The sequence below is a fragment of the Xenorhabdus santafensis genome (assembly GCF_033949405.1).
GTDB classification, from domain to species: Bacteria; Pseudomonadota; Gammaproteobacteria; order Enterobacterales; family Enterobacteriaceae; genus Xenorhabdus; species Xenorhabdus santafensis.
Map to the genome: position 1 here is coordinate 1 of NZ_VCDN01000026.1, position 57,671 is coordinate 57,671.

47 protein-coding genes and 2 tRNA genes are annotated in these 57,671 nt (G+C 41.2%); 18 read left to right on the forward strand and 31 right to left on the reverse strand.

Annotated elements, in window-relative coordinates; genetic code table 11:
- Nucleotides 1–195: 195 nt before the first annotated feature.
- The 3 genes from FE392_RS07780 to aac(3) form a co-directional block, all read right to left on the reverse strand.
- The gene (locus FE392_RS07780; RefSeq protein WP_319929664.1) at nt 196–621 is read right to left on the reverse strand and encodes a DUF7823 domain-containing protein; all 426 of its coding nucleotides are present in this window, start codon (nt 619–621) and stop codon (nt 196–198) included.
- 591 nt (nt 622–1,212) lie between these two features.
- The gene (locus tag FE392_RS07785; RefSeq protein WP_319929665.1) at nt 1,213–1,638 is read right to left on the reverse strand and encodes a hypothetical protein; all 426 of its coding nucleotides are present in this window, start codon (nt 1,636–1,638) and stop codon (nt 1,213–1,215) included.
- Nucleotides 1,639–1,755: 117 nt separating this feature from the next.
- A complete protein-coding gene (gene aac(3), locus FE392_RS07790; RefSeq protein ID WP_319929666.1) occupies nt 1,756–2,580 on the reverse strand; it encodes an aminoglycoside 3-N-acetyltransferase in 825 nt (274 codons plus the stop codon).
- An 816-nt stretch (nt 2,581–3,396) separates the two neighbouring features.
- Between aac(3) and FE392_RS07795 the strand changes: the two genes are divergently transcribed.
- A complete protein-coding gene (locus tag FE392_RS07795) occupies nt 3,397–3,990 on the forward strand; it encodes a lytic polysaccharide monooxygenase (RefSeq protein WP_319929667.1) in 594 nt (197 codons plus the stop codon).
- A gap of 169 nt (nt 3,991–4,159) precedes the next feature.
- Nucleotides 4,160–4,555 carry a VOC family protein gene (locus FE392_RS07800; protein WP_319929668.1) on the forward strand — a complete coding sequence of 132 codons (396 nt, stop codon included), beginning with the start codon at nt 4,160–4,162 and terminating at the stop codon, nt 4,553–4,555.
- 192 nt (nt 4,556–4,747) lie between these two features.
- Here the strand turns inward: FE392_RS07800 and FE392_RS07805 are convergent, their stop codons facing one another.
- On the reverse strand, nt 4,748–5,182 hold the full coding sequence (locus tag FE392_RS07805; protein ID WP_319929669.1) for a lysozyme: 435 nt from the start codon (nt 5,180–5,182) through the stop codon (nt 4,748–4,750).
- 578 nt (nt 5,183–5,760) lie between these two features.
- On the opposite strand from FE392_RS07805, the gene FE392_RS07810 reads away from it, so the two are divergent.
- A complete protein-coding gene (locus FE392_RS07810) occupies nt 5,761–6,135 on the forward strand; it encodes a DUF6693 family protein (protein WP_319929670.1) in 375 nt (124 codons plus the stop codon).
- Between the two features lie 219 nt (nt 6,136–6,354).
- Here the strand turns inward: FE392_RS07810 and FE392_RS07815 are convergent, their stop codons facing one another.
- The 7 genes from FE392_RS07815 to ubiG form a co-directional block, all read right to left on the reverse strand.
- Complete coding sequence (locus FE392_RS07815; protein ID WP_319929671.1) at nt 6,355–6,936, reverse strand: Ail/Lom family outer membrane beta-barrel protein; 582 nt, start codon at nt 6,934–6,936, stop codon at nt 6,355–6,357.
- A 510-nt stretch (nt 6,937–7,446) separates the two neighbouring features.
- The gene (locus tag FE392_RS07820) at nt 7,447–8,217 is read right to left on the reverse strand and encodes an N-acetylmuramoyl-L-alanine amidase (RefSeq protein ID WP_319929672.1); all 771 of its coding nucleotides are present in this window, start codon (nt 8,215–8,217) and stop codon (nt 7,447–7,449) included.
- A gap of 352 nt (nt 8,218–8,569) precedes the next feature.
- Entirely contained in the window at nt 8,570–9,031 is a 462-nt protein-coding gene (locus tag FE392_RS07825) for a porin family protein (RefSeq protein ID WP_319929673.1), read from the reverse strand.
- 310 nt (nt 9,032–9,341) lie between these two features.
- Entirely contained in the window at nt 9,342–9,608 is a 267-nt protein-coding gene (yfaE, locus tag FE392_RS07830) for a class I ribonucleotide reductase maintenance protein YfaE (RefSeq protein ID WP_319929674.1), read from the reverse strand.
- Nucleotide 9,609: 1 nt separating this feature from the next.
- Nucleotides 9,610–10,740 carry a class Ia ribonucleoside-diphosphate reductase subunit beta gene (nrdB, locus tag FE392_RS07835; protein ID WP_319929675.1) on the reverse strand — a complete coding sequence of 377 codons (1,131 nt, stop codon included), beginning with the start codon at nt 10,738–10,740 and terminating at the stop codon, nt 9,610–9,612.
- A 12-nt stretch (nt 10,741–10,752) separates the two neighbouring features.
- A complete protein-coding gene (nrdA, locus tag FE392_RS07840) occupies nt 10,753–13,044 on the reverse strand; it encodes a class 1a ribonucleoside-diphosphate reductase subunit alpha (protein ID WP_319929676.1) in 2,292 nt (763 codons plus the stop codon).
- Nucleotides 13,045–13,481: 437 nt separating this feature from the next.
- Entirely contained in the window at nt 13,482–14,228 is a 747-nt protein-coding gene (gene ubiG / locus FE392_RS07845) for a bifunctional 2-polyprenyl-6-hydroxyphenol methylase/3-demethylubiquinol 3-O-methyltransferase UbiG (RefSeq protein WP_319929677.1), read from the reverse strand.
- Nucleotides 14,229–14,451: 223 nt separating this feature from the next.
- Here ubiG and gyrA point away from each other — a divergent pair, with 223 nt between their 5' ends.
- Both gyrA and rcsC read left to right on the forward strand, forming a co-directional pair.
- Nucleotides 14,452–17,106: a DNA topoisomerase (ATP-hydrolyzing) subunit A gene (gene gyrA / locus FE392_RS07850; protein ID WP_319929678.1), complete on the forward strand. Its 2,655-nt coding sequence runs from the start codon at nt 14,452–14,454 to the stop codon at nt 17,104–17,106.
- Nucleotides 17,107–17,291: 185 nt separating this feature from the next.
- Entirely contained in the window at nt 17,292–20,150 is a 2,859-nt protein-coding gene (rcsC, locus tag FE392_RS07855; RefSeq protein WP_319929679.1) for a two-component system sensor histidine kinase RcsC, read from the forward strand.
- A 67-nt stretch (nt 20,151–20,217) separates the two neighbouring features.
- Here the strand turns inward: rcsC and rcsB are convergent, their stop codons facing one another.
- Nucleotides 20,218–20,868 (reverse strand): response regulator transcription factor RcsB, encoded by a 651-nt coding sequence (rcsB, locus tag FE392_RS07860; RefSeq protein ID WP_319929680.1) that lies wholly within the window; start codon nt 20,866–20,868, stop codon nt 20,218–20,220.
- 1 nt (nt 20,869) lies between these two features.
- A complete protein-coding gene (gene rcsD, locus FE392_RS07865) occupies nt 20,870–23,614 on the reverse strand; it encodes a phosphotransferase RcsD (protein ID WP_319929681.1) in 2,745 nt (914 codons plus the stop codon).
- 212 nt (nt 23,615–23,826) lie between these two features.
- Between rcsD and FE392_RS07870 the strand changes: the two genes are divergently transcribed.
- Together FE392_RS07870 and FE392_RS07875 are read left to right on the forward strand one after the other, a co-directional pair.
- Nucleotides 23,827–23,914, forward strand: a tRNA-Ser gene (locus FE392_RS07870).
- Nucleotides 23,915–23,920: 6 nt separating this feature from the next.
- Nucleotides 23,921–23,996: transfer RNA gene (locus FE392_RS07875), tRNA-Thr, on the forward strand.
- A 46-nt stretch (nt 23,997–24,042) separates the two neighbouring features.
- On the opposite strand, the gene FE392_RS07880 is transcribed toward FE392_RS07875, so the two are convergent.
- Entirely contained in the window at nt 24,043–24,459 is a 417-nt protein-coding gene (locus FE392_RS07880) for a VOC family protein (RefSeq protein WP_319929682.1), read from the reverse strand.
- Nucleotides 24,460–24,580: 121 nt separating this feature from the next.
- Here FE392_RS07880 and FE392_RS07885 point away from each other — a divergent pair, with 121 nt between their 5' ends.
- Together FE392_RS07885 and tyrP are read left to right on the forward strand one after the other, a co-directional pair.
- The gene (locus FE392_RS07885; protein ID WP_319929683.1) at nt 24,581–25,465 is read left to right on the forward strand and encodes a LysR substrate-binding domain-containing protein; all 885 of its coding nucleotides are present in this window, start codon (nt 24,581–24,583) and stop codon (nt 25,463–25,465) included.
- A gap of 120 nt (nt 25,466–25,585) precedes the next feature.
- On the forward strand, nt 25,586–26,791 hold the full coding sequence (gene tyrP, locus FE392_RS07890; RefSeq protein WP_319929684.1) for a tyrosine transporter TyrP: 1,206 nt from the start codon (nt 25,586–25,588) through the stop codon (nt 26,789–26,791).
- Nucleotides 26,792–26,892: 101 nt separating this feature from the next.
- Here the strand turns inward: tyrP and FE392_RS07895 are convergent, their stop codons facing one another.
- The 11 genes from FE392_RS07895 to FE392_RS07945 form a co-directional block, all read right to left on the reverse strand.
- Nucleotides 26,893–27,435 carry a YfaZ family outer membrane protein gene (locus FE392_RS07895; protein ID WP_319929685.1) on the reverse strand — a complete coding sequence of 181 codons (543 nt, stop codon included), beginning with the start codon at nt 27,433–27,435 and terminating at the stop codon, nt 26,893–26,895.
- 136 nt (nt 27,436–27,571) lie between these two features.
- The gene (gene menE / locus FE392_RS07900; RefSeq protein ID WP_319929686.1) at nt 27,572–28,984 is read right to left on the reverse strand and encodes an o-succinylbenzoate--CoA ligase; all 1,413 of its coding nucleotides are present in this window, start codon (nt 28,982–28,984) and stop codon (nt 27,572–27,574) included.
- On the reverse strand, nt 28,975–29,973 hold the full coding sequence (gene menC, locus FE392_RS07905; protein WP_319929687.1) for an o-succinylbenzoate synthase: 999 nt from the start codon (nt 29,971–29,973) through the stop codon (nt 28,975–28,977). The genes menE and menC overlap by 10 nt, the downstream gene beginning before the upstream one ends.
- Nucleotides 29,973–30,830, reverse strand: coding sequence for a 1,4-dihydroxy-2-naphthoyl-CoA synthase (menB, locus tag FE392_RS07910; protein ID WP_319929688.1), 858 nt, complete (start codon nt 30,828–30,830; stop codon nt 29,973–29,975). The genes menC and menB overlap by 1 nt, the downstream gene beginning before the upstream one ends.
- Before the next feature lie 12 nt (nt 30,831–30,842).
- Entirely contained in the window at nt 30,843–31,649 is an 807-nt protein-coding gene (gene menH, locus FE392_RS07915) for a 2-succinyl-6-hydroxy-2,4-cyclohexadiene-1-carboxylate synthase (protein WP_319929689.1), read from the reverse strand.
- On the reverse strand, nt 31,610–33,286 hold the full coding sequence (gene menD, locus FE392_RS07920) for a 2-succinyl-5-enolpyruvyl-6-hydroxy-3-cyclohexene-1-carboxylic-acid synthase (RefSeq protein ID WP_319929690.1): 1,677 nt from the start codon (nt 33,284–33,286) through the stop codon (nt 31,610–31,612). The genes menH and menD overlap by 40 nt, the downstream gene beginning before the upstream one ends.
- A 311-nt stretch (nt 33,287–33,597) precedes the next feature.
- Complete coding sequence (locus FE392_RS07925; RefSeq protein ID WP_319929691.1) at nt 33,598–34,485, reverse strand: fimbrial protein; 888 nt, start codon at nt 34,483–34,485, stop codon at nt 33,598–33,600.
- A 12-nt stretch (nt 34,486–34,497) separates the two neighbouring features.
- Nucleotides 34,498–37,038 (reverse strand): fimbria/pilus outer membrane usher protein, encoded by a 2,541-nt coding sequence (locus FE392_RS07930; RefSeq protein ID WP_319929692.1) that lies wholly within the window; start codon nt 37,036–37,038, stop codon nt 34,498–34,500.
- A 66-nt stretch (nt 37,039–37,104) separates the two neighbouring features.
- Nucleotides 37,105–37,785: a fimbrial biogenesis chaperone gene (locus tag FE392_RS07935; RefSeq protein WP_319929693.1), complete on the reverse strand. Its 681-nt coding sequence runs from the start codon at nt 37,783–37,785 to the stop codon at nt 37,105–37,107.
- Nucleotides 37,786–38,061: 276 nt separating this feature from the next.
- Nucleotides 38,062–38,592: a fimbrial protein gene (locus FE392_RS07940; RefSeq protein WP_319929694.1), complete on the reverse strand. Its 531-nt coding sequence runs from the start codon at nt 38,590–38,592 to the stop codon at nt 38,062–38,064.
- 715 nt (nt 38,593–39,307) lie between these two features.
- On the reverse strand, nt 39,308–40,663 hold the full coding sequence (locus FE392_RS07945; protein WP_319929695.1) for an isochorismate synthase: 1,356 nt from the start codon (nt 40,661–40,663) through the stop codon (nt 39,308–39,310).
- An 874-nt stretch (nt 40,664–41,537) separates the two neighbouring features.
- On the opposite strand from FE392_RS07945, the gene pgaA reads away from it, so the two are divergent.
- The 8 genes from pgaA to FE392_RS07985 all read left to right on the forward strand — a co-directional run bounded on the left by pgaA (nt 41,538) and on the right by FE392_RS07985 (nt 51,703).
- The gene (gene pgaA, locus FE392_RS07950; protein ID WP_319929696.1) at nt 41,538–44,072 is read left to right on the forward strand and encodes a poly-beta-1,6 N-acetyl-D-glucosamine export porin PgaA; all 2,535 of its coding nucleotides are present in this window, start codon (nt 41,538–41,540) and stop codon (nt 44,070–44,072) included.
- A 10-nt stretch (nt 44,073–44,082) separates the two neighbouring features.
- Nucleotides 44,083–46,119, forward strand: a complete 2,037-nt coding sequence (pgaB, locus tag FE392_RS07955; protein ID WP_319929697.1) for a poly-beta-1,6-N-acetyl-D-glucosamine N-deacetylase PgaB — start codon at nt 44,083–44,085, stop codon at nt 46,117–46,119.
- A complete protein-coding gene (gene pgaC / locus FE392_RS07960; protein WP_319929698.1) occupies nt 46,112–47,443 on the forward strand; it encodes a poly-beta-1,6-N-acetyl-D-glucosamine synthase in 1,332 nt (443 codons plus the stop codon). The genes pgaB and pgaC overlap by 8 nt, the downstream gene beginning before the upstream one ends.
- Entirely contained in the window at nt 47,440–47,865 is a 426-nt protein-coding gene (gene pgaD, locus FE392_RS07965; RefSeq protein ID WP_319929699.1) for a poly-beta-1,6-N-acetyl-D-glucosamine biosynthesis protein PgaD, read from the forward strand. Before pgaC ends, pgaD begins: the two co-directional genes overlap by 4 nt.
- Nucleotides 47,866–48,198: 333 nt before the next feature.
- Nucleotides 48,199–48,669, forward strand: a complete 471-nt coding sequence (yfiR, locus tag FE392_RS07970) for a regulatory sequestration protein YfiR (protein ID WP_319929700.1) — start codon at nt 48,199–48,201, stop codon at nt 48,667–48,669.
- 4 nt (nt 48,670–48,673) lie between these two features.
- Nucleotides 48,674–49,936 (forward strand): diguanylate cyclase DgcN/YfiN, encoded by a 1,263-nt coding sequence (dgcN, locus tag FE392_RS07975; protein ID WP_319929701.1) that lies wholly within the window; start codon nt 48,674–48,676, stop codon nt 49,934–49,936.
- Nucleotides 49,933–50,418, forward strand: coding sequence for an outer membrane lipoprotein YfiB (yfiB, locus tag FE392_RS07980; RefSeq protein WP_319929702.1), 486 nt, complete (start codon nt 49,933–49,935; stop codon nt 50,416–50,418). Before dgcN ends, yfiB begins: the two co-directional genes overlap by 4 nt.
- 361 nt (nt 50,419–50,779) lie before the next feature.
- Nucleotides 50,780–51,703, forward strand: a complete 924-nt coding sequence (locus FE392_RS07985) for a cyclic diguanylate phosphodiesterase (protein WP_319929703.1) — start codon at nt 50,780–50,782, stop codon at nt 51,701–51,703.
- Nucleotides 51,704–51,761: 58 nt separating this feature from the next.
- Here the strand turns inward: FE392_RS07985 and FE392_RS07990 are convergent, their stop codons facing one another.
- Entirely contained in the window at nt 51,762–52,595 is an 834-nt protein-coding gene (locus FE392_RS07990; protein ID WP_319929704.1) for a phosphoenolpyruvate hydrolase family protein, read from the reverse strand.
- Nucleotides 52,567–53,823, reverse strand: coding sequence for a Tm-1-like ATP-binding domain-containing protein (locus tag FE392_RS07995; RefSeq protein ID WP_319929705.1), 1,257 nt, complete (start codon nt 53,821–53,823; stop codon nt 52,567–52,569). The genes FE392_RS07990 and FE392_RS07995 overlap by 29 nt, the downstream gene beginning before the upstream one ends.
- A 141-nt stretch (nt 53,824–53,964) precedes the next feature.
- On the opposite strand from FE392_RS07995, the gene FE392_RS08000 reads away from it, so the two are divergent.
- On the forward strand, nt 53,965–54,588 hold the full coding sequence (locus FE392_RS08000) for a TetR/AcrR family transcriptional regulator (RefSeq protein ID WP_319929706.1): 624 nt from the start codon (nt 53,965–53,967) through the stop codon (nt 54,586–54,588).
- Nucleotides 54,589–54,760: 172 nt separating this feature from the next.
- Here FE392_RS08000 and FE392_RS08005 read toward each other — a convergent pair whose 3' ends face one another.
- From FE392_RS08005 to FE392_RS08020, 4 genes are all read right to left on the reverse strand, one after another.
- Nucleotides 54,761–55,036 carry a PAAR domain-containing protein gene (locus FE392_RS08005; protein WP_319929707.1) on the reverse strand — a complete coding sequence of 92 codons (276 nt, stop codon included), beginning with the start codon at nt 55,034–55,036 and terminating at the stop codon, nt 54,761–54,763.
- Between the two features lie 277 nt (nt 55,037–55,313).
- A complete protein-coding gene (ulaA, locus tag FE392_RS08010) occupies nt 55,314–56,570 on the reverse strand; it encodes a PTS ascorbate transporter subunit IIC (protein WP_319929708.1) in 1,257 nt (418 codons plus the stop codon).
- 40 nt (nt 56,571–56,610) lie between these two features.
- The gene (locus tag FE392_RS08015) at nt 56,611–56,898 is read right to left on the reverse strand and encodes a PTS sugar transporter subunit IIB (protein ID WP_319929709.1); all 288 of its coding nucleotides are present in this window, start codon (nt 56,896–56,898) and stop codon (nt 56,611–56,613) included.
- A 29-nt stretch (nt 56,899–56,927) separates the two neighbouring features.
- Nucleotides 56,928–57,371 (reverse strand): PTS sugar transporter subunit IIA, encoded by a 444-nt coding sequence (locus tag FE392_RS08020; protein ID WP_319929710.1) that lies wholly within the window; start codon nt 57,369–57,371, stop codon nt 56,928–56,930.
- Nucleotides 57,372–57,671 lie beyond the last annotated feature (300 nt).

The window sequence follows — 57,671 nt, forward strand, 5'->3', positions numbered from 1 at the left end:
GAGAGAGTCGCCCCTGTGAGTTGAGTTAATAGGAGTTGTTCGGTATTTCCGAACTACTGAACTTTTTCCGCTATTGGATGAGTTTCAAGTTAATAGGTTGCCAGCCGCAATGTGTGTATACGGATGTAATGAGAGTGATTGCGGTGGCAAATACAGAAAAGGCCGCTTAAGCAGCCTTGAATTTAGGGTATAGATTTATTTCCAGTTGAAGGTGAAAATAAGATTAGTGCCCAAGTATTGTTTTATTACATCACCTAGTTGTTTTGCGTCATCAGAAATATAAGTGAAAGTAGTTCCAGTGCCATCTAAGTTAGGACTAGACCCAAGACAATAAGTTGAGCCATATAACGTCCTGACTTCAAGGTTTTTACTTTCTAAGTTTGGCTGCTTTAGACTACTAGTTACTAATGTTATATCCTTAAAAGTACCGACGGGATCTTCTGACATTTTGAACGCCATAACTTGTTGACCGCCTACGTCTTGAGCTATAGTGCTCTTGACTACCCGTGTAGAACCAAAACCTTCCCCTGTATATGGATTGAAGTAATACCCCCAAGCTCGAGTTCTATTAAAATAAATAGCACTACCTATTGTCATCTCGAGATATAACATATCAGACATAAACACCTCACTTTATTATTCGCTAAAGGTCTTTTCAGCCTACTGCTAACTAGCCAGTTAATATTACTAAGGTCAGGCTTTTATCTCTATTAAATAACCTGTAACAGAATGAATACGCACTAAAATAAGGCAGGGCATTATAAATGCCTGTCTGTTAATCGAGTACGCAATTCAGTGAGGTGTAAATTTGAAGTTTGGTGCTGGTAGCGAGCCTCGTTTCGTGAGGCTAACGGTCAGTGACTTCATTCTGACACCTGATGCAAGATAACATTGCCACGATGACAATATGTTTTGCGCTTTGGAACCTGTCATGCTGACTTACAGGATAAACTGCCCGATAATTCCGGAGGATTGGATGCTATCCGTTACCAGTGAAGGGTGATCTCTTTTTCGCTGAAATTCAGGTTAACACACTGATTTATCTGGCTTACATGGGTATTCTCTAACCTTGATCGAAGTGTTGACCAAACCGGGCAAAATAAATATTAACCTATTGATTTATAGATACTATATATGTTGACCGACCCCGTTAGAACTGCAATCTCAAAATTGGCGACTGCCAAATACGAAAAAGCCCCGCGATAGGGCTGATTAGCTTTCAGAAGAACCAGTTTCATTCTTTTTGCAGTTAGTGAGTAGCTGCATAATTCTGCCGTTATCCAGATTACCAATTGTAATGGTTGCCATACCGTCATGGGGAGAAAAACTTTCACTAAGCTCACCATCATCATATTTAAACATTTGTGCTGACATCAGCTTTCTACCATCCGGTGCGACTGGCGATGCGGTTAATGTCATCTCATGCCCAACATAATCACCTGACTTCATTCCATGAATGATCATAACCCCATTGTTAAAAGTCATTTTGGCTTTCGCTGTTCCTAGCGGGAAATAATATTCGCTTCCCCGGTCAACTGCTATATAATTCAGCAGCCGACCTATTTTGCAGGTATATATTCCGTTATATTTACTATGTCCAGCATCGCATCCTGTTAAAATAAGGGCTACTAATGCCATAAGTATCTTTCTCATTTTATTCCTTATATTCTGGCCAATGACACATAGCATTTTCCAGCATGAAGCCAAAATATTAATTTGTAATTCAGAATAAAAAAACATTCAGTTTTTATAGAATCACTCTTCATTACGATAATTTTCCATCCAGCAAATCGCATAATCCAGCATTTTTTTAGCGGGAACCACCAATGTCGTGGCAGATCCAATTACACCTGTAACCCCATCTAAATGTGAACAGCGATATTGTTCTACAATATCGCCAAAATACCCTTCATAAAATTGCTCACAAACAGGATCTACTGTGTCAAATTCCTCCAGAGTGAACCATGTTATGTGGTTATTTTCCAAAAGGGGAACTTCCATTTTACGCATGCGTTTATTTGGGATATTGGCTAAATGTTCCCCATGATGCAGAAGGCTCATGGTGTCATAAGGTGCGCCAATCATAAGAATTTTGCCCCGGCGGGCTACTAGTTTTGCAAATGGTGAATCATTGCCATATCCATAATTTAATGAATGGTTTTCAATAAAATATTCTGCATCATTTCCAATGGCCACGACTGAAGCACCTGGGTTCTGGCTGCGGAGCGCTCCTTTGGTGGTTCTTACACTTTCTGCAAATACGCCATGATCTCTGCTTGCCCGCGAAGATAGTCGATCATATGGCATAATTTCAGGTTTTAGCCCCAAAGGCACACGCCCTTTCTCATCTAGACTATCTTCGTAATTTTGTTCCCAATTGGTATAACACAATAAAGTTCCGCTCGTTCCAATAGCTGTTAAAATAGCTTGAATAAGATCATCAACCCCATTTAAGCAGTTGCCGACTGAGCGCATCGAAACATGAGCCATCACAACATCGCCATGTTTTATATCCATATTTCGAAGTTGCTCAACAAGCGTTGATTTTGTCCAATATGTATCTTCACCTATCTTGATCATGTTTCTGCCTTACATATTAATAATGTTATTAATCATCATATTAACATCAATTAACTCATCGCCTTTCCAAAAATAATGGAAAAATTTTTATTTCCCACACTATAAACCAACAGAAAAGTTTATATGGAAAATTTTAAAATTGAAGGAGTCAGAGAGTATCTGCATGAATTGGAATTTTGATAAGCGAAGCAGACTCATTTTTATGTATGTCGTTTTGATTTTTCTATCATATTTCGCGTGAAACACAATGAAGAGCGGTTCCATAAGAACAGTCATCATAATTAAGGAATATAATTTGATAAACATCAAAGACAACGAAAATTCACCAAGGAATTAATACATTAATTTGTAATCATAAGTATGATGTTCCCTTTTTAGGGCGATTTTCCCCATAGACATAATCCCTGTTTAAATTTGGTTTATTGCATATTATGCCATTTGGGTCTACTTTATTTATGTGTACTCAAATATCTTACTTTTTAGTACACCCTCATTTGCTTCTTATTTCGCTCTTCCCCTCCCTATCCCTAGGGAGGGATTTTTATTTTCTTCCAGGAAATCAAATAATGATAAAAATAGGAGTTTTCCTATAAAATTCATTACATTGAATATCTCAATCCCCATTCGGACTAAGCAAATTTCTTCTAGCATACCTCTATCATAAATTAAGCATTTATAGTTATCTAATTTTGTTATAAATATCTCTATACATTTCCAACAGAAGTACATTAAATTTCATTCATAACAATTAATATAATAACAATATTTAAAGTTACTTATTTTACAGTCAAGAAAGGAAAAAATAGGAAACTCATCATGAATATAAAAAAAACGTTACTTTTAGCAGGATTAACGGCTTTTAGTTCAATCCCCTTATCCAGTTCAGCTCAACCAACTGCTCTTCACGGTTATATAGATTCTCCCCCAAGTCGGGCTCTTTTATGTTCTAAGCGTATTAATGAAAAATGTGGGCCAATCATGTACGAGCCACAATCGGTTGAAGGCCCCAAAGGTTTCCCACAGGTTGGACCTCCTGATGGAAAAATCGCTAGTGCCGGTGTTGGGCAGTTTAACCAACTGAATGAGCAAAGTGCTGACCGCTGGCATCATGTTACTGTTAATAAAGGTACAAATACTTTTGTATGGACATTAACAGCCCGACATAGTACAACTTCATGGCAATTATTTATTACCAAACCTGATTGGGACCCAAATCAACCCCTCACCCGAGCACAGTTTGATTTAAAACCTTTCTGTGAACGTATTGACGATGGAAAAAAACCAGCTCAAAAAGTGTCGCTGACATGTGAAGTTCCAGAACGGTCAGGATATCACGTTATTCTCGGTGTTTGGACAATTGCAGATACTAATAATGCCTTCTATCAAGTTATTGATGCAGACATCAAATAATATTTTTTAGTTATATTAATACAGTTTATAAAATTAAATTGACAATAAGAATAACAAGTATAATAATTAATATTATAAAGTGCTGATAATTTATCAGCACTTTTTCATAAGCAAATAAATGATAATTTAAATACTATATTTTTCCATTAAATTCTAAATAATAAAAAATATGAAAAAATCGACTATACTTAGAATTGCTAGACCAACGGATAACCTTATTGAAGTTGCAGAGATGTATCGCAAAGGTTTAAATCTTACCGTATTGGGAGATTTTAAAGATCACGAAAACTTTGATGGTATTATGCTGGGGCATCCGAACCACTCCTGGCACCTCGAATTCACTCATCATCAAAATACCCATGTAGGGAAGTCTCCAACAAAAGATAATTTACTCGTTTTTTATATTGAGGATGAACTTGAATGGCAGGAACAAATAAAATCAATGCAAGCAGCAGGATTTATTTTGGTTACTTCCTATAATCCTTATTGGGATAAAAATGGCAAAACATTCGAAGACGTTGATGGTTATCGCGTTGTTTTACAACATAGCGCATCAAAGTTTTAGCTATTATTGTCGTTTATTAGATACGCATTAACCCACTAATTATAGTTCTAACATTTATTTGACTAGGCTATTATTGATGGTTTTTGTAATCTAATTTTTTATTATTTATCTCTAATAGCCTAATTATACATTGTCATATTATTCTCTTACCATCTATATAGATGTAAACAGCATCGGCAAATTTAGATCCATTTATGATAAAAAAGTTTGCCGTTCTGATTCTCTCCTACTGCGTAGATCTGATAGTTCCCGTCCATCTGCACGATCCCATTTTAAAAATTCATCTGCTGCACCTTGGTAATCACCAACATTTAATTTTTTTAATAAAGTTGAGTGAGCAAAATTATTAACACCGAGATTGAAAATAAATGAGCATAAGGCATCAAACTGCCCTTGCGTTAGATGAACCTTAACTAACCGTTGGATGGTGCTATAAACAGGAGCAAGATCTTCACGCAAAAATGTCTCCGCTTGTTGTGCTGTAATAACCTGCCCAGGTTTTACCCCTCTTGTATGGCCATAGCCAATTGTCCACGGCTCAGCGCCAGTGGCAGGATCAGGATATGCTTTTAACCTCAGCCCTTCATAACTTTTCAGTTTAATTATGCCATTTTCACTGATTTCCATTTTTTCTCTCCACAATTAGATTAAAAACCAGATTGAGCTTGTTGAAAAAACAGCCTAAAAGTGAAGTATAGTCAAATAAAAAGCCAGTGAAGCGACTATATTGCCTAAAATGAAGACTCCCCTTCAAAAGAAGTTGTACAAAAATTTATTAATTTTCAAAAACATGAGTTTATTTGCGTAATTTTTTTAAATTTTAAAAAAATTATTCAATAAATATCTTGACTCTTTTTGTTTTGAGCATAAAATCTCCCCCAGAATTTAGGTTTTCGTGAAGTAAATCACAATTTATAACCCCCAAAGGACATCGTCATGAAATCTGTAAAATCTTTCATCTCAAACGTACACTGTGTCGTGATTCGGTTGTCAACAACTCGCTTTATGTAAGTATTAAGCATTGTGTCAGCACAGAGACGAGCCAGCTTAAAAACAAAGCTGGCTTTTTTTTCACCACAAACCTAGTATGCTGATTTTATAGCCACCATTATTATTGAACTTCTATTCCGAAAAACTTGTCTCATATTCAGCATTACTAACATTCCCATACTCATGAAAGATTATTTAAATATTAGGAGAGCTACATGAACCTAATGGCTTTTAGCAATTTTAAGTTAAAGTCAGAATTAAGCATCATTGATATTATCCTTCACCTCATTATTTGGTTTCTGATTACTTTATTGACATTAGGTCTAGGCGCTTTTGTGTTTCCTTACTATATGACTCGTTTAGTTATCAATAAAACACAAGTTATAGATAGAGATAATGGAAAGATTATCGGAAGGTTAAATTGTGAGATAAATTTCGCTCAAATAGTCGGCTATGTAATACTTTGGGCTATTCTCTCTTTCATCACATTTGGCCTGTTATACCTCGTATATATTTATAAAATTATTGCACATTGTATTAATCATACACATGTAGCTTCTGCCCCAACCATGACTGGCAATATAAAATAAATTATAACATAACCAATATGTTATGATTTATAAAGATGCAACCGCCAAGAAAATATTAATTTAATTAATAAAAAACTTGCCGTTATATTGATTTTAACAATAAAAAAACCCGAATTCTTTTTCTAATCGAATTCGGGTAAAATAAAAATTTTATAAAATATATATAGTCAATAAAAATAGGCGTCAAAGAAAAAATAACTAAAACTAATGAATAATAACTTAGAAACGATAACCTACGCCAAAAGCCCAAGTACCCAGCTTTAATTCACCCGATTTGGCATGTGAATATGAAACATCAGCAGCCCAATTCGGAGTAGGATTAAATTGTAGGCCGAGCCCATAAGACAATGATGTTGATTTAAAGCTGCTGTTTTGTTCCTTGTCAGATGAATCAAAATTCACTTTATTGTGAACCGCGCCAAGTAAACCATATGCGCTAATAAAATCATTAAAACGATATGCCGGGCCAGCCATCAAAGAAGTACTGCTCATTTTATATTTTGAGATATGACCTAAATTATCGTCTGTATGTTGATTTTGCGTATAAGCTAATGAGCTGATAACTCCAAAATGGTTGTCAAATTCATAACGGTATTTCAAGTTTAATCCATGTTGCTTGTTATCCATCTTTTGTTTATTAAGATAGATTTTAGCATCGTTATTAAGCGAGCTTTGAGCATATCCTAGAGAAATAGTATGGTTATTGCTGGCATTAACATTAAAAGAAAGTATAGATACCCCAGTTGCAATAGCAGCTGTCAATAATGTTTTTTTCATAGATAAAAATTCTCTGTCATTCATGTTTGATGTATTCATTCTGCCTGTAGCAGTTTTCGCAATATATAAAACCTATATTGGAAATTCAAGTATTGGCAGCAAACCAAACCCATCAAAGGAAATATTTTTTAACTTAAAATTCAATCAATTAAGAAAATCACGTATTTTTTTAAATATCCAAGAGATGTTCGTGCATATTGATGTAAAAAGAAAATAATCAATTAAATCAAGTTATTAAAAAGCATGAAAAACACATATTAGATAATATATTTTTAAGACATATCCTAAAATAAAACAATCGAAAATTTAAGGCATCCAATATCATTAATAAATATTAAAATAATATAAATTCACAAAAGAAATAAATCAATTAACTATTTACTTTTGAGGCATGAACTATTTAAGAAAAAATAAATTCATTATTCCGTTTGTAATTTGTTTTAATTATGTTGCTTTCAAGTATTGAAGTGCGGCTTTGATAACAAAACCGCAACGTTTTCTCTATCCTACATTAATATAATTCATCGTAGCTTATTAACTGTGACCAAAATATTTTTCAACTAATGCGTATAATATAGCTATGGTTTCTATATCTGGTAAGCCATCATAACATGACGGGCGGAAGTGCATTTGGAACGCACGGTTCAGTAACTGAAAATTAGCATCATCTTCTGCATCTAAAACATCATATCCGTAACGTTTAAATTTAGCTAAAATCTCTACGCGATCGGGCAAGCAATGTTCAAATTGCTTGATATATTTTTGCTTAATATCTTCGTCATACCATGCTCCAACGCCTGAATCATATAATTTTTTCCACGGGAATTCAGGGCCTGGATCTGTTTTTCTTTTCCATGCAATATCTGAATGCCCTACCACATGAGTTGGCGTAATATCTGGATAACGTTGTAATATATTAATGGCTAACTCTTTGATGGCATCAACTTGATCAGGGTTATAAGGAGGGAAAGTTAAAACGCCACAATCATCACTGGCTTCATTCACAATTTCGATACCAATAGATGTATCATTTAGCCCTTCTCGCCCAGCCCAACGGCTTACACCTGCATGCCATGCCCTTTCCAGTTCATCGACCAAATTAAATATACGAATTTTATCAAAGCCGGCATCCCGATAAGTCGGATCATCCGGATTTGGGACTAAGTAATGAGCACTAACAAGATTTCCAGTCAGTGCCTTAATGGAAGCTTCAAAATTCAGGGCTGTGTAGTGCATGATCAAAAAACGAGGGCGTCTGTTAAAACTTTGGATTGAGCGATATGAGTTGTAATCAATTTTATACATAATTATTTTCCTTTATTAATTTACGACGTATGAAACTAACGTCAAATCACTGTAAAAACGCTTTCCATATCTTTGTTATGATAAATGAATAATTATATTTAGGCACGCAACAAACTCATTGCATAAGTTTAAACAATAGATAAAAATATTATTTTTTAATAAATTTAAAGTAACCAATTTTTTCTCTTTTCAGACACCACTATGATGTTTTAGATAAAACAACAAGAAAATCATCGCATCGCTGTAAAGCAGCATCAGTTATTATAAAATAATTAAAAATGCTAACGGAAATAATAATAATTTAATTTACAATTTAAACTATTATTATATTTAAAGTTTATTTGTAAATAATTTAAAATCGATATTCGATTCCAAAACTCAAGCCACCAATGTTTAAACTTTCATTTTCCGGCTTAATTTGTGTTTCTTCATAACTGATATGAAAGATAAAATTCTCCCACGGGTTAATTAATGCACCAGTTCCCCATGCCAAAAACATATTTTTATCGGAACAAATATATGTACCAAAACATGCTCTCTTTTCGTTTTCATTTCCACGATTTAACTGCGTTACACTTAATATTCCATATAGGCTGAAATAATGGTTAACCCTATAACTGGGGGCTATCAGTGATGTTTTTAACACACTCCATTCAGGCCTAATTTTGTAACTGTAGCTAACATTATTTCGTTGTTTTTCTGCACGTTGGGTTACATTACTTTTCCCCATTGATGCAGCTTGTTCTTCAGAGTAAAAAGCACGTGCCGGCAACGCTATGCAAGAGAAAAATATGACAATGAGGAGTTTATTCATTGATTATTACCCCCTATAACTGAGATAAGTGCATATAAAATAATCTATTGAACATAATGAATAAGAATCAATGCTTAGCCTAAAAATGGTTTTGAATACCATAATGTTAACTAATGAAAAGAGGTTTTATGATAAATAATTATAGGATCATTTTAAAATTAGGAGAGGAAAAGAAATGGGTAATGTGAACACACTATAAACAGAATTAATATGTTCACAAGAGGAAATAATTCAGCATCTGTTATAATTTTGTAGTTAACTTTTTAACTTACATAATAATCTTCAACTTCCTCCATGATAGTGAGGAAATTTACAATTCAATTTCAATATCTGTCAATGGATGACAACTACAGGGCAAAATTTCGCCTTCATTAACAAATGCCAATGGTTTGCAGGGGTAACCTACTTTTCCTTTTACCAAACGCACACGGCAAGAACCACAATAACCTTGGCGGCATTGGTATTCCACTTGAACTTTATTGTGTTCTAGAGCTTCCAGCAAATTTTTGTGTAAATCTGAAGAATAATAAATGGATAAACCCTGCCGTAACGGCAGGGTAACTTTATAATCAGCCATATCAGAGTTCAAAACCGCTGAGATCTTCAGCATTGACTTCCGAATCAATCTGACCAACCAGGTAAGAACTGACTTCGACTTCCTGTGGAGCCACTTGAACGTTGTCTGAAACCAGCCATGAATTGATCCAAGGGATAGGATTGGAACGAGTTTCAAATGGTAATTTCAAGCCAACCGCCTGCATACGAATATTGGTGATATATTCAACATACTGAGACAGAATATCTTTATTCAGACCAATCATGGAACCATCTTTAAACAGATAGTCAGCCCACTCTTTTTCCTGCTCTGCGGCATCTACAAACAAGTCATAACACGCTTGCTCACACTCTTTGGCTATTTCCGCCATTTCAGGATCGTCCTGACCAGAACGCAGCAGATTCAGCATGTGCTGTGTTCCTGTTAAATGCAAAGCTTCATCGCGGGCGATAAGTTTGATGATTTTGGCATTACCTTCCATCAGTTCACGCTCAGCAAAGGCAAATGAGCAAGCAAAGCTAACGTAGAAACGGATAGCTTCCAGTGCATTAACACTCATCAAGCACAGGTAAAGTTGCTTTTTCAACTCCCGCAGATTTACTGTAAGTGTTTTCCCTGCAACTTCATGTGTCCCTTCACCCAACAGATGATAGTTTTTGGTCATTTCAATCAGATCATCATAGTACGCAGAGATATCCTTGGCGCGCTTTAAAATCTGCTCATTTTCCACAATATCATCAAACACGACGGAAGGATCGTTCACGATATTACGGATAATGTGCGTATAAGAACGCGAGTGGATCGTCTCTGAAAACGACCATGTTTCAACCCAAGTTTCCAATTCAGGAATGGAAATCAATGGCAGGAAAGCCACGTTAGGGCTGCGCCCCTGAATGGAATCCAGCAGCGTTTGATACTTCAGGTTGCTGATGAAAATATGTTTTTCATGATCTGGCAACGCATTGTAGTCAATACGGTCACGTGATACGTCCACTTCTTCCGGACGCCAGAAGAAGGAGAGTTGTTTTTCGATCAACTTCTCAAAAATTGGATATTTTTGCTGATCGAAACGTGCCACGTTCACAGACTGGCCGAAAAACATCGGCTCCTGTAACTGGTCATTTTTTACTTGCGAAAAAGTTGTATAGGACATAGTTTCCTCAAATTAAATCTTACACGCGCCGCCTTCACAATCGGAATCAGCAGATTCAACAACCTCTTCCAGATCATCTTGAACATCTTCTGCACCATCACGAGTGTTGTGGTAATACAATGTCTTCACACCATATTTGTACGCGAGTAGTAAATCTTTCAGCAATTGGTTCATCGGAACTTTGCCGTTAGGGAAACGAGCCGGATCGTAATTGGTATTGGCAGAAATCGATTGATCGATAAACTTCTGCATGATCCCAACCAACTGCAGGTAACCATCGTTATTCGGCATTTGCCACAGCAACTCATAAATACCTTTCAGTGATTCATAATCCGGTACAACTTGACGCAAGATACCGTCTTTTGATGCTTTAATGCTGACATAACCACGTGGTGGCTCAATACCATTTGTTGAGTTAGAAATCTGTGAAGACGTCTCTGAAGGCATCAACGCAGATAATGTAGAGTTACGCAGACCATACTGTTTAATATCACCGCGCAGCGCTTCCCAATCCATGTGTAAAGGTTCATTAGTCAGTGTATCCAGCGTCTTTTTGTATGTATCAATCGGCAGGACACCTTGTGAGTACGTAGTTTCACCAAACCACGGACACGCCCCCTTCTCTTTCGCCAATTCATTAGAGGCTTTCAGCAGGTAATATTGAATGGCCTCAAAAGTTTTATGGGTCAGATTATTGGCGCTGCCATCGGAATAACGTACACCATGTTTCGCCAGATAATAAGCGAAGTTAATTACACCAATACCCAGTGTACGACGGCCCATTGAACCCTGTTTTGCAGCAACAATCGGATAATCCTGGTAGTCCAACAGAGAATCCAGAGCACGAACCGCTAATTCTGCCAAATCTTCCAATTCAGTCAGATCTTTGATTGCGCCTAAATTGAACGCTGACAGTGTACACAACGCAATTTCGCCATTTTCATCGTTAATATTGCTCATTGGCTTCGTTGGCAGTGCAATTTCCAAGCATAGGTTCGATTGACGAACTGGCGCGATAGCTGGATCAAATGGGCTATGAGTATTGCAGTGGTCAACGTTCTGAATGTAAATGCGACCTGTTGAGGCGCGCTCTTGCATCATCAGTGAGAACAGTTCAACCGCTTTAATGCGCTCCTTACGGATACTGCTGTCATTTTCATAGTGTGTATACAGGCGCTCAAACTCATCCTGATCAGCAAAGAATGCGTCATACAATCCCGGCACATCTGATGGGCTGAACAGTGAAATGTCTTCCCCTTTGATCAGGCGCTCGTACATCAGTTTGTTGACTTGTACGCCATAGTCCATATGACGGACACGGTTACCTTCAACACCGCGGTTGTTTTTCAGTACCAGCAGGCTTTCTACTTCCAAATGCCACAGCGGATAGAACAGAGTCGCAGCGCCACCACGGACACCACCTTGAGAACAAGATTTCACCGCGGTCTGGAAATGCTTGTAGAATGGGATACAGCCTGTATGGAAGGCTTCACCGCCGCGAATTGGGCTACCCAATGCACGAATCCGGCCTGCATTTATACCAATACCCGCACGCTGGGAAACATATTTGACAATCGCACTGGATGTCGCATTGATAGAATCCAGGCTGTCACCACATTCGATCAGAACACATGAGCTGAACTGACGCGTTGGTGTACGAACCCCTGCCATAATTGGCGTCGGCAGTGAAATTTTAAATGTGGATACTGCATCATAGAAACGACGGACATAATCAAGGCGCGTTTCTTTTGGATAAGTAGAAAACAGGCACGCAGCAACCAGAATGTAGAGAAATTGTGCACTTTCGTAAATTTCACCAGTAACACGGTTTTGTACCAGATATTTCCCTTCCAGCTGCTTAACCGCCGCATAGGAGAAATCCATATCACGCAAGTGATTGATAAAACCGTTCATTTGCTCGAATTCTTCTTTAGAATAATCTTCCAGCAAATGTTTGTCGTATTTTCCCAACTCAACCATACGAGTAACATGATCATACAGCGCCGGCGGCTCAAATTGACCATAAGCTTTCTTACGCAGGTTAAAGATAGCCAGACGTGCCGCCAGATATTGATAGTCCGGTGCATCGCCGGAGATCAAATCAGCCGCAGCTTTGATCATCGTTTCATGGATATCTGATGTTTTGATACCATCGTAAAATTGGATCTGGGAACGCAGCTCTACTTGTGACACTGAGACATTTTTCAGACCTTCCGCAGCCCAGGTAACAACCCTGTGAATTTTATCAAGATCAATTTTTTCTTTATGTCCATCACGTTTGGTAACTAGCAGACTCTGGTTCATGGGAAAATACACCTTCTCTTTTTGCGTGCCTCCCTAATGCCCGGTTTTCTTGATCTATTGACAGCACGATGCCCCCAGAATGGCTAAGAGCCAAATCGGAGCCTTATAACGATTTGCTTATCTCGAACGTTGCTTAATCTATCGAACGCTCATGTCGCTACTACTTGTTTCGCTTTTCGCTTCGTTACTGTTCGTTACTATAGAATGACAAGAAACACAACATATAGGGGGTGATTTAAACGGTAATAACAAGATAATGTTAAACTCGCGTTTTTTCAAGTGCACAAAATCGAGAAGTTTTGTGGATAACTTGAGGATTAATTTTGCCAAAAAGCCGATAACCTGCGTAGTTACTTGATGTTACTTTCATAAAGCTATCGGCAAAACAGGAAAAATAAAATCTTAAAATAATGTCTGGTTGTTGTTTTATTAATCCCTTAATCGTCACTTTTAACCGATTGAGTATAGAGCATATAGTTCACATCCACATTGCGCCCAAGCCGAAATTTATCGGTCAGCAGGTTGTAATGTAAACCAATAATATGTTTATCTTTTAAGGGAGTTTTATCAATCCAGCTAATCAGCTCTGAAGGGCGAATAAATTTTTTCGCATCATGTGTGCCTTTCGGGACCATGTTAAAAATATACTCGGCGCCAATAACGGCCATTAACCAAGCTTTTCGATTACGGTTAATCGTTGAAAAGAAAACATGTCCGCCCGGTTTTACCAATTTTGCACACGCTTGAACCACAGATTCAGGATCCGGCACATGTTCAAGCATTTCCATACATGTCACGACATCATAAGCATGTTGGTGCTGTTCAGCATGATTTTCTACTGTTTCCTGGACATAAGAAATGGAAATACCGGATTCCAGAGCGTGCAGGCGGGCGACTTGCAGAGGTTCAGACCCCATATCCAGCCCTGTCACCTCAGCACCTTCACGCGCCATGCTTTCTGACAGAATGCCGCCGCCACATCCCACATCCAGCACTTTTTTTCCAAAAAGACCATCAGCATGTTGCAGGATATAATTTAAACGCAACGGATTAATACGGTGCAGAGGTTTGAATTCACCGTCGAGATCCCACCAACGGGAAGCAACGGCTTCAAATTTCTCAATTTCCTGTTGATCCACGTTGGCATGGGACAGAGTATGTTGTTCGGGAGTTTTGGCGTTCATCGGCAATATCGCTCCTAGAAACTGTTTCACAGAAAACTGATGCACTGAAAATTGGTGCACAGAAAACTGTTCACAGAAAACGTAACAGTATTATGGGGATGTGTGATAGAAAACTATTATACATGCCTTAATCATGAAATACCCGCATCAGGTTTTTATAAAACTGTCAATTTGTGGTATAATTCTAAGCCTTTGAATTCGGAGTATGAGGGACAGTGGCTCCATGAGCGACATTGCCAGAGAAATCACACCGGTCAATATCGAAGAAGAGCTGAAAAGCTCGTATCTGGATTATGCGATGTCCGTTATTGTTGGACGCGCACTGCCAGATGTTCGGGATGGACTGAAGCCAGTACACCGCCGCGTACTTTTTGCGATGAATGTATTGGGAAATGATTGGAATAAACCCTATAAAAAATCTGCCCGCGTTGTTGGGGATGTTATCGGTAAATACCATCCGCACGGTGACAGCGCTGTTTATGACACGATTGTTCGTCTGGCACAGCCATTTTCCATGCGTTACATGCTGGTTGACGGTCAGGGGAACTTTGGGTCAGTAGATGGCGATTCTGCGGCTGCAATGCGTTACACCGAAGTACGCATGTCGAAAATTGCCCATGAATTGCTGGCAGACTTAGAAAAAGAAACTGTTGACTTTGTGCCCAACTATGATGGCACAGAGCAAATCCCCGAGGTTATGCCAACCCGTATTCCCAATCTGCTGGTGAATGGTTCATCAGGGATTGCGGTGGGTATGGCAACCAACATTCCTCCCCACAATTTATCTGAGGTGATTGACGGCTGTCTGGCTTATATTGATGATGAAAACATCAGTATTGAAGGCTTGATGGAATATATCCCTGGCCCTGATTTTCCTACGGCTGCCATCATTAATGGACGTCGTGGCATTCAGGAAGCCTATCGTACTGGCCGCGGTAAAATTTATATTCGCGCCCGCGCAGAAATTGAAACTGACGAAAAAAATGGTCGCGAAACCATTATCGTCAATGAGATTCCCTATCAGGTCAACAAGGCCAGATTGATCGAAAAAATCGCTGAGTTGGTCAAAGACAAGCGTATTGAGGGCATCAGCGCTCTGCGGGATGAATCTGACAAAGACGGAATGCGCATTGTTATCGAAGTCAAACGCGATGCTGTCGGTGAAGTTGTCCTCAATAATCTATATTCACTGACCCAGCTACAGGTTTCATTCGGTATCAATATGGTTGCCCTGCATCAGGGACAACCAAAGTTGCTAAACCTGAAAGATATTCTTTCTGCGTTTGTTTGCCATCGCCGCGAAGTCGTTACACGTCGGACAATCTTTGAACTGCGTAAAGCTCGCGAACGTGCTCATATCCTTGAAGCCTTGGCCGTTGCGCTGGCAAATATCGATCCGGTCATCGAGTTGATTCGCCGAGCTTCCACTCCTGCTGAAGCCAAAGCTGGCCTGATTTCCCAACCGTGGGAACTGGGCAATGTTGCAGCCATGCTGGAACAAGCGGGTGACAACGCTGCGCGCCCTGAATGGCTGGAACCAGAATATGGTATCCGTGATGGCAAATATTACCTGACGGAACAGCAGGCACAGGCTATTTTGGATTTGCGTCTGCAAAAACTGACAGGTCTGGAGCATGAAAAGCTGCTCGACGAATATCGTGAGCTGCTGAAAGTCATTGCTGAGTTGCTATTCATTCTGGAAAGCCCAGAGCGTTTGATGGAAGTCATTCGTGAAGAATTGCAGGCCATTAAAGAACAATACAATGACGCACGCCGGACTGAACTGACTGAAAATTCCGCAGATATCAATATTGAAGATCTGATCACTCAAGAAGACGTCGTGGTGACTCTATCCCATCAGGGATATGTCAAATACCAGCCACTGTCCGACTACGAAGCCCAGCGTCGTGGCGGCAAAGGCAAATCAGCCGCGCGCACCAAAGAAGAAGATTTCATTGAGCGCCTGTTGGTAGCCAATACCCACGATACCATCCTCTGCTTCTCGAATAAGGGCAAGATGTACTGGATGAAGGTCTATCAATTGCCGGAGGCAAGTCGTGGTGCCCGTGGCCGTCCAATTGTCAATCTGTTGCCATTGGATCAAAACGAGCGTATTACAGCCATTCTGCCTGTACGTGAATATGAAGAAGGGTTGAACATCTTCATGGCAACGGCAAGTGGTGTCGTCAAGAAAACCAAGCTCAGCGAGTTCAGTCGTCCGCGTAGTGCCGGTATCATCGCAGTCAACTTGAATGATGGGGATGAACTGATCGGTGTTGACCTGACGGATGGCAGCAATGAAGTTATGCTGTTCTCAGCTCAGGGTAAAGTTGTCCGCTTCCTTGAAGAAGAGGAAGAGACGCTGGAAGATGGTACTGTTCGTGTGAAAGGTGTTCGCGCGATGGGACGTACCGCTACCGGTGTCCGTGGTATCAAACTCAGCGAAGGCGACAAAGTCGTTTCTCTTATCATTCCTCGTGGCGAAGGAGAAATTCTGACCGTCACCGAAAATGGTTATGGTAAACGTACGGCCGAGAATGAATACCCAAGAAAATCGCGTGCAACCCAAGGTGTTATTTCCATTAAAGTCAGCGAGCGTAACGGTCACGTTATCGGTGCAATACAAGTGGATACAACCGATCAGATCATGATGATTACTGATGCAGGCACTTTGGTCAGAACCCGTGTTTCTGAGGTCAGTGTTGTTGGTCGTAATACGCAGGGCGTTACCCTTATCCGAACCGCAGATGACGAAAAAGTCGTTGGCTTGCAACGTGTAGCTGAACCTGAAGATGAAGAAGATGAGGATACAGCTGCTGTTTCTGGCGGTGAAGAACATGACGGTGAAGGACATAGCGAATCCGAAGACCAAGCGTAATTATTACACCTTAGTCTAATTCTGCTGTTGTATAGTCATCAAAAAGCAGGCACTCCAATGCCTGCTTTTTTGTGAAATCTTTTGGCTAAGAATAGACAAGAATCAAATGCTACTTTGTATTCCCAGCTGCACTAGTATATGCTGTGAATAGTTATTATTAACTTTGCTCTTCGTCAGGCGATCTCTTGAGATATCTATCTTCTTTTCAGACGTCATTAAAAATATCCCGTTATCTTTTTCGGGTGCTTGGATTTATGGTGTGGGCACTCGGTGCCTTATTAACAAGTTTTTATGTGATCGATATTTTTAATAAGGTCAAAGCAGATATTGCGTATGAATATAATGCTAACTACGATGTAGCATTTACTTTTATGCGGGGTCTTACTGCTACTTTGCGTGACTTCCAATATATGGCCGAGGATCAACTATCAGTAAGGAATGATAAAAACCAAATAGTTACCCCGCCATATGATTACAGCGTTTTCTCATACACATCCCTGAACTCAAATTCCGATTGTAATACCTTACGAAAAACAGAGCATAATAAAATAGATTCATTGAATCGCGCGATTTCATTTTGGTCGCATAATATCGCGGCCTTGCGTGGGGTAAACCAAATATTTTTTATTGCTACACCCAGCATGTGTATGGTGAACTTTTCATCACGCAATAACATGATAGCCAGTGATGCATTAAAAAAGATGCTTTACGACAATACCCTCAAACTGGCTAAGTCACAAAATAACACCAGAGATAACTCTATTTTTTGGATTATTCCCAATTCAAGAATAGATGACGGGAACCTTTATGTCATTGCGCCAATTTACGCTAATGGGAAATTGGCCGGTCTTATTGGTTTCGAAAAGAGTATCAGGTTGGAACTCTTTCTCCAATTGAAAGAAAAACCCGTAATCATAACGATACTAAATAACTCAGGCCAAATTGATTTACAGCACCCAGTACAAACGAATAATCAGCAACCACCAATAAAATTCAAATTACAATCATCAGTAATGGGCTATGATGAAAATTTCACTTATTACATGATGACACGGCGGTTAGCGCCCTCCACATTATACGTTTCCTATGCGTTGCCCACGACATATATTTATGACGCTGTAAAAGTTGAAACGATCAATGCCATTATCTTGAATATAATTTCTGCAATATTGATTGCCTTTTTCGTTTGGCTGCTTGAGCGAAGAATATTCGCTCCGGCAGAAAATAATGCCATGCGCCTTGAAGAGCACGAACAATTCAATCATAAAATTGTCGCATCTGCCCCTGTAGGCATAAGTATATTAAGAGTTAGCGACGGTACGAGTATCCTGAGTAATGAGCTGGCTCATAACTATATCCAAATGCTGACGTTTGAAGATCAAAAACGTATCGTGGATATTATTTGCGATAAGAACAGCAGCTATATTGATGTCGTTACCAGCAACAATAACCACTTGCAGATTAGTTTTGTGCATTCACGCTATCTTAACGAAGAAGTGGCAATTTGCGTGCTGATCGATGTCAGTACCCGCGTGAAAATGGAAAAATCACTGCAAGAAATGGCCTCAGCAGCAGAACAAGCCAACCAAGCAAAATCAATGTTTCTTGCAACCGTCAGCCATGAGTTAAGAACCCCATTATATGGGATCATTGGTAATCTGGAGCTGGTGCAATCTCATTCATTGCCGCCAGAATCTTCTCGATTGTTGGCAACAATGAGCAACTCATCCTCATTATTGCTAAAAATTATCAGCGATATCCTTGATTTTTCAAAAATAGAATCCAATCAATTGAAAATCGAACCCAATGATTTCAGTTACAAAGAAATCATATCGCATGTAATCTCCAATTATCTTCCTCTGATGACCAAGAAAGGATTGGGGTTATACTGCTATATAGAACCTGACCTTCCTGACATCATTCGCAATGATCCGCTCAGGTTACAGCAAATCATTTCTAACCTGCTTAATAACGCAATAAAATTTACTGCATCTGGCTGTATTATTATTGAAATCAATTCCAAACATGGTTACCTGTATATCAGCATCAGAGATACAGGGCTGGGAATTGAAGATAAATTGCAGTTCCAGCTATTCGAACCCTTCTTCCAAATCGCATCTAATAAAGAAAGTTCTTCACAAGGTACTGGGTTGGGTCTGGCTATTTGTGAAAAGCTCATCAATTTAATGGATGGCGATATCGAGTTCGCTTCACAGAAACATATTGGCAGTATCTTTTCTGTTCGCCTGCCTCTGTATGGCGTGAAATTTAATGTCAGAAAAATACCGGAAAGGCGAGATCAGAAAAAGATATTGCTGGCTATCCGCAATGATTTTATGGAAAAATATTTACAGAATTTCCTCTCACAAAATCATTTCCGCGTTGTTCTTTTTGACGGGTATAATATAGACAACTCAGAAATACTCATTAGCGACCACCCAAATGAGCAAAAAATTGCGGTCGATTATTATATAGAAATATCAGAAAAGCATATTGGCCCACCAAAACAAATTCATGAAAATTATTGGCTGCATAACACTTATGAGCTAAATAAATTAGATGATATTCTGGACAACCTACTGGCAGAACAAAATAATATCATTTCTAACCCAGTTATATCGCTCCCTCTGCTTTCAGCAAAAACAATTAAAACTGACAGTAATTTGAGTTCATTTAAGGTATTGGTTGTTGATGATCATCCCATCAATCGACATTTGTTGGTCGATCAATTGAATTCAATCGGGTTTAATACATCAATGGTCAATGACGGCATTGAGGCCATTGAATATTTAAAAAACAATCCAGTAGATATTATTCTGACCGATGTCAATATGCCAAATATGGATGGCTATGAGCTCACTGAATATTTAAGGAATAATGACTACAGTAAGCCAATTATTGGCATCACCGCTAACGCATTGGCAGATGAAAGGCAACGTTGTGCCAATGTCGGAATGGATAATTGTCTATCAAAACCTGTTTCACTCGCAACGTTAAAAAGTGTACTAATAAAATATATCAATGCTGAAAATAAGAAATATTGATTTTATAAATAACAAAAAATCGGTAACTTCTGCTACCGACCCTCTGTTAAGGAAGATAACCCATTACCTATTTACCAATATCTTTGTCAATGGTGACAGATGATAAATAATTTAACAACGCAATATCGTTATCAACCCCCAGTTTCAGCATCGCTGATTTTTTCTGACTACTAATAGTCTTAATACTGCGATTAAGTTTCTTGGCAATATCAGTAACCAGAAAACCTTCAGCAAATAAACGCAAAACTTCACTTTCTTTTGGAGATAAACGCTTATCTCCGTAACCATTAGCATTTACTTTTTCCAACAATTTAGACACGCTTTCTGGCGTGAATTGTTTACCTTTTTGTAAAGCAGAAAGTGCCTTCGGTAAATCAGTTGGCGCTCCCTGCTTCAACACTATTCCTTCAATATCAAGCTCAAGTATCGCGCTTAAAATTGCTGGGTTATTGTTCATTGTAAGAACAATAACCGCCAATGTTGGGTAATGACGTTTAATATATTTTATTAAGGTGATACCGTCGCCATATTTATCCCCAGGCATCGATAAATCTGTTATGAGAACATCTGCTTCTATATGTGGCAAACTATTAATGAGCGTAGTTGAATTCTCAAATTCACCAACGACATTAATCCACTCAATTTGTTCAAGTGACTTGCGAATGCCAAACAAGACTATGGGATGGTCATCAGCAATAATGACATTAAGGTTATTCATATTATTGGTTACCTTGCTGCAACAGCTTTGTGACAAAGGAATCAATGAGGCTGATGCTATTTTTGATTTCTACTTCATTATTGTCTGCTATGTGTTTTTCCAACGCCTCACATGATGACCTAAGAAATTTAAGCTCTAACATAGCGAACACCCCTTTAAGGCGGTGCACCGTTTGCGAAAGCGATACCAAATCATATTGCTCTATATCAGTATACAGTTTAGTGATATCCATAGGCACTGTCTCTCTAAATAACTCCCTATAGTCACTGTTAGCCAATTGAATTTGGCAATCCTTGATAATATCCCAAATGTTACTATCACCAAACGCAAATAAATCAATGCCCTCTACCGCATTCGTATTATCAGAGAGATCGTATGTTAGCTGAGTGAACTCAGGCGTTTCTCTGGATTCATCCGAACTGAAATTTTCTTCAATCAAAAGCGATATTGCATTGATAACAGAATCAACAAAATTGTAATTACATTTAATCAGGCCGGGTTTCACCTTCTCGAATCCGGCTAGACCACCTACTAATAATATAGTTGATTTTTTCTCTTTGTATCGTTTGTCCGTCAGAATAATATCGTACTCTTCCGTGACATTTTCTTTGCCTTTAACGAAATAGGCTGCACCATAATCGTCAAGATAAGTATGTATTATTTTACTAATTTCAGGATTATTGATATCAATTAAAGCCGTAATTCCCTCCAAAAGCCGTGGGGGTTCACTATTTTCATCATCATGCTGCACCAATGGCAGGTTGATCACATAGTGAGTTCCCAAGCTCAGCTTGCTTTTAATCTCAAGACTTCCATCCATTCTTTTACATAGCTGGTTACATAAATAAAACGTCATGCCAGAATTAGTAGAATACTTATCTTCTGCAGATTGATTCAAAAACGGATAATTCAAACTCGTCAAATCCTTTTCGCTTAAACCAGAGCCACTATCCACCAGCTCAATCTGAATATGGTTGTCATATTTACCAGAGCTATTAACGCTCAATGATATTTTACCATAGCTGGTTGTCGTCATTGCATAATTAAATAACAGCGTGACAATTTTACTTAATGCATCACCATCTCCAATGAATAAAGATTCATGGGGAATATTAAAATGATAATAAACCCGTAATCCCTTAGCATTTAAGGTTGCCAATGAAGCCTTTAAAATATTCTCCAATCGTGCGGATAGAGAGAATACCTCATTTACAGGCTGCCAGTCACCTAATTCTAACCCATTGAGCAACGAAATATTATCAACCCATTCTGTGATATATTCAGATTTAGCCAATAATTTATCCAGTAGCTTAAGTTCATTTTCATCTTGCGATAACTGCTTTAGTTGAACGGCAATGTCATTCATTCCCTTAATTGGGACTTTTATTTCATTGTTAATATTCGAAAGCATTGAACGTCTGGCTTGAATGCTTTTATCATATTCTCGATGAGCAAGTTGCAGTCGCTTATTTATCATGACTTCCTGATCTTTGTCTTGCAGCAAGAATAAGTATGTTTCAGGCAATAAGTCATTATTATACATTTTCACTTCATAAATCGCCTCATCAATGGATGTTTGAATGACACCATGATGTTGTTGCGCGACCGCCTTTACTTTATTCAAATCTAGATGTGGTATCAATTTTTCTGCAATTTTATTATATATAACTATCTGATTTGATTCAAAATCATAGACCAGCAATCCGATAGGAATATTGGCGATAATATCATTATTCAAGGCATTTTTAATTTTTAGTTCATGGCTCATAGAAGCATTAGGTGCAATATATCGCCGGCGAATATAAAATATACCGCTTAATGAGAATAAAAAGAAAAGCAATATTGAAAGCAAGAGCCAGACATTTCTGAACAATAAATCCGCAATCAGAGTTTTCAATGGAACTTGATAAACTAATTTATACGGCATCATCTTAAGCGGTTGCGAGAACTCCAGCCAAAAACCATTCAATGAAACATCCACGTTATTGGAGTTATCGAAATCATGTAAATTAGTCGCTTGCAGACGAAAGTTTGCAGGTGACATATCAACCGGCAAAAGGTTATTGATGGGTAGATCAAAAGCAATAACGGTGGTTAATTGACCGACTGAATTAAACGCAGCTTTGTAAGTATAGAAATAAAGATTCTCACTGCGCAGTACATTAATAGGGGAAATACTCTCTTTTTCCTCCAGTGTAATAGATTGATCCAACATCTCAGAACGCCTTATATCCGGAGTCCTAGTCAGGTAACTCTCCTTGAACTTTATTTCTGGTTTTAAAACTGAATGATTAGTTACCAGAAGTAAGTTGTTGTCTTTCCCATTGAGATAATACATGGACAAGTATTCATTGCGTGATCCCCAGAGAATTCCCAGATAGTTAGAAAGCTGCTGGGCAAGTTGAACGCTCGAATCGTTGAACTGCCCGAAAATAATTGCATCAACACTTTGATTACGATTTTCTAGCCAATAGGCATCAGGACGAAGTTTTATCAATGACCCACTTCTTTGAGAAGAAGCTGGCAAAGTATTAGATTGCTCAAAGATATGATTTGCGTGATAGCGATAATCTGCAATCTGCAATCTCAACTTCGCGGTTACACTACTGATAGCATATTTTTTCTCCATCAGCCAAATATCAAAATAGTTATACCCGAATAAAAATAGAGACGTAAAAAGCAAAGTAACAAATAGCGTGTAAAAACGAGGGATCGCGGATGGCTTGATAGGTGGTTGCTTAGACATTCTTTATATCATTGCCTGTAATGTGAATATATTATGGTTAATATGACACCAATCCATAAATAAATAAGCAGATGGATTGCGTTTAATACTAGCAGGTTAGCGGATGAAAAGGCCATTGCAGATCGAAGATTGAGCAAACAGTAAAAAAAACACGATTTTTTATCTTTGGGGGGTAGACACATCAAAGCGATATAGGCATAATCTCGCGCCATGGAAGGATGGCCGAGCGGTCGAAGGCAGCGGTCTTGAAAACCGCCGATGGGAAACCATCCTAGAGTTCGAATCTCTATCCTTCCGCCAAATTTCGCCGGCTTAGCTCAGTTGGTAGAGCAACTGACTTGTAATCAGTAGGTCACCAGTTCGACTCCGGTAGCCGGCACCATACAAAAACCCGTTATCTCTCTGAGATAGCGGGTTTTTACTTTTTGTTACTCCATTGAACATTCAGTTTTATTTCGTTGAAATAGCGTCAGTTGAAGCCCGGCAGGTGCCTCCAACCGACTATTAATAGAATGGAAAGGTGTCTGTTGTGGTATACCGAGCACCTCGGCACCTGCGCTTTGTAATGAAGAAGTCGCTTCCATTACATCAGTGACTTCAAACGCAACCCGAATCCAACCTGAAACCCGCCTACCCACTTCAATTCTATCAATAAAATCTGCCGTAGAAGGCTCAACCAGCTCAAGCGTGGCACGCCCTGCTTCCAAGATTGCGACCTTGCCATTATCCGGCGGCACTGCATTGATTTCAGTAAGCCCTAAAGTATCACGATAAAATGCCAAGGCTTTGTCAAAATCTTCTGTAGTCACTACGAGTCGCAATTCTTTTACAGCTTGCTTTGTCATAAATTATTCATCCCATATACTGAATTATTTTCATCACTAGTTTTAGAAAAACAAACAATATCACCATCATTTTGTGGTATTCAAATTCAATGTTTTCAGCAAAAGATGAGAATAACTCAGCATGAAAAGACGATTTCCGTCATTAAGCTCATTGAGAGTTTTTGATACCGTAGCACGATTGAAAAGTTTCAAATTAGCTGCGGAAGAGATTGGTGTTTCCCCTACGGCAATAAGCCACCAAATTAAATTATTAGAAAGTCAGTTAATGGTACGTGTCCTTGAGCGCTCACCACGCCGCGTAATGTTAACCACAGAAGGAAACATTCTATATTCCGCGACAACCCAAGCATTTTCATTACTCAAAACTGCCATCGCGAAAATTGACTCACAGCATAATCCCGTTCCTTTAACACTAACGACTACTACAGCGTTTATCAGTTGTTGGCTAGTACCGCATCTCACACTTTTACGTGAGCAACTTCCTGATATCGACCTTCGATTTCATGCAAATGATAATGTGATTGATATTGAAGCAACTGGTGTTGATTTAGCTATCCGCTATGGCTTTCCCTCAGAAAAGGAAGCGAATGTATACCCCATTTTTAAAGATGATTTTGTGTTGGCAGCCAGCCCTTCTTTACGCATTAACAAATTAGAAGATTTACTACAAATGACATTAATTCATACCGATGGTCGACGTATTCCAGCTCCTCCTCCTGATTGGGATATCTGGCGTTCTCTATTTGGCCCAAAAGATTTAACTGTTTCTCATGGTTTACATTTCACAGATGAAGTTCACTCAATACAGTCTGCGATTGCCGGTCAAGGTGTTGTCATTGCCAGCCGACTTATGCTGCGACAAGCCATTAAAGATGGCCTATTGGTTTGCCCCTTTCCTTATCAATTATGTGGTGCCACTTACTACATTATCGAAAACCGAAACAGCCAACATACCAATGCCATTAAATATTTTCGTCAGTGGATTGAGACGCAGATAAATAAGTAAACAACAAAATAGTAAAGCTGGGTTTACACCGAATGTATCATTGATTTGACAGCCATAAATCAATCATTTAACCTGCCTGTCTTATAACTATTTTTCAACATAACCAGAAACGAGGAAAGCGTGAAAAATCGCACTATTGGCAGTATTTTTATTGTCGCCGGAACGACGATTGGTGCGGGGATGCTGGCTATGCCACTGGCATCAGCGGGAGTGGGTTTTGGCACTACATTCGCTATGTTAGTCGCCCTATGGGCATTAATGAGTTATACAGCACTCCTGCTTGTAGAAGTTTATCAACATAATACATTTAATACTGGATTGGGGACCATTGCAAAACGCTATCTCGGATTTGGTGGTCAAGTGTTGGCGGGCTTCAGTATGCTTTTCCTTATGTATGCCCTGACGACAGCCTATATCAGTGGCGCAGGAGAATTGTTGGCAGCGAGCCTTTCTTCTTGGCTGGAAAAACCCATTTCTGTCACTACTGGGATTATTACTTTCACCCTTATTGCTGGCGGCGTTGTTTGTATCGGCACCCAATCCGTCGATTTAATTAATCGCCTGCTGTTTACAGCCAAAATAGTTTTTCTGGTTATCGTACTCGGCGTAATGATGCCGCACATTGATAAAATTAATTTGGTATCCATGCCCATAGAGCAAGGGTTAGTATTATCGGCCATTCCGGTGATTTTTACGTCATTTGGGTTTCACGGCAGTGTGCCAAGCATTGTTGCTTATATGGGAGGGGATACCAATAAACTACGTAAAATCTTTATCATCGGCAGTGCCATTCCCCTGTTCGCTTATATTCTGTGGCAACTGGTCACTCTTGGCGCCATTTCCTCAAATACTTTTGTGGGTATTCTTGCACAGCAATCTGGCCTGAATGGTTTATTGCAAGCGGTCAGAGAAGTTGTTGCCTCACCAAAAGTAGAACTTGCCGTTCATTTGTTTGCCGATCTCGCCTTGGCGACATCTTTTCTGGGTGTTTCTCTGGGGCTGTTTGATTACCTGGCTGATTTGTTGAAACGCCGCAACCACGCTAAAGGCCGCCTACAAACCGGGTTGATTACGTTTGTTCCGCCTTTGCTGTGTTCGTTGTTCTACCCTAACTTTGTTATGGCTCTGACATATGCCGCTGTAGCACTCTCCATCTTGGCACTGTTATTGCCTTGCCTGCTGGTTTGGCGCAGCCGGGCAGAAAACAAGGAAGGCTATCGCGTAAAAGGGGGCAAACCCGCCTTAATCTTTGTCTTCCTCTGTGGAATTGCGGTTATTGCCATTCAAATTAGCATCGTGACAGGGGTTCTGCCTCAGGTAGGATAAGCTCGGCGGTGTAAGGTTATCCGCATTAATATTGATGCGGATAACCTTAGCATCTGTCACTTGCTATAAATTAAAACAATTGTCAAAAATTAAAGTAATTGCTAGAAACTAAAGCCCGCACCGACATAAAAACCGTCCGAAACTTTATTGTTACGATGACCGTTCTTCCCTTTTATATCAATGACTCGATAACCTGCATCAACAGTCAGGGGTTTAAAGAGGACATAACGCAACCCTCCAGCAGCTTCAGTATAAGAATCCATTCCTGACGTTAAACTTTCTGGGGCACCATAAGCCTCACCATACAGGGATAAAGATGGGAAAACCGCCCAACTGAGCCCGACACCTCCCGCCAATGCCGCACCATTGCTTCCGTCTTTTGGAGACAGATAAAGAGCCTTGCCACCGACACTTGCCGTAAATGGGCCAACAGGCAGAGCAAAAAGAGCCCCTAAGCTGCCAAGCTGACCATTATGATCGCTGCGAGTCCAGTTGCCATTAAAAGACAGACCCGCATTTTTATCACCAATTCCCACAGATGTACTTGTATTATGTTTTCCTGCCTGTATATCCATAGAAATAGCATTTGCCGCACTAGCTACAAAGAGCAAGCTGAGTGCACCGCCAGTAATCAAACTTTTCATATTCATCTCTCTTTTTAATGATTGGGTGCTGATGCCACTACTTAAGATAGTTTACTAAAAAACAAGGAATGCCATAGCCACCAAAGGAAATGAAACATTTAGATTTATCAAGATGTGTAAATATTGCAACTATTGCTTAGTTTATACCGCTTTTTTCCGTTCTTCCTTCCAAAACCCATAGTTTAATTTGCTGGCGTGAAAGTTTTATTCCACCATTTTTCAGTTGAACGGGTAATAAATAGCAGGCCACTGGACGCTGGAAAACAGCCAGTTTGTCCGAAAGCCAATCGATAAGCGTTGCCGCCAAGGCTGGATGTTGAGTGTCGATCACTGCTACCGGGCGATGACCGAATTCCATATCGGGAATGGGAACAACAATACTTTGTTCTATTTGGGGATGCTGATTAATGATTCTCTCGATATCTTCTGGCTGAATTCCCTCCCCGCCACTAAAAAATTGGTTATCGAGACGCCCTAAAATACGCAATTCTCCCTGATCGAACATGCCTCGATCGCGGGTTGGAAACCAGCCATCGCTATCTGTCAAGGGTTTCAATTCGCCATCAAACCAATAGCCCATGGCGATACTATCCGCGTGAATTTGAATTTCCTCATCCACCAAACGAATGAATTTTCCCGGCAGCGGGTTCCCTACTCCCGGCAATTCATCCGACCTTTTCACGCAAACAGTTGATGCCATTTCTGTCAGGCCATAACCACACCAGCAATGTATTCCCAGTTGTTCCGCTTGTTGGGTCAGTACCGTTGGTATCGTTGCCCCTCCCAATAGAACTTCTTTTAAGGTCAATTTATGTTCATTGGGTTGATGCAACAAACGCCAAAGCTGGGTAGGAACCAGCGATGCATGAGTACAACCGGATACCGCTCGATTTAGTGGATGCAAGCTCCGGAACAGCGCCAATTCTGCCCCTGTTTGCAGCCAGCGCCACAAAATCCCTTGACCTGAAACATGATATAGCGGCAATGAAAGCAACCAACGATCATGTGGTTGAAAATCCATGCAAGACAGGATGCCTTGTGCACTGGCAAGGTGGGCATTGATAGAATGCACGGCGGCTTTCGGCAACCCCGATGAACCCGAAGTCAAAATCATGCTGGCAGGGCGATGGCGTTGCCATATTTTTGGCTGTTCAGAGATCACCTGCGGTATTTGGCACCAATCGAGTTTTTTGACTTCAAGGCTTGGTGAAGGTGAATCAGTGAAGTCCACTCCATAATCGAGACTGAGATGAGGCAGCAATTCCGCCAATAATTTTTCTGGCAGTTGAGGATTTAAAGGCAAAACCCGTGCTCCGCATTGCAGCGCGGCAAGATAACACAACAGGAGTTCCACACTGTTTTTGCCCCTGAGGAGCATGCCATTGCCTTCGGAAAGCCCCTGCTGCTGGAAACTGGCAGCAATGACATTGATTCTTCGTGTTATTTGCTGCCAAGTTAATGACTCATCATCTAATTGAATAGCCAGTTTATTGGGATGGGTTGCAGCCCAGTGCTGCCACGGCCATTCCATAAATTCGATTACTGACATTCATGGCTCCAAACGCGTGCCAGTTTATCCAATTCAGTACACGCAATATCACTATCCGGCCAGCACCGGATAAGCTGTGACTGAATAAGATCCAGCGTATCCAGGCCTGGAACAGTATCGGGTGTCAACCAGTGAGCAAGACGAGCCAATTGAGTCAAACCGAAACTCGTTTCAATGCTGGAGCTAATTACCGCTTCCAGTCCTGCCTGATGTGCCTCTGCGATCAGCCGACGACAACGGGCAATGCTGCCTACCAATGTTGGTTTAATGACAATGGCAGAAACCCCTTCTTGTGCTGCTATTGTAAAATCTGCTTCACGCACACTTTCATCCCATGCGATTGCGATCCCAGTTTTGCGGGCAAATGCCAGCGACTCTTCCCGGGTTTTACAAGGTTCTTCAAGGAAAGCAATTCTTCGCCGATATTCAAGATTGACATATTTCGCAAAACCATCAGCTTTTGTCGATGTCCAGCTACGGTTGGCATCCAATCGCAGTTGAAGGTCGGGCACAGCTTCCAGCATGACATTCACGACCATGCCATCCCGAACTGCCTCGTATAATCCAACTTTAATTTTAGCCACCTTCTGACCCGGCATATTGCCCAGCCGCAGGATCACCTCATCAGGATCTCCCGTGCATAATGGAGCCTTGCGATAATTGGCTTCTTCCGGCAATTCGCCCTGTAATTCAGCCAACGCACAACTAATACCAAACGCAACAGAAGGAAGCGTGCTTTCTTCCTGCTGAGTTTTTTCTGCGGATGGAACATTCAGGCACCATTGTTGTAACCATTCCACTGCTGCTGCTTTCGCTTGTTCCAGTGTTTCGTGGCTGAATTCAGGTAACGGGGAAATTTCTCCCCACCCCTCACGTCCATTATCCTGCAAATGAACCAAGAAACCGTCGCGGATTTTCAGGCGCTGGTGGCGCAGAATGACACCTGCCTCCATTGGCAGGCTGAATTGATATAAAGTTGCTTTACGCATTATGGATTTCGCTTGAATTTGCTGAAATCAGGATGACGTTTTTCATTGAATGCATTGCGCCCTTCCTGCCCTTCTTCCGTCATATAAAACAGCATCGTGGCATTCCCCGCCAACTCCTGTAAACCGGCCTGACCATCGCAATCTGCATTTAATGCAGCTTTCAAGCAACGTAACGCCATTGGACTGTTTTCCAACATTTCCCGGCACCAACGCACAGTTTCTTTTTCCAGCTCAGCATAAGGTACGACCGTATTGACCAGTCCCATATCCAATGCTTCTTTCGCATTATACTGGCGGCACAAAAACCATATTTCACGGGCCTTTTTCTGCCCCACGATCCGGGCCATATAAGATGCCCCCCAGCCACCATCAAAAGAACCAACTTTGGGGCCAGTTTGACCGAAAATGGCGTTGTCTGCGGCAATGGTCAAGTCACACATCAAATGCAATACATGACCACCACCAATAGCATACCCTGCAACCATGGCAACGACAGGTTTTGGACAAGTGCGGATCTGGCGTTGAAAATCCAATACATTCAGGTGATGTACTCCGCCGTCATCTTTGTAACCACCGTAATCGCCACGGATTTTTTGGTCTCCGCCCGCACAAAAAGCTTTTTCTCCCATTCCCGTCAGAATAATCGTACCAATTTCATCGTCATATCGGGCATCGGCCAGTGCTTGCATCATCTCTTTGACAGTCTGGGGACGAAATGCATTGCGTACCTGTGGGCGATTAATTGTAATTTTTGCGATGCCATCAAGGGATTTATGGTAAAGAACGTCTTCAAATTCATGGGAATAATCTTGCCATTCAACAGGGGCATATAGTTCTTCTTCGTTTGGATAGAGCATTATTGAATTTCCTTAACCAAAAAGTGATAAAAAGTGGTTTACTGCGGCCGAAAAAGCTACAGGATTACCATAATGTGCGTTATGCCCAACTTGAGGGATCGTTTTTAATGGCAGAGAATATCGCGCCGCTATTTCCTGAAATTTACAATCATTTTCGCCACATAGATAGGAAAAAGGCATATTTAATTGTTGTAAATCAGGAACTAGCCAAGATTGATGGGCCAGAGAGGTATTTTCCAACATATCAGCGATACAACTGCCTCTATTTTTGCTGCGAACATGGAGTAACTGTTTACGTTGCTCCGAGGTTAGATCGGCAAATACCGCTTGCTGATACCAATCAACCAGAACAGATTCGATTGGCTCTTGCCGAAAACGTTGCGCCCAATGTTTATCATGCTGCAATCGCACGGCGCGATCCTGCGGGGAAGGCAGCCCCGGATTTCCCCCTTCAACCAAAACCCCCCGCAAGCCATCATGTTTACCGTAAGTTGCATGATGCATGGCAATCCGGCCGCCCAATGAATAACCAATCAACCAATAATCATCAATCTGCTGCTCAGACAAGGTTGCATCCAACAGCACACTCATCTCAGCAAAGCCGCCTTTTAATGTAATATCGGCGGAACTGCCGTGGCCGGGGAGATCGATAACCAATGACGCATACTGATCACAGGCATTCACTACAGGCAGCCAGTCATCGCCGCCTCCCAATAGGCCATGCAGCCAAACTAGCCATGCGCCTTGATTATGTGAATGAAACTTCTGGCAGCCCAATGTCACAGCATTTCCACCTGTTTTAGCAATGCTTGCAGACATTCAGCCCCTTCACTGCCTGCAACTTTCACTTCAATCAATGTGGCTTCGTTGCGTTTCCACGCTTGTTTAGAGAGTCGCTCTAATTCTGCCCAGCTTGCCGGAGCGGCATAATTCAGGCCGAACATCGCCGCAGCGTGGTCAAAATTGACATTTTGCGGCATGCAGTAAAAATGCTGGCGTTCTTTCTCCGGTGTTGGTAACAGTGAGAAAATCTGGCCGCCATTATTGTTGACAATGATGAGCAGTAGCGGCGCAGGAAGATCACGCAACAAGGCCAGACTGTTTAAATCGTAGAGTGCAGAAATATCACCAATAATCGCCAGTGTCGGTTTATTGGTTGCCCGTTGAACACCGGCGGTGGTTGCAATCAATCCATCAATCCCACTGGCACCACGGTTACTGTAAACCGGATATCCCGCCGGCAACTGCCCTAAAGCATCGACCAAACGCACAATCAAGCTATTGCCGATAAATAATTGCCCATGCTGCGGTAACAATTGATGCAATTGATGGGCAACTGACGCTTCACTGAATTTTCCTGCCAGTTTTATTTCGACACATTCGCGTGCTTTTTTTGCCCAGATGCCCAACTCATCTGCCCAAGGCAATGGTTGGGAGCATGCGGGATTTTCCCGTAACCAATCAATAACACGGCAAGTAAATTTACGCCCTCGATGGTGAGCAGGATCAAGCCTGCCGGCAATGGGATCTACAATCCAATATTCTTCCGGCTGGCATTTGGCCTGCCACTGCAACAACCGTTTCCCTGTCAGACTGGCACCAAATTGAATGACTAAGTTCCCCTGAGCCAAAATGCTCTGAGCCTGAGGATGATTCAGCCACAAATCTGCATTCGGCAATGATTGCCCGGCTTGGGACAAAACATCACTAATCAGCGGCCAACCCATCTCTTTCGCCCACAAAGCAACAAGCTGCCCTTCTTCGGCACTCATTCTACCAGCCAGCACAATGCCCTGTTTCTTCTGCCAAAATTGCCAATCATCAACCTTGGCAATAAAGTGAGTTGCAGATTGTTTCAACCACGGTTCATCTCCTTGCCACCAGTCTCCCAATGTTTGCAGCCATTCCTCCTGCGCGGTGGAATCATTGTCATACAGAGGTTCAGCAAAAGGGCAATTAATATGCAATGCGCCTTGCTTCAGGTTTGACATTCCATTATCGATAGAAGAAACCAGCCAACTGGCAGGAATATCTGCGGCAGGGCGTGGCAACGCAAGGGCTTGAGTGGGATGGGAGGCAAAAATACCTATTTGGCGAATGGCTTGATTTGCCCCACAATCGATTAATTCTGGCGGCCTGTCCGCGGTAAGAAAAATCAAGCGTTCTCCCGTCAATCCGGCTTCAATCAATGCAGGATACAAATTAGCGACAGCCGTTCCTGATGTCACAATAACGGCTACGGGTTCTTTGCCTGCTTTAGCGAGCCCCAGAGCCAAATGTCCCAGACCACGCTCATCGAAATGTGTATGGCAGACAAGTTTGTGGTTTTCTGCGGCTGCCAGCGTTAATGGTGTTGAACGGGAACCTGGCGCAATACAAACATGACGCAATCCATGGCGGGTTAGTGCTTCCAATAAAAGTTTCGCCCAATGGCGGTTCAGTGCGCTGTTTGACATACGATGCCCAAAGGTTTCTTTTCAGAAAAAAGTTTTCAAAAAAATGTTAACAAATAAAAGGTATTATATAAGGCATTCATTTCGTTAATCGTTGTAAAAGCCATTTCTTTATCTTAGTTCAAAGAATTGTCACTTAATTAGCAATAATTTCAGCCATAGAGTTTTGCGCGCCACGCTGATGCTTGAGATACGGGTAGGTTGATCAATGACTAACTTGTTTGGGAATGGGTTTGCTTGACAATAAAAAGAGAAAACCAGCCAGAAGGTAATTTTTGGCTGGTCTTACAGATTGGCATTACTTAAGAACATTATCAAGGATAGTTAATATACAATGTTGCCGTTGCATTAACTTTTCCCGCAGTGATATGGCCAGCTGTTTGGATATAACGCGCCTTGAAAGGAATCGAATAATAGCCGAGCTCACTGATACCCAATTTAATTAAAGAATCAAATATCACAGGTTGATCTTGATATAAAACCTGAATGCCGACACCTTCCGCTGCATCATTACCTTGCTCAGCTGCCAGTACATTATCAGTACTGCCTGAACTCGTCGCCTTTAATACAATTCCAATGGGGGTTCTGGCATTGCAATCCAAATTAATATCAAACGGTTTCTCGCCTGCTGTGCTATTAATACCGGAAAAATCTCTGGTTCCGATCTTATCCATCTTGACAATAATGTCTTCATTATTTTTCAAGTGACAAGTGGATGGTATGAAGTTTATATCTTCAAATGTTGAAGAATATATTTTAAGATCTGACACGCGAGCTGTAATTTCGATCGGCTTAATAAAACCTGAACCAGTCAAATGTTGTGTTTTCACAAATGCAAGCTCGGCTTGCTTTCCCTTATCATGGATTCGGATCCGCATATCTATACCCGATACGCCAGTATCATAAGTCGCTTCATCGCCGCCTCGCATAATACGGGAGTGCCCTTTGACTTCCCAGACAATTTCTTCCGGCGAACTGCAGGAGTAGCTTTCTCCGACTATATCCATTTGACGAAACCAAATCGAATTCCCCACACTGTTTTCTCTACCCACAGTAGATGTCACATTTGACGATTTGTGTCCTTGTACAGAGAAACCTTTTCTTAAATGACAAGAACCCGCATAACTATCATTGATAGACATCCCTATTAACACACTGATAGCAGCCAACAATAATGAGTATTTTTTATAGAAAATAAACATATAAGCAAGATCCTATTCGCAATTCATATCCAAGGTATATAGGCCAGATGAAGGTCTTTTTTCCGGCAGGATATAATTGACAATGCAAATTTTAGGGTTTACTCCCCCCCATTGAACTCGTAGCTTGCCACTATCTGGCATGGCCGTGAGGTAGACTTGCCCTTCACTACTGACAATCGCATTCTGGGCTTCACTAAGTTCGTTTGATTGCTCCGACATGACCTTGGCTCCGAAAGGCACTGGCTTGCCGCGATAAGAGAGATACATCAAGATCCGGTTCCCTTTGCGGGTTTGAAAATCGGCCAGAACGAGTGCACCTTTTGTCGGCACAACAGATTGCGTATTTACATCAATATCAACATCGTCAGCAAAGGAGTGAGGCTCCAAAGCCACCCTGTTTTTATGGTAGCTACTGGCATAGGGCACAACGGCATAACCGTTCCAATCCGTAGTCACCGCTGAGTGATTGGCAATTTTGATGCCTTTCGCATCTTTTGCCCGCACCAATACCGCAGTTTCACCGATTACCTGAGATAAAGTCAGCCCATATGGATGGATGACAATTCCGCCAGTTAAACCGTAATTTAATTGCTGGCTATAACTCTTATCATTTTCGTATCGATAGTTATATCCGGCACGGATTTGACCATAGCTTCCTTTATAACCCACATGGATATTTCCATTGGTTCCCTCGCCTTTATTGAAATAATCTTGTTGCAAGCCATAGGACAGATTATTATCCGCCAACATGGTTCCATTCAGATTAATTCGCTGCGACAGGCGGCCGCGCCTATTGACATTAGCACCATAGCTCGCCCAACTATTTTTTAACCAGCGATCGAGGGGCACACTGACACTCAGCGAGAGTATTTGATCATGTTCGCTGGTATTCGGCTGAATACTATAGGTATAAGCCAAGCTATAATTGATCCCTTTGTGGCTGACGTTATAATTCGCATTGATTGAACGCTCATACCCCTTTTTTTGCCAATAATCTTGCTGCGATGCAGTGAGATATAATCCGCCAAAATCTCCCAATGATTGGTTGATTTGTAACTGAAATTTATTTTTTTTATTCAGGCTTCCAGAATAATAAGGCGGTGATTCAATACGATTGGCCTCAGAGAAATCATAAAAGCCTTTTGTCGAATATCGGTAATCCGCAAGCGAAAAATGCGTGCCCGTCTGCGAAAAACCTTTCGTATATTCCACCTTATAGGCCAAACCCGATGTTCTGTTATTGGAGGGCAATTCAGCCCAAGCATGGGTGACATTAGTCGAGAGTGCCCCTAATTTGCCAAAATCAATACTCGCCCCAAGCAAAGCAGATTGATACTTATCGGATAAAATCGTCCCGCCATAAGCCGTCAGCTTTTTATATAAACCGTAGTTCAATTCTCCCTGGAAAAAATACGGTTTACGCTGGTTGTGACTTACTGTGCGATAACGACCCATTGCCAATGAATACCTGATACTGCCTTCCCTTAGCATAATGGGAGCTGCTGTAAATGACTGAGTAAAAACGCGCTCCCGGCCATCTGCCTCTTTAATAATAATTTCTAAATCGCCGCTGGTTGTAGTGGGATACAGATCGTTAATTTCAAATGCTCCCGGCGGAACATAAGTCTGATAAATCACATAACTATTTTGCTTAATTGTCACCTGTGCATTGCTCTGGGCAATACCTCGTACAATTGGAGCGAAGCCTCTTTGGCTATCCGGCAACATGTTTTCATCGGAAGCGAGTTTAACACCACGGAATTGCACCCCCTCGAATAAGCGACTGGATGTAAAGCTATCACCAATCGTCAATTGCCCTTTGAGGGGATGTATATCACGCTGTAAATATGTATTGACACTTTGCCAATGCTGATTCTGATCGGAGTAAATAGACTCATTGCGAAAGCGCCAAGATTGCCAATTCACTCTTGATGCCAAACTCAGGAAATCACTCCTCGTTGAATGATGTCGGCTTTGCCAATTTGTGGAACCAGCATAATTATAATTAATCATCAAGGCTGTTAATCCTTGATCCCATAAATTAGGGGGAACATCATTGTGAGCAGTATAATTCAAAGCTATTTGAGGAATACTGATATTTAAGCGTTGCCGATTAAAATCTAAATCAACACTTGCATGGGAGATATATTTGTCAATATCTGTCACCACTGTATCGGGAGATAGCTTAGCCAGCTCAGGAAACATATCCAGTTTAACGCCCATTTCCTGCCATTGTTTCACCGTTAGTTTTGGCTTTAGTTTTTTATCCTCCACAATAAATTCAAGACGTTCTTTGCCTATCGCCTTGGTATTTAAAAAAACATCCACCAAATAATTCCCCGGTGGCTGCAAATCATTTTTAAAAATAGACAAGTCTACATCTTCAGGCAATAACCCATCAATTTTTAATGCTTGAATATTGAATTTATCTTCCGCATGTCCCGTTATGTGGTAAGAGCAATCTCCTATCACAATCAATGCAGAAAGTAAAAATCTATAATTCTTGCCACGATAAAATCGGTCAGCAAGATTATGTTGGATAAGTTTTGGCATATAAATTTTCTAAAATGTGATGAAGTCGTTTGTTGGCTAATATTTAAAATTCATCGGATATAAAAACTAAATATCCATAGATTCAGCCTGAGTTTCACCGCCATAATCATTAATAGCCTTCCAATTTACTTTTTGAGCGTTTTTCAGCGGCAAAGGCCAACTTAATTGACCAAAAGGCTTAATCATACCGGCATGGTTAATTTTGTGGTTATCAACATCAAGAGATGAAAATGAGATAAAATGAGGCGTGGGATTTTCAGCTACCAATTTCCCATTTTCTTTTTTAAATTTAATTTGTTTGTAAGCAACCATCGCATGTTCTTTCAAATGAGCAGGGCGATGGAATAATTTTAAACGTGAATTTACGATAATTTGCAATTGATTTATATTTGAATCTGAATTTGATATTTTTGGAATGGATTTAATATTAACCCAAAATATCGATTCCCTATCCGTTGGTAATTCATTGCCAACCTTAACAATTCGTACAACATTTTCGTTGTTGGCCGGTAACTTAAATAATGGTGGCGTTACAATAAAAGGCGTTTTTGTTTTATCGTTTTCATCTTGAATCCAGGTTTGAATCAGATAAACCGAATCCTGCTCTGGATTAGTCACAGAAATAGAAACTTCTTTTTTATCACTCAAATAAACAACTCGGGTTCCACCAATAACAACACCTGCAACAGCGATACTACCACTTAAAAAATAGAATAAAATAACAAAGAAAAGACGATAACAGGACACGGTTATTTCTCCACCCAATTATGGTTGGTTATATTTAATAGAGTAAACCTGGCATCCTTGTCAGGTTTACGCATATATACCCATAGTCTTTCAAATTACATCTTTGTTGGCCATACTCACTCTCCCTCCAACATAATAAAATATGTTCCCGAGGCATGCTCCCTTTACCAATTAGACGAAATCTGAAACCCATAAGGTATAAATTTTCGAGCTACAGTTTTTTAAATTAAACTATAACTTGAAAGTTACTAAGGATAATATATGAATTTAAAACTATTAATTATATGCTACAGTAAAATTAGTCACCGCATTAGCAGCGCCTGGGCTTACTTGCTTTTGAGTGGCAACATATTTAGCAACGAATTTTAACGATTGTTCTCCACCTTTAACAATTGGATTATTCATAGAGGATGAAGCCAAAGAGATATTAGACTGAGTATCTGCTTCATAAATACCAATAGCAACACCAGTTGCAGAATTATGATCTTTAGACAGCGCTAAAAGGTCTCTATTCTGGTTATCACTAGGACCATCAAATTTAATAGTCACATGGTTCTCTTTCATCTCTTTTGGACAATCCAGTAATTTGATTTCAAATTTTGTTGGTGCAGCAGTATCACCTACATTTTTGAATGAACTAGAACTAACAACACCCATTTTAACGGTTTGATCCGCAGAGTCGCTATGAACCTTACAAGCATTCTGTATTACTTCTCCTTCAAAACGAACTTTACCATCTGCTGCATTTGCAGTTGTAGCAAATAAAGAAGATATAAAAAGAGAAGAAATAAGCAGCTTAGATTTCATTAAATTAAACCCCATTAGTTGATATAAAGAATCCTATCAACTGATTAAAAATTACAGAAGATAAGGAAATATGATCACGTACTTGATAGACACTTCCGACACACTTCGTTAGCGCATCTACAACGATTGTCTTTTATCCAAAAGATACAGCCATCCCCCTCTCTTATGTGGCCTATAAGAGATTAGTTTTAGCATTTCGGTTAAGACAGGATCATAATAGCGTTAATTTAACATAGATCAACATAATTTCCCGAATACCATGTATATTCAGAACTTTATGCTACATTTTTACTAAATGTTTACTATGGCGCATTATGTATAAGCGAAATCAATAAATATAATGCTGAAAAATCATTAATTATAAAATTATATATAATTAGTACTCTAATAGTCACTATTGTTTTATAGATATTATCTATGTTTTATTTTACCAATTAAATGATTTACATAGTTATATTAACCCATGTGACAGTCTGCTTTTCATAAAAATTAATAATTTAAATTCAGATAGATACAAACAAATAGGCAATGGTATTAAGCAAGAAAAAAACCAGATTAGATATCGACGGGGGAGTTAACTAAATTTTCCAGGCCAATAAACGACCAAGTCGCTATTTGGAAAATTAATTAAATTAATGATGATAATAAATAACGAAATTAATATTCCCACAGAAAGAATACTGAATAGAACCCCGAGAAATGTAGCGAAAATAATTTATTCATCAATCAAACTGATCAGCAATGTACGCAATCCGGCAGCTTTATTTTCTATTTCAATCCATTCCTGTTCAGGATCTGAATCAGCAACGATACCCGCTCCCGCATAGAGTGACAGTATATTGCCATTGATCTGCGCACAACGCAGTGAAACTGCAAATTCACTCTGTTCCAGGCATAAATATCCCGCCGAACCCGCATACCACTCACGGTTAAATGGCTCATTTTCCGCCAAAAACTTCCGGGCTGCCTCACGGGGTAAACCGGCCACAGCCGCTGTTGGCTGTAAGCGACGCAAACAATCGCTATCGCTCACCTGCTTCAAGACTCCACGAATATGTCTGCGCAAATGCTGAACTTTTCTCAAGCGGATCACATCAGGTAAGCCAACATCAATCGAAATGACACCACCTTGCAAACGCTGGCAGATATCATCAACAACAATCAGGTTTTCATGCTGGTTTTTTTTATCTTCCTGCAACCATTGGGCCAATTCAGCGGCTTCCTGATCATCTTCAGCATTTGCCACAGTCCCTGCCAATGCTTCAGTATAAAGTTGTAACTGATTACGGTAATACAACCGTTCCGGTGTCGAAGCCATAAAAGCACGCTCAGCATCAAATGCCAGCATGAAATGATAACAGTGGTGATTTACCTGACGGCTGGCTGCCATAAATTGGGCTGCCGGCAAGGAGGAGTTGAGCACCAGCTCAGTTTTGCGTGCCATGACCACTTTTTCCATTTTATTCTGGGTAATGGCATCCAGTGCCTGACTAAGCAGAATATTCCACTGCCCATGTTCCGGTGTATGCCTCGCCTGCAAAATGGCTGTCTGCAACGGATAAAGTGTTTCATGGGGGAGAAGCTGACTCAGGAACTGACAGGCATTTTCAATATCGTTTTTCCCATCAACATTGATGTATAAACGATTTTCATCATGATAGCGGCGTAATTCGAACCGGGGAAGAAACAGATAGCTTTCTTCACCAATGGTATCTTCGAGCTTGCCCTGTCCCGCATTTTCATCATAAGCGTGATAAAAATTGACTTTATTCCAAGCATTTAAGCCCCAGAGACGCATCTGGGAGAATTGGTGATGCCGCTGGAGAAATTGCTCAGCCTCAAGGATATTGCTGAATAGACGAATTTTCCCGCAAGCAACAACTTCTTCATGGCCTTCTCTATGTTGCCAGTAAAATTGAGGATAATGGGGCTGAGCAGATAGCCATTCCAGCCAATGGTCACTTTTGCCTGCCGGCAACACGAAAGAAAACGATTGGATGCCAATTTCGCTAACATCTTCAGCATTAAGAGACTCGCACACATCAGCGATAATATTGGCAATTTGATTCACATTTTTCCCCGTTAACAACATGATAAAAAAAGAATTATACGAACCACCAAAAATTATGAAAGCACTATCGTTTATAAGGTTATCGTTTGTGAGTTTTTTACCTGCAATTTCTCATATGCCCTGCTGTTTCTTCTTGAGTGCATGAATGCAGCCAGCCGCCCCAACCATTCTCTGGATGAACGTTGTTTTAATCCTAATGAATACAATTTCCCCAGCAATACATTTCCACTTATAGAGCCGACAGAAATAGCATTTAATTTCGCAATATAATCATCGGTTGGCTAATCAACCCTATTTAAATACTGAAATAAAATCCATCAGTTTAATATTGTTCATTTATTTTTCATTGAAAACTTCAATGTTAATTAATATTTCTTCCGATAAGAAATAATCCATTTAGAACTTAGATGGAAAGGTTAATAACTCTTCTTATTAAAGCCAGTAGTTCAGTTATTGCGATAAGAAATCAGGGGGAAGTTATGCTTCCATGATAAAAAACGACAATAAAAAACACTTACAGTCAGACTAAGTATTTTTTATTGAAAAAGCTGAAATTACTATTCCTTACCTTTTTTAAATTTTATAAACCCCCAATAAAAATAACACAAGATAATGATTTTAAAGAAAAAATATATAATTAATTATCAAAGGTATAATTTGAGATTATTATGCTGAATTAATATAATCGCGTAATGAAATAAAATAGAGATAATTATTTTCTGAATTTTCCCCATTGATATAAATTAACCCAGTGCGTATTATTCTGCCTCTTCAAAAATGGATAGTTCAAAAACTCTCCTTAATTTAAATTAAATCTAGTTCCATCTAATTTTGCTGTTCTAAAAATCAATGGGCAGTATAAAAAGGGGATACCGTGTCATATCTTTATTTCAGGCCGATAGGCTATCATAGATATCGGTATAAACTGTTATCGCTATTTATATCATTAGGTTGTGCAATAACAACAGAAGCTGCACAAACGGATTACGATTCATTAATTCAACAAGCCAGAAATGGGAATACCACTCCCATGCTTGAATATATTCGTCAGGAAGAAAAACAACGCCACCTTTCCTCCTCACAAATTGCCGATTGGCTGCAAATAGCAAGCTGGGCCGGGCATGATGATGAAGTCATTTCCCTTTGGCAACGTTATCGCTCAATGCCTATACCAGCTAGGGGAGTAACTGCCGCTGCCCGGGCTTATCGCAATGAACGCCAGTGGTCACAGTCAATTCAACTGTGGCGCACAGCCTTAGCTTTAGGAAAACAAAATTTAGAAAAACAAAACGATGATATAAAAGCAGGCCTTATCATGACATTGGCTGATGCCAGACAGGATAAAGAAGCCCGTCATTTGGCAAGGGGCTTACTCGCGCTCCAGCCAAACGCGGCGAATTATCGTTTAATGGCTTATGTTGATCAGGCAGCCGGGCGCACATGGGATGCCATGCAAATGCTTTCTACCGCCCATGAACGGTTTCCCGATAATGCAGATGTGGCTAAAGATTATCTGGCCAGCTTAAAAAACAATCGCATAAACGGCCCTGCTTGGCATTTAGGACAGCGATATACGGCGCAATTATCCCCAGCACAAATGCGCAGGCTGGAATCTGATGCCGCAGCAGAATTGGTTCGGTTATCAATAATGCCTAACCGGAGCGAGACAGAGCGGTTTGCTATCGCAGACAAAGCACTGGCCCGTTACGAACAGATGTTCAATCAATGGCAGGCTTTGCCAGATGCCCGGCAAGATTATCAACGGGGACGCATCGATCGCCTTGGTGCTCTTCTCGCCCGCCATCGTATGCAAGAAGTGATCGATGAGTATCACTCTTTACAGGCTGAAGGGATAAATATGCCGGAATATGCGCAGAAATGGCTAGCTTCGGCTTATTTGAACCTGCGCCAGCCTGACAAGGCGCGGGATATTTTACGTTCGTTGAATTACCCCAATGGCAATGTGCTGACTGTCGGAAAAACATCTGTACCCGCGGTTTCCCCTGAAGATGACAGTGTTCTTTTCTATGCCGATGCCGAAAGTGAGCATCTCACCCAAGCACAACAACTGGCCACCAGCATCAAACAACGCAATGCCTATATGGTCAATGTTTTTGGTTCCCCCTTACCTGTTCCCAATGATAACTGGCTGCAAGGGAAACAATTTTTAGCTGAATCTGCGCAGTTACATGAAGACCTGCCTTTGGCAGAAAAACGGTTTACTCATTTAGCCCGCACGGCTCCCGGCAATCAGAAATTACGTATGGATCTGGCCGCTGTTTGGCTGGATCGCGGTTGGCCGCGCCGGGCAGAAAGCGAACTGAAACAAATTGAGGGTATTGAACCCCGCAATCTCTTTCTGGAGATCCAGCAGGGTTTTACCGCTTTGGCGCTGCAAGAGTGGGAGCAGGTGGATTTACTGGCCGATGATGTTATTGCCCGCACACCAGAAAACATGCTTGCCAGACGCTTTGACCGGTTGCGCAATGTGCATCACATGTCAGAACTTCGCGTCAACATCAATCAGGGTATTGATTCCGAAAGCCCAAACAGTGGCAAACATAATTCAGATATCGATGTGGTGCTCTACAGCCCACCGATTAATGATAATTGGCGCCTGTTTGCCGGAGGTGCTTACCATCGTGGACAGTTCTCAGAAGGCCAAGGCATAAACCGTGATCTGCGTGGCGGTATTGAATGGCGATCGCGGGATTTTTGGCTGGAGAGTGAAATTTCCGCCCGTGACTATCGGCATGGTAAGAAAACAGGGCTGCGCATTGCCGGATGGCATGATTTCAATGATCAGTGGCGCATGGGAGGCTCAGTTGAGCGCCTTGCCCGCAGTACTCCACTGCGTGCCCTGAACGGCAATATTCACGCCAACGGCGGGCAAATTTATACACGCTGGAAACACAGCGAACGCAGCCAGTGGACAGTACGGTTTGCGCCTTTGTTCTTCTCAGACGGCAATAATCGATTTGAATATGGCATTGATGGTATTCAACGCTTGTATACCACACCTTATTTAAAACTTGATGCAGCCTTGGAACTGAGTGCATCCCACAATAGCCTTCGTAGCAAATACCAGAACCGTTTCAACAACTCCCAGAAAAATACACCTTACTTCAATCCCAGAAGTGATTACACATTCCTGCCTAAGTTGGCAGCGGATCACATCATGTACCGGCATTATCAAACTGTCTGGAGCCAGCAACTTGAGGCAGGCATCGGTCAATACTGGCAGCAGGACTATGACAATGGATTAATCACAATGGTGGGCTACGGCCAACGCATCAAGTGGAATGACGTCATTGATGCCGGAGTGAAAGTGACTCTGGACAAGCGCCCTTACGACGGTAAACGGGAACGTAATCTGCAAGCTGCTTTTGATTTAATTTATCGGTTCTAAAGGATTTTTTATGATACACAATGTTTTTCGCCACTGGTTGATGATTTCGGCATTGCTGATTGGTTTCATTCTTTCCCAATTTCATACGATGGCATACGCAAAAAAACCAGATTTCATTCCACCGGCACAGCGCCCCCTTCCCATGAATGAACGCGCATGGCCGCAAAATAGTTACATGGTTCTGGCTTATCATGATGTCGAAGATGATGGGGCAGACCAACGCTTTATGTCAGTCCGCACCAGCGCCTTGAATGATCAATTTGCATGGCTGCGGGAAAATGGATACCAACCCATCACGGTCGACCAAATTCTTGCAGCCAATCAAGGGGGAGCCCCCCTTCCACCCAAGGCTGTACTGCTCACTTTCGATGATGGCTACAGCAGTTTTTATCATCGTGTATTCCCTTTGCTCAAAGCCTATAACTGGCCCGCCATTCTGGCGCCCGTCGGAATCTGGGTCGATGCCCCTTTTGGCAAACCCGTTAATTTTGGTGGTTTGATGGTGCCGAGGGAACGTTTTACCACATGGGAACAGGTAGCTGAAATGTCACGCTCTGGTTTAGTGGAAATTGGCTCCCATACTTATCAACATCATTACGGTGCCATTGGCAATCCACAAGGCAACACAGAGCCTGCCGCCGCCATTCGCATTTATGATCCCAAGACGGGTAAATATGAAAATGAACAAGCCTTTCGCCAACGGATGGAAAAAGACATTTCCACCATCACCCAAAAAATTGTTGCTGCAACCGGCAAGCAGCCACGGGTTTGGGTCTGGCCTTATGGTATGGATAGCGGCGTAACACTGGAAATAGCCAAGCGCTACGGCTACAAAATGGCGCTGACACTGGATGATGGGCTGGCAGATGCCAATAACCTCGATAATGTTCCACGCATTTTGCTTACCAATAATCCGTCTCTAAAAGAGTTCGCGGAGCAAGTCATTCAGGTACAAAATAAACGCATTATGCGGATTGCCCACATTGATTTGGACTATGTGTATGATCCGGATCCAATTCAGCAGGCCAGCAATCTCGATGAACTTGTCCAGCGCGTCGCTGATCTCCGCGTCAATACTGTTTTTCTGCAAGCTTTTGCCGATCCCAAAGGGGATGGCAATGTGCACCAGCTCTATTTTCCCAATCGCTGGTTGCCGATGCGGGCGGATCTGTTCAACCGCGTCTCTTGGCAGCTTCACAGCCGGCTGAACATTGATGTTTACGCATGGATGCCGGTTTTGGCATTTGAATTGGATCCCTCATTCCCGCGCGTGATGAGCTACGATGAAAATAGCAACAAGCTGTTTGTGAACCCGACACAATATCGCCGGCTATCTCCCTATAACCCTGAGAACCGTCAGCGCATCAAAGAGATTTATCAGGATTTAGCGGCCCATGCTATTTTTCAGGGAATTTTGTATCACGATGATGCGGTCATGTCGGATTTTGAAGACGCCGGCCCAGATGCCATCAAGGTCTATCAAGCCGCTGGGTTGTCCAAATCCATTGCCGACATTCGTCAGAACCCTGAACAGTTCGCCCGTTGGACGCGTTTGAAAAGCCAGTACTTGGTTGATTTTACCCATGAACTAACCCGCGAACTTCAATCTATACGAGGCTATCAACTCAAAACCGCACGCAACATCTTTGCCTTGCCGATCTTAGAACCCGACAGTGAAGAGTGGTTTGCGCAAAATCTGGATGATTTTCTTGCCCATTATGATTGGGTTGCCCCAATGGCCATGCCATTAATGGAAAATATTCCTCTGTCAAAAAGCAATCAGTGGTTATCCCGCTTGGTAAAAACCATCGCACAACGCCCACAAGCGCTGGATAAAACTGTCTTTGAGCTTCAATCCGTGGATTGGCGCAAGCCAGTCAATAAAAGAGCGATCCCCGGACGCCAGATAGCAGAATGGATGCGTCAATTGCAGCTCAATGGTGCACAAAGTTTTGGTTATTACCCTGATGATTTCCTCAACGATCAACCAGAAATGAACGAAATTCGTCCAGTTCTTTCTCCAGAATGGTATCCACTCAATGATTGACCGTATCCTTGCATTTCTCGTGCTCAGTCTCGTATTGAGCATCCCTCTCGGTATCGCGGTGACGTTTACCGGCGACGTTTTGTTGCACTTTGTTTTTTTCTGGCCTCTGTTTATGTCTGCCATTTGGATTTCAGGCGGCATCTATTTTTGGTTCTATCGGGAGAGACATTGGAAAGTCGTTGATGAGCAAGCACCTCTCCTTGAAGGCAACCCTCTCATTTCAATATTAATCCCTTGCTATAACGAAGGGCCGAATGTTCGTGAAACATTGCTGGCGGCATTAAACCAGCGTTATGCCAACATTGAAGTGATTGCTATCAATGATGGTTCAAGCGACAGCACCGCAGATGAACTCAATGCCTTGGCAAAACAGCATCAGGCGTTGAGAGTCATTCACTTAACGCAGAATCAGGGGAAAGCCACTGCGCTTCAGGCCGGGGCTGCTGCCGCCAACAGTGATTATCTGGTTTGTATCGACGGGGATGCGTTGCTCGATCGCGATGCGGCCGTTTGGCTGGTCAAGCCCATGATTGATCATCCCCGTGTGGGCGCAGTGACCGGCAATCCCCGTGTTCGGACACGTTCAACCTTAGTCGGCCGAGTTCAGGTCGGTGAATTTTCTTCCATCATTGGCCTGATCAAACGGACTCAGCGGGTTTATGGTCAAGTATTTACCGTTTCTGGTGTTGTCGCCGCCTTTAATCGCAGGGCGCTTGCTGACGTCGGTTACTGGAGCAACGACATGATCACCGAGGATATTGATGTGAGTTGGAAACTTCAGCTACATCATTGGGCTATTTTCTTCGAACCCCGCGCCATATGCTGGATATTGATGCCTGAAACCCTGCGGGGATTGTGGAAGCAGCGGTTACGCTGGGCACAGGGTGGAGCGGAAGTATTCCTGAAAAATTTACGCAAATTGTGGTCATGGGAATACCGCCGGATGTGGGTATTGTTCGCCGAATTTTGTTGTTCGGTTATTTGGTCATTCACGTTTGCCCTTTCCATCATTCTGTTTTTCCTTGGCTTGGTAGTCACACTACCAGAAAGCATACGGGTCTATACGCTGTTTCCACCCGGCTATACCGGATTAATACTGGCGGCTACTTGCCTTATTCAATTTACCATTAGTTTAATCATTGAACGACGTTATGAAAAACACGTTGCTTCATCGCTGTTCTGGGTAATTTGGTATCCAATGGTGTACTGGATGCTGAATCTGTTTACGACGCTGATCTCTTTTCCCAAAGTCATGCTCAAAGTACGCAGAAAACGAGCACGCTGGGAAAGCCCTGATCGAGGAATAGAGAGAATAGAATCATGAAAGATCCCTTGATTTTTACCGAGCAAAAACTATCACCTCGTTTGCTTGATATTTTACTGACCATTCTCGCTTGGGCAGGATTTATCTATTTATTTGTGCTGGGGTTATTTTACTCTTCCCACAATGGCCCCAAGCCTTTTATTTTGGCATTCACTTCAGAGTGGGGCTCGATAGCCCTTTATCTCGCCATTGCAATATTCAATGCACTCTTGTTAATCGGTTGGGCAAAGTACAATCAATACCGTTTCAGAATAGAGCGACGCAGTCACCGCCCTTTTCTTACCCATACTGAAGTGGCAAAAAGTTTTTCCTTGGAACAAAAATTATTAGATGCCTTACGGAAAAGCAAAGTTTCCAGTATCACTTATGACAATCATGGACATATAATGGAAATCAATAAAAACTCATCGATACAGAGTTAGCTGCCTATTAATTTAGGAAGTAAATTACACTGGAACACCAATCTCAAATAATACTCTTTGGTTATCAATGGATTTTACAACCTATCTCAGCCAGCCACATTAATTCCAAGGCGAGATAGGTTCTTACTGAGAACATACTCTTATTCGTAACCTGAACATTATTTCTATGAAAGGCAATTACTGGAAAACGTTATGCAAATGATTGAACGGATTCATCATCTTTGTGAGCGTACAATTTTCAAATGTATTATAAATACCCAGTGTATTTTCAGATTATTTCTGCGGTTTTTGACTGTCTCATATTTAACCGTAGTGATAAGTAATTCAACAGTCATGGCTATGACTGATTCCCGTGAAAAAATAAAACTCAATGAAAACGTCGCTCGAGTGGTTTCTGGCATCATCAGCTATACACATTGGCCTGCTGCACACACCGTCCTGCGTTTATGTCTGGTGCCTCCGTCCAATTACATTAGTACCTTAACCAACCTAAATATGATTTCTGATCACACAGAATTACAAATAGAAACTTTGAATTTCAACGTAGAACAGTTAATAGAAAAATGTGATGTTATTTACTATGGCCAGATTGCTCCATCACTCCAACATCGGGTTATTCGCAAAAAAAACAGCAAACCCCTGCTGACAATTGCAGAAAATAATGTGCAATGTGAGATTGGCAGCGCATTCTGCTTAAACATCAACAGTACTCAAGCAACATTCAGCCTAAATCTCGATATTCTGACGCGCAGTGGTGTACGCGTGAATCCGAATGTCCTCCAATTGGCACGCAAGGTGGAATAATCTTATGAAAAAGCGTTATTCACTGATGCCATCACGCCCTACCCTGCGTCAGGCTTTTCACCGGATACATCTGATTATCACATTCACCATACTCTCGGTGGTTGGTTTATTTCTATCCTCATTGGCATTACTTGCCATGCAAAAGTACGCGGAAAATAACCTGAAACTCATATCAGAGACAATAGCCCATACAGCACAGGCTGCTGTGGTTTTTCAGGATAAGACCGCAGCCAAAGAAGTATTGGAAATGATTGCAGTTCATGATGGTTTTACAGAAGCCAAGATTTTTGATGCAAAACAACAATTGTTGGCAAGCTGGCAAGTGGATCAGGATACTCGTACCGGTAATTTTAAAAGATTAGTCGAATACTGGCTTTTTCCTGATCCTTTCGTCCAACCTATTTACCACCACCAACAAAAAGTAGGTTCAGTTTGGTTAATTGGTAACAGTGATCACATTATCCAATTTATTTATCAGGCCTTATTTGTGTTATTTGCCTGCCTGCTGTTCAGTGCCGTCATTTCACTTTATCTTTCCCTGCGCATGCACGACGGGATTGTCAGGGCATTGCAGAATATTACTATCGTTGCCCATGACGTCCGGCAACGCCGTGCTTTTTCACGGCGCGTTCCTTCTGCCCATATCGCTGAACTGCATGAACTGAGCCAAGTCTTCAATCACTTACTTGAAGAGCTGGAAGAGTGGCAACATCACCTGCAAACGGAAAAAGCCGTCTTAACCTGGCAAGCACAGCATGATTCACTGACCGGGCTGCCCAATCGGGCAACCTTTGAGCGTGTTCTTTCTACAGTGATGAACGACAAATTTATGCGTGAAAGTGCGGCGATATTGTTTATTGATGGCAACAGGCTGAAATATGTAAATGACGTTTATGGGCATGCCGCAGGTGATCATGTTTTGGTGACTATCGCTGCCACCTTAAAAAGAAGGGTCAGGAAAACAGACACCGTTGCCCGGCTTGGGGGAGATGAATTCGCCATCTTATTACCTTCAGCCAATCTGGAAGATGCCGAGCGTGTCGCCAAAAATATTATTCATGCCATGGATATCCCCATCCTTCTTCCCAACGGACAACATTTGCGTATCACTCTGAGTATTGGCATTGCCTTGTCCAATGGTGACTTAACCGCAGAACAACTCCTGTCTGAAGCCGACGCAGCCATGTACCACATTAAACAACGGGGTGGCGGCTGGCATTCCGCAAATACAACAAAACTAAACTATCTATCAAGGAATTCAATATGAGCAAAAATCGTTTCTTTGTGATCGTGTTCGCACTCATTAGCACTCTTGTCCTCAGTGCCTGCCAGAATAAAGGTGCCCTGACAGCGGCTCAAATCGCTGCGCTCAAACAACAAGGATTCCAGCAAACTGATGAAGGCTGGCTATTTGGTCTGTCAGAAAAGGTATTGTTTGGTAATAACCAGTTTCACCTGCATCCAAGCGGTGAAGCGAAATTAAAAGAGCTGGCAAATGTCTTAACCAAAGTCGGCATTAATCACGCCCGCCTTGATGGTCATACGGATAACTATGGTGAAGTGAGTTACAACGACCAACTATCCCTTAAACGTGCCAATACCGTTGCTGATGCCCTGACTCGAGGTGGGATGCAACGCAATAACCTGAGCACGCGGGGATTGGGGCCAAGCCAGCCAATTGCCGATAACCGCAGTTCAAAAGGCCGGGCAGAGAACCGCCGGGTTGCCATTGTCATTACTGCCCCATAACTAATGGTAATGCAGTGAAACTATCCCGCCATCATTTCTCATCTTTGCCAAGGAAGGCGAGGATATACTGCTTATTTTAGAACTTCCCATCAATAAAAGTGTTTTTTGTTCAGATTTTGCCATATGAACATCCAGTTGTTTCCTGTCTCTTATTTCTTCCTGTAACATAGCCGATACTTTGATACTGTTTCCCAAAGAAGAATCTGATTTTTGTAGTTATATGATTTCTTGTAAGCAATAAGTTAATAAAAGTTTGCGTATTTGAATAACAAGTCTACTGTTGAATTATGAGCTTTATCAAAAAGGAGAAATGATGGGGCTGGATCTGAAATCATCCCGATCTGTATATCGGATATTCGTGATGTTATTCATTACCATCACTATCAGCATAGGTTTTATATTCTGGAGATTATTTTCCAATAATCGGGATAATATCCAACCGAATGTGGAATTGGAGAGTGTATTTATTTTACTTTCTATGTTTACACTTTTATCTACAGTATTCCTCTATAAATACACAAAAACCATTATTCTGCCAGATTTCCGTTTGAGACAGGCAATTAAAAATCAGCAATTCATCCCTTACATGCAGCCAATTATTTGCAGTGAAAACAATAAGATAATTGGCTGTGAAATCCTTGTTCGCTGGCAGAATCCCATACAGGGGTTATTGACACCCAATAAATTCATCGCACAGATCGAAAAATCAGATCTCATTATTCCTTTAACTCATAATCTGATAGCGCAAGTGCAAGATTACTTCGCACCGATAGCCCATCGATTACCCCAGCATTTCAATTTTAATTTCAATATCAGTGCGAGACATTATAAAGACGCTCATTTGGTGGATGATTGCCAACGTTTTCTGAAATCATTTCCGAAAGATACAGTTAAGCTGATTCTGGAAATCACTGAACGGGAATTGCTGGAATCAAATGAACATACAATTAATTTATTCAACAAATTGGATGAGCTAGGTGTCTTGATCGCTCTGGATGATTTTGGGTCAGGTTATTCCAATTATAATTATTTACAAAAATTTAACATAAATGTAGTGAAAATTGGGCATAATTTTGTCAGTAAAATGAATACCGATTTGATCTCAAAGCATATTGTAGAAAATATCATCGACCTTGCCCTGCGGCTCAATCTGGAAATTGTGGCAGAAGGAATTGAAAGCCAGAAACAGGCCAATCAGCTAAAGAACTACTCTGTCAATTACCTACAAGGGTATTACTTCGATCGCCCATTGCCATTAGATGAATTTGTAAAAAAATGGCTGTAATGAGAAATGGTTGTGATAAATGCATCCAAGCAAGATTATCACACCATATATAATTTTTTTACTGACCCCGATTTATTGCTTTAAATTTCTGGATAGTCTGTTTGATGGCTCGCTCTGTCGGCAGACGTTCCATCGAACTGGCACCATAAAACCCATGGCAATCTGGACAGTGGGCCAAAATATAAGCGGCATCTTCCGGTTCCGATATTGGCCCTCCGTGACATAACACAATGATGTCATCACGGATAGCTTTAGCAGCCGATGCACAAGCATTGATGATTGGTATACAAGACGCCAAATCATGCGATGTATTGGCGCCAATATCCCCGCCAGTAGTTAAACCGAGATGGACAACGATGATATCAGCACCTGCTTGTGTCATCGCTTCAGCATCCTCTACACTGAAAACATAAGGTGTGGTCAGCATCTCCTTCTCATGCGCCAAACGAACCAACTCCACTTCCAGAGCATAACCCATACCTGTTTCTTCTAGGTTTTGTCTGAACTTTCCATCAATTAGCCCCACAGTTGGAAAGTTCTGGATACCTGCAAAACCTTGAGCTTTCAGCCCATCTAAGAAAAGGGATAAATTGCAGAATGGATCAGTCCCACAAACACCAGCCAACACTGGTGTTTCTTTAACTACTGGCAGTACTTCATTCCCCATATCCTTAACAATATCGTTTGCATTGCCATATGGCATTAATCCGGCCAATGATCCCCTGCCCGCCATTCTGAAACGCCCAGAATTATATATGACAATAAGATCTGCGCCTCCAGCCTCTTCGCAACGAGCCGAGAGCCCGGTGCCAGCACCCGCTCCAATAATAGGTTCGTTACGTTCGACTTTTTGTTTTATTGTTTTAATAAGATGATGATACTTCTTCTTCATAAAGAATTCCCTGGTGTTGCATAATTTCTCTGAAGTGCTGAATTACAAGAGAATAAAACTGTGGTGAGTTTATATGGAAAGGTGTTTTTATAACTTTTCGCAATTCAGTTTGCTTTATTGTTTTTTCCAATCCATCACAAAATGCCTGCGTTGATGCAGGTAAATAAAAAGGCTGTTCAGGGCAATCGAGTGCCGAGAAGCCGCCTTCTGGAATAATGAACCGAACAGGCCCATTACATTTATTAAGCTTATTTCCTATCCAAACACCAAGCTGATAGTTCTCTTCAGGTGTGGTTCTCATCAAAGTTACCTGAGAGTTATGTTCAACAAACAGCCTGTTGCTGTAGCGTTCCGGAATTGTGTCCTTTGGACCAAAGTTAACCATGTCCAAAGCGCCAGTACTGCCGATCCACGGAATACCTTTTTCTGCAATAACATCTAAACGCGTGTCGGGGCAACTCAGGACACCACCAAATAGCAGATCAGCAATTTCTGTTAATGTGATATCCAAAACACACGACAATTCACCGTCCTTAGCCAATTTCTCCATACATGTTCCACCATTGCCAGTGGCATGGAAAGCCAGACAATCATGTTGGATATTTAATTCAGCTGTCAGCTGATTAATACACGGAGTGGTTACACCAAACATTGTCAATCCCAGGGCGGGTCTGTTAGTGCTGGTCAATGGAATAGCATAATTGATTGACCCAGCAATCATGTTTGCTGCATTTGCCAGAATTGGCCGGGAAACACTGTTTAGCCCGTTAAGATCGGTTACAGTATAAAGCATCGTAATATCACTGGCCCCAACGTAGGCTGAGACATTTCCTGATGCCATGGTTGATACCATCATTTTTGGTAAACCAATCGGAAGACTTTGCATAGCCGGAGTTATCAATGCCGTACCGCCTGACCCCCCTATGCCAATGACTCCCGCGATATCATCAATTGAACTATTCAAAAAATTAGTGAGTGCAATAGACATCTCACTTATCGCTTTCCCTCTCACTCCGCAAAAAACAACATCTGCTCCGACAGGATGATATTCAGCCACCTGTAGTGGGCTAATATCTATTTTTTCGTTCTGTTTATCGTCCTGTGGAGTTGATGTAGAGACATCGATGATAATTGAATCAACTTCTGCAAGGCGTAAACAAGATTTCAACCAGATTAACTCATCCAGTTTTGTGTCTGCCGTCCCGATGACGAACACAAATTGTGTCATATCGCAAACTCCATGTGGCCTGACCATTCAAAAACCAAACGTCAAGCTATGCTAATATTTTACTTCATGCAAGATGTTTTTTATCATCGAGGATATTTTTTATCTCAAATGATATACAGTTAAAAATTTTAAGGTATTTGCATGATCCAATATGACGAAAAAAGCCTATCACCCGTTCGACGTCGTACTTTAGAACGTATGACAAACTCTGCTTTGAAGTTGTACCGTGAAAAAAGATTTCCCTCTCCGGAAGAGATTGCCAGCGAAGCTGAATATGCAAAAATAACGTTGAGAAAGTATTTTCCAACTCATGGTGAGTTCATAGAATACCTTGTAAAACAAGTAATTGGTTCATTCGTCATCCCGTCTATGGGGAATGATTCTGAGGAAAATATTGAAAAATTATTAAAGTGGGGTTACGGCGAAATTGATGCCAATGAAGCATTGATGAGGGATGCCTTGCGCATATCTCAGCTACGTTGGCAAGAATCCCTGTCAGGAGAGGGAAACGACAAAAAACCTGCATTTTCTAAGAAAAGTAATCGCAGAGAGACAATTTCCACTGCATTGACGCCTCTAAAAGGACAGCTTAAAGATGAAACAATACATAAGATTATTATGCTTATCTCTGTTTTATATGGCACTGAAGCCATGGTTGTTTTGAAAGATACTTTTGGTTTAGAAAACGACGAAATAGCCGATTTAACCAGCTGGGCAGCAAAGTTGATCATCCGGCAAGCAATGAATGAGGGGTCAGAAGAATGAGCAACTCACCTTTAATCTGAGACGATGAATTGATTGCATGAAACAGCCCTTATTACACCAAGGGCTGAAATTGAGCTAATAAGTGCCAGTGACAAGCCAAGAAATTCATTTTATCAACCCAAAAACCAGTTTAACTGGTGTTAAAGCAAGTTCTTACTCCACACAATACAATCTACTTTTGATAAGAATCGGGAATTGAATGGATAAGAGCAGAATGACAAGGACAAGTAGTATGGCTATCCAAAGTGCCGGCTAATTTCGTTCCTTTATCTACGAACGATCCGACGCCTCCCACAATGGCATAATTTCCTGAATATTTACCACAAGTCACACTAGAACCTTCAATCGCGGCTTGTTTTCCGTAAAATTTAATATTGTCGGTTCCGGTTAAAATTGCACCGCCACATGTGGTTTTGTCGCCAACTGTCAGAAAATTTCCTTTTGCCATTTGATTCCTCTCTTCTTAAAGTCAATTTAATTTATAGTGGTACAAGCGTTCTCGTTTCCATTCAACTTCGATGCCCCATGAATATTGAATTGCATCAAAACGGCAAAGGAATGGCAAATTTCACTTTTAGCGCATTTATTGTACATCTTTTGTATTAAAAGCATCAACCAACGCAATTACTTTTAATGGCAAGAATACAGAATAATATTCCGACTATTTGAGTGGGTCGAATAAATGGATGGCATGACGATGTAAACCGAAATTTATTTTCCTTCTATTAACGAGCCAAGATCCCCAATAAAATCCCTACCACGCCAAAATCAGCATCGCTGAATGTGGTATTGGCTATACCAATATTTCCCAAAACGGGCAATAACAATGCCGGCATAAAAGTGATTAGCAGACCTTGCGCAAAAGCCCCCAATATTGCACCTCTTTTTCCTCCCATTGCATTACCAAACACCCCCGCCGTGGCACCCACAAAAAAATGAGGGACTACACCGGGAATAATAACGGCCATATTCAGCAGATAGAGAATAAACATGCCGATAATGCCGGCAGCAAAGCTACTCAAAAAACCAATAAGAACCGCATTGGGTGCATAAGGAAATACAACCGGGCAATCCAATGCAGGTTTAGCATTCGGCACTAATTTGTCAGATATTCCCTTAAACGCAGGTACAATTTCGGCAATCACCATTCTGATCCCTTGCAGAATAATATAAACACCTGCCGCAAAGGTAATGGATTGCATCAGGGAAAACATGAAGATATTTTTTCCACCACTGATTTGCCGGACAACATCGTTCCCCGCAAACAGGCAAGTAATGATAAAAATAATTGCCATGGTAAAAGAGATGGCAACAGGTGTATCCCGCAGGAACAACAAACTTTTAGGTACGTTCACCTCTTCCGTGGAATGGGATGTATTCCCTAATTTGCTGCCAATAAACCCCGACAGTACATAAGAAAGGGTTGAAAAGTGCCCTAATGCCACATCATCAGAACCCGTGACTTTTTTCATATAGGGATGGGCGATGGCGGGGAAAAATACCATTGAGATCCCAACCACAAGCGACCCGATGGCAACGAGAGCAAAGCCTCCCATACCTGCCACTGAAAGAATGACCGCCACCAACATCGACATAAATAACGTATGGTGTCCGGTCAGGAAAATAAACTTCCACGGCGTGAAACGGGCGATGAGGATATTAATAATCATCGCAAAAAACATAATAAGCGCCATTTCCTTGCCAAAACTTTTTTGCGCGATGGAGACGATCGCTTCATTATTTGGGACTATGCCCTTAATGCCAAAGGCATGCTGGAAAATAGCAGAGAATTCACCCAATGAATTGATGATTAACCCTGCCCCTGCGCCTAAAATAATAAACCCCAGAATGGTTTTGACTGTTCCGGTGATACATTCCGTTATAGATTTTTTCTGTAAAATTAACCCAAGCAAGGCAATTAACCCAACCAAAATAGCGGGCTCTGACAATACGTCATTGATCAGGAAGTGAAAGAAACCCATACCAGTCTCCAATTACAATTTATTTACCTTAGGCCATTAACTACAGGTCACCCACTTCAATCAATGCCGCAGACAAACGGGCTTTCATTGCTGTTTTGTCCAGCATATTTTCCAGCGCAATAATTTTCCCATTGACAGACTGCTTTATCAGTTGTTCAACGATATCTTTTGTTCCAACAAATATATCGCTCGTGGTGCCTTTGGCAGATCCCAAATCAATATGATCGACTTCAGCCTCCACACCTAATTCTTTCAGAATATTTTTGATATTCATTTCCATGATCAAACTTGTGCCCAAGCCATTGCCGCAAACGACAGTAATTTTCATAACGTCTTCCTGTTTTAATGAAATAAGGGTTAATAGCCTTGTACGATAGAAAAAATTTCATCTTTACTGGCAGAATTCATTAATTGGTCTATTTCCTTTTGTTCATCGAAGAGTGCCGCCAGCTCAGCAATGACCTCAATATGGCTATCATTGCTTGTTGTCGCGAATACAATTAATAACTTGACTGGATCATTGCCTTCCGAGCCAAATATTACTCCCTGATGAAATACCGTTAAGCTCAAAGCAAGGCGATTGACCCCTTGCTCTGGTCTGGCGTGAGGTATCGCTATTCCTGGGCCAATCACGTAATAAGGGCCTATTTCTTCGTGGGTATGATTAATCGCCTCAACATAGCGCGGTTCAATTGCACCATTATCAATCAATGGCTGGCATGCTATTGCGATAGCCTCTCGCCAATCTTTCGCATGGGGAACCCATTGGATAACGTCATAAGTCAGTAAAGTTTTCAGCATGAAATTCCTCCAATGAAATAAGGCAGTAAATGAAAGAGAAACAGGACAATGAATAAAAGAATAGTCACTGGAGGCAAAACCCACCGACGGAAGCAGATTAAAAACGCAATAATTCGGGATAAGTCACACTATGTGAAATAAATTACACCTTACGGGAGAGGTGGTATGGCAAAAAAATCCCCAGAGGACAAGTCTGGGGATTATTGGTTTTTCTGCGAATGTGCCCATCTTCTGTGGGTTATCTTTTAACGTCCCATGTATTCATAACCCTTTATTGGTAGGCAATTTGCTGGTGAACAA

Bases quoted from the DNA above. Each gene is read 5' to 3' on its own strand.
- FE392_RS07780 (WP_319929664.1), bottom strand. From the start codon at position 621: ATGTCTGATATGTTATATCTCGAGATGACAATAGGTAGTGCTATTTAT.
- FE392_RS07785 (WP_319929665.1), bottom strand. From the start codon at position 1,638: ATGGCATTAGTAGCCCTTATTTTAACAGGATGCGATGCTGGACATAGT.
- FE392_RS07795 (WP_319929667.1), top strand. From the start codon at position 3,397: ATGAATATAAAAAAAACGTTACTTTTAGCAGGATTAACGGCTTTTAGT.
- FE392_RS07800 (WP_319929668.1), top strand. From the start codon at position 4,160: ATGAAAAAATCGACTATACTTAGAATTGCTAGACCAACGGATAACCTT.
- FE392_RS07805 (WP_319929669.1), bottom strand. From the start codon at position 5,182: ATGGAAATCAGTGAAAATGGCATAATTAAACTGAAAAGTTATGAAGGG.
- FE392_RS07810 (WP_319929670.1), top strand. From the start codon at position 5,761: ATGAACCTAATGGCTTTTAGCAATTTTAAGTTAAAGTCAGAATTAAGC.
- FE392_RS07815 (WP_319929671.1), bottom strand. From the start codon at position 6,936: ATGAATGACAGAGAATTTTTATCTATGAAAAAAACATTATTGACAGCT.
- FE392_RS07820 (WP_319929672.1), bottom strand. From the start codon at position 8,217: ATGTATAAAATTGATTACAACTCATATCGCTCAATCCAAAGTTTTAAC.
- FE392_RS07825 (WP_319929673.1), bottom strand. From the start codon at position 9,031: ATGAATAAACTCCTCATTGTCATATTTTTCTCTTGCATAGCGTTGCCG.
- yfaE (WP_319929674.1), bottom strand. From the start codon at position 9,608: ATGGCTGATTATAAAGTTACCCTGCCGTTACGGCAGGGTTTATCCATT.
- nrdB (WP_319929675.1), bottom strand. From the start codon at position 10,740: ATGTCCTATACAACTTTTTCGCAAGTAAAAAATGACCAGTTACAGGAG.
- nrdA (WP_319929676.1), bottom strand. From the start codon at position 13,044: ATGAACCAGAGTCTGCTAGTTACCAAACGTGATGGACATAAAGAAAAA.
- ubiG (WP_319929677.1), bottom strand. From the start codon at position 14,228: ATGAACGCCAAAACTCCCGAACAACATACTCTGTCCCATGCCAACGTG.
- gyrA (WP_319929678.1), top strand. From the start codon at position 14,452: ATGAGCGACATTGCCAGAGAAATCACACCGGTCAATATCGAAGAAGAG.
- rcsB (WP_319929680.1), bottom strand. From the start codon at position 20,868: ATGAATAACCTTAATGTCATTATTGCTGATGACCATCCCATAGTCTTG.
- rcsD (WP_319929681.1), bottom strand. From the start codon at position 23,614: ATGTCTAAGCAACCACCTATCAAGCCATCCGCGATCCCTCGTTTTTAC.
- FE392_RS07880 (WP_319929682.1), bottom strand. From the start codon at position 24,459: ATGACAAAGCAAGCTGTAAAAGAATTGCGACTCGTAGTGACTACAGAA.
- FE392_RS07885 (WP_319929683.1), top strand. From the start codon at position 24,581: ATGAAAAGACGATTTCCGTCATTAAGCTCATTGAGAGTTTTTGATACC.
- FE392_RS07895 (WP_319929685.1), bottom strand. From the start codon at position 27,435: ATGAAAAGTTTGATTACTGGCGGTGCACTCAGCTTGCTCTTTGTAGCT.
- menE (WP_319929686.1), bottom strand. From the start codon at position 28,984: ATGTCAGTAATCGAATTTATGGAATGGCCGTGGCAGCACTGGGCTGCA.
- menC (WP_319929687.1), bottom strand. From the start codon at position 29,973: ATGCGTAAAGCAACTTTATATCAATTCAGCCTGCCAATGGAGGCAGGT.
- menB (WP_319929688.1), bottom strand. From the start codon at position 30,830: ATGCTCTATCCAAACGAAGAAGAACTATATGCCCCTGTTGAATGGCAA.
- menH (WP_319929689.1), bottom strand. From the start codon at position 31,649: ATGTCTGCAAGCATTGCTAAAACAGGTGGAAATGCTGTGACATTGGGC.
- menD (WP_319929690.1), bottom strand. From the start codon at position 33,286: ATGTCAAACAGCGCACTGAACCGCCATTGGGCGAAACTTTTATTGGAA.
- FE392_RS07925 (WP_319929691.1), bottom strand. From the start codon at position 34,485: ATGTTTATTTTCTATAAAAAATACTCATTATTGTTGGCTGCTATCAGT.
- FE392_RS07930 (WP_319929692.1), bottom strand. From the start codon at position 37,038: ATGCCAAAACTTATCCAACATAATCTTGCTGACCGATTTTATCGTGGC.
- FE392_RS07940 (WP_319929694.1), bottom strand. From the start codon at position 38,592: ATGAAATCTAAGCTGCTTATTTCTTCTCTTTTTATATCTTCTTTATTT.
- pgaB (WP_319929697.1), top strand. From the start codon at position 44,083: ATGATACACAATGTTTTTCGCCACTGGTTGATGATTTCGGCATTGCTG.
- pgaC (WP_319929698.1), top strand. From the start codon at position 46,112: ATGATTGACCGTATCCTTGCATTTCTCGTGCTCAGTCTCGTATTGAGC.
- pgaD (WP_319929699.1), top strand. From the start codon at position 47,440: ATGAAAGATCCCTTGATTTTTACCGAGCAAAAACTATCACCTCGTTTG.
- yfiR (WP_319929700.1), top strand. From the start codon at position 48,199: ATGGCTATGACTGATTCCCGTGAAAAAATAAAACTCAATGAAAACGTC.
- dgcN (WP_319929701.1), top strand. From the start codon at position 48,674: ATGAAAAAGCGTTATTCACTGATGCCATCACGCCCTACCCTGCGTCAG.
- yfiB (WP_319929702.1), top strand. From the start codon at position 49,933: ATGAGCAAAAATCGTTTCTTTGTGATCGTGTTCGCACTCATTAGCACT.
- FE392_RS07985 (WP_319929703.1), top strand. From the start codon at position 50,780: ATGTTATTCATTACCATCACTATCAGCATAGGTTTTATATTCTGGAGA.
- FE392_RS07990 (WP_319929704.1), bottom strand. From the start codon at position 52,595: ATGAAGAAGAAGTATCATCATCTTATTAAAACAATAAAACAAAAAGTC.
- FE392_RS07995 (WP_319929705.1), bottom strand. From the start codon at position 53,823: ATGACACAATTTGTGTTCGTCATCGGGACGGCAGACACAAAACTGGAT.
- FE392_RS08000 (WP_319929706.1), top strand. From the start codon at position 53,965: ATGATCCAATATGACGAAAAAAGCCTATCACCCGTTCGACGTCGTACT.
- FE392_RS08005 (WP_319929707.1), bottom strand. From the start codon at position 55,036: ATGGCAAAAGGAAATTTTCTGACAGTTGGCGACAAAACCACATGTGGC.
- ulaA (WP_319929708.1), bottom strand. From the start codon at position 56,570: ATGGGTTTCTTTCACTTCCTGATCAATGACGTATTGTCAGAGCCCGCT.
- FE392_RS08015 (WP_319929709.1), bottom strand. From the start codon at position 56,898: ATGAAAATTACTGTCGTTTGCGGCAATGGCTTGGGCACAAGTTTGATC.
- FE392_RS08020 (WP_319929710.1), bottom strand. From the start codon at position 57,371: ATGCTGAAAACTTTACTGACTTATGACGTTATCCAATGGGTTCCCCAT.